Origin of the sequence: Pseudomonas sp. PS1(2021), assembly GCF_020405165.1 — a bacterium.
Taxonomy (GTDB): Bacteria; Pseudomonadota; Gammaproteobacteria; order Pseudomonadales; family Pseudomonadaceae; genus Pseudomonas; species Pseudomonas aeruginosa.
Genome location: NZ_CP084484.1, coordinates 5,432,698 through 5,488,582, shown reverse-complemented (window position 1 = coordinate 5,488,582; position 55,885 = coordinate 5,432,698). Strand labels below are relative to the sequence as shown.

Genomic DNA, 55,885 nt, shown 5'->3' with positions numbered 1-55,885 from the left:
GTCCGCGGAAGATCGCCAGGGCGCGGTGCGACGGGGCGCTTTTCAGCGGCTCATCGTGTTCGAAGTAGTCGCTGAACTTGGCGCCTTCCTGTTCCTTGCCGGGGACCACGCGGGCGGTCAGGGTCGCTTCGTTCTTCATGAACACGCGCAGCTTGTCGAGCAGCGTGGCGTCTTCGGCGAAGCGCTCCATGAGGATGTACTTGGCGCCTTCCAGCACCGCCTTGACGTCGGCGAAGCCTTTCTCGGCGTCGACGAAACGCGCGGCCTCGCTTTCCGGGACCAGGGTCGGGTCGTCGAACAGTGCGTCGGCCAGCGCGCCGAGGCCGGCTTCCAGGGCGATCTGGCCCTTGGTGCGGCGCTTCTGCTTATAAGGCAGGTAGAGGTCTTCGAGACGGGTCTTGGTGTCGGCGAGCTTGATGTCGCGGGCCAGTTCGGGGGTCAGCTTGCCCTGTTCCTCGATGCTGGCGAGGATCGCGCCGCGGCGTTCTTCCAGTTCGCGCAGGTAGCGCAGGCGCTCTTCCAGCATGCGCAACTGGGTATCGTCGAGGCTGCCGGTGACCTCTTTGCGGTAACGGGCGATGAAGGGAACGGTGGAGCCTTCGTCGAGCAGGGCGACGGCAGCGGCGACTTGCTGCGGTTGAACGCGGCCGGAGGGCAGTGCGGAGAGCTCTTCGGCGATACGGGTGTTGATGCTGTCCATTGATCCACCTGGTAAAACGAACGAAAACGGGCCGTGTAGACAACGCCCCGCCGCAAAAGCGCCGCATTATACCTGCCAAGTTTCGCCTTGGAGGGCGGCTGGTCGGGGAAAAATCTGCTAACAATGGACAGTCCGGCCCAGCCGCTACCTGGGCGATAATGCCCGCCTGACTCATTCTGGGAGTTTCTATGTCGAACCCTGCCGCCCTGGCCGAAGGTGAAAAGATCCTCGTCGTCGACGACGACGCCCGCCTGCGCCGCCTGCTCGAACGTTTCCTCGACGAGCAGGGCTACCGCGTCCGCGCGGTGGAGAACACCGAGCAGATGGATCGCCTTCTATCCCGCGAACTGTTCCAGCTGGTTGTGCTCGACCTGATGCTTCCCGGCGAGGACGGCCTCACTGCCTGCCGCCGCCTGCGCGAACAGAACAACCAGGTGCCGATCATCATGCTCACCGCCAAGGGCGACGAGGGCAGCCGCATCCAGGGCCTGGAACTGGGCGCCGACGACTACCTGGCCAAGCCGTTCAACCCGCGCGAACTGCTGGCGCGGATCAAGGCCGTGCTGCGCCGCCAGGCGCCGCTGGTGCCCGGCGCGCCTGCCGGTGCCGACGAGGTGGTGACCTTCGGCGACTACCAGCTGTTCCTCGCCACCCGCGAACTGAAGAAGGGCGACGAGGTACACATGCTGACCACCGGCGAGTTCGCCGTGCTCAAGGCCCTGGTGCAGCACGCCCGCGAACCGCTGACCCGGGACAAGCTGATGAACCTCGCCCGTGGCCGCGAGTGGGATGCCCTGGAGCGTTCCATCGACGTGCAGATCTCGCGCCTGCGCCGGCTGATCGAGCCGGATCCGTCCAAGCCGCGCTATATCCAGACGGTCTGGGGCGTCGGCTACGTGTTCGTGCCGGACGGCAACGCGCGCAAGGCCTGAGTCTCCGCGCGGCCGGTGCAGCGATGCACCGGCCGCGTCGTCTTACCCGCAACAGGCGTCGGCCCCGTCCGCCGGCGCGCAACCGGTCCGATCGATGAAAACGCCGCTCTGGTTCCCGCAAAGCTTCTTCGCCCGCACCCTCTGGCTGGTGCTGATCGTCGTGCTGTTCTCCAAGGCGCTGACCCTGGTCTACCTGCTGATGAACGAGGACGTGATCGTCGACCGCCAGTACAGCCACGGCGCGGCGCTGACCATCCGCGCGTTCTGGGCTGCCGACGAGGAGTCGCGCGCGGCCATCGCCAAGGCTTCCGGCCTGCGCTGGGTGCCGAGCAGCGCCGACCAGCCCGGCGAGCAGCACTGGCCGTACACGGAAATCTTCCAGCGGCAGATGCAGATGGAGCTGGGGCCGGACACCGAGACCCGCCTGCGTATCCACCAGCCGTCGCAGCTCTGGGTGCGCGCACCGAGCCTCGGCGAAGGCTGGCTGGCGGTGCCGCTGTATCCGCATCCCTTGCGTGGCCAACGGATCTGGAGCGTGCTCGGCTGGTTCCTCGGCATCGGCCTGCTCTCCACCGCCGCCGCCTGGATCTTCGTCCGCCAGCTCAGCCAGCCGCTCAAGCGCCTGGTGGTCGCCGCCCGCCAGTTCGGCCAGGGGCGCAGCGTGCGCCTGCCGCTGGGACCGGAGACGCCGAGTGAAATGGCCGAGGTGTATCGCGCCTTCAACCAGATGGCCGAGGACATCGAGCAGGGCGGGCGCGAACGCGAATTGATGTTGGCCGGTGTCTCCCACGACCTGCGCACCCCGCTGACGCGCCTGCGCCTGTCGCTGGAGTTGCTGCCGGAGAGCGAACGGGAGATGGTCGAGGACATGATCCGCGACATCGAGGACATGGACGCGATCCTCGACCAGTTCCTCGCCTTCATCCGCGACGGCCGCGACGAGCCGGTGGAGGAGGGCGACCTGACCGACCTGGTGCGCGAGGTCGTGGCGCCGTTCAACCAGACTCGCGAGCAGGTGCGCATGGCCTTGCAACCGGTACCGGCGATGCCGTTGCGGCGTGTGTCGATGAAGCGTCTGCTGGGCAACCTGATCGACAATGCCCTGAACCACGGCGGCGGTTCGGTGGAGGTGGCCAGCTACGTGGCCGGCGAAAGCGCGGCGCCCTACGTGGTGCTGAGCGTGCTCGATCGCGGCCAGGGCATCGATCCCGCGGAAGTGGACAGCATCTTCAATCCCTTCATCCGTGGCGACAAGGCGCGTGGCGGCAAGGGCACCGGCCTCGGCCTGGCGATCGTCAAGCGCATCGCCGCCCAGCACGGCGGCAGCGTCGAACTGCGCAACCGCGATGGCGGCGGCCTGGAAGCGCGGGTCTGCCTGCCGCTGGGGTTGCTGCTGCCGCGCGGCGCGGCCTGATACCCGACGGGTTTGTGCCGTTCCAGCGGCACTTCCCGCCCCCTCTCGCGCTTACGGAGAAGGGCGCGCCCCGTCCCTACCAGCGCAACCGGTTTCCCTCGAGCACCGCGGTCTTCCCGTAAGGCCAGGCTCGGTTCTGCGCACCATGCCCGCTGGGCAGGTGGTGGTAGAGCGGCACCTCGATGGCGGCGGCGTATTCGCCGAAGATCCGCTCCAGGCTGTGGGCGACTTCCTTGCGCGGGCAATCGGTGAACGAGCCCAGGCAGATCGCGCCGAGCTGGCGCGCGTCGATGCTTTCGAGCAATTGCCAGAGGCTGCGCTCCAGGCGGTAGTAGGGTTCGCCGACGTCCTCCAGGACCAGGATCGACCCCGCCGGGGCGTGCAGGCCGCCGAGTGTGCCGGCCATGCAGGCCAGGGCGGTGAGGTTGCCGCCGATCAGCGCGCCTTCGACGCGTTGCTTGTGTCCGCCGAGGTGCTGCACCGGGAGTTCATGGTCGATTCCGGCCAGCAAGCGGCTGACCGAGGCCAGAGAGGCTAGCCGCTCCTGCTGCTCGCGGGGGGCGCTCAGCGGCGACAGACCGAGACCGGTGGCCACCGGGCCGTGGATCGCAGGCAGGCCGTGGCGGTGGAAAGCGCTGAGCAACACCGAGATGTCGGAGAAACCGATCAGTGGCCGCGGAGAGGCCGCCTGCAGGCGCCCCCAGTCCAGGCCCGGCAGCAACTGGCCGCAGCCGTAGCCGCCGCGCAGGCACCAGACCGCGGTGATGTCCGGCATGTCGAAGGCGTTGTGCAGGTCTTCCAGGCGCTGCTCGACCGTCCCGGCGAGGTAGCGGTAGCGGGCTTCGACGTGGCGGCCGAGATGGTAGTCCACGCCGTGCACTTCCAGTTGCCGCAGGGTCGCCTCCAGCACGTCGGTGGCGATGGCCGAGGCTGGCGCGATCAGCGCCACCCGGCCGTCGATGGGCTGCCAGGTCTGGTCGGAGGAAGGACGAGAGGTCATGCGGCGATTCCGTGAAGCGTCAGGAAAGGATTCGAGTGCCGGAATAGCCCAGGGTTCGGCGGGGTTTCCGGCATCGGTTGCGGCGATGCTTCATTCAAGCGTGGCATGGACCTTCTGTCGAGGCCGGGATCGCCAGCGTAATGCGGTGCGTCCGATGGGCCGGGACAACGCATGCGTTGTCTGGTCCGGCTCACCCCTTTCCCTTCGTCCTGGCCAGGTGGGGGCCGCCGTTCTTTTCCAGGTACTGGATGATGATCCCGGCGATGTCCTTGCCGGTGGTGGATTCGATACCTTCCAGGCCCGGCGAGGAGTTCACCTCCATTACCAGCGGACCATGGTTGGAGCGCAGGATGTCCACCCCGGCGACGTTCAGGCCCATCACGCGGGCGGCGCGGATGGCGGTCATGCGTTCTTCCGGGGTGATCTTGATCAGGCTGGCGCTGCCGCCTCGGTGCAGGTTGGAGCGGAACTCGCCGGGCGCTGCCTGGCGCTTCATCGAGGCGATCACCTTGTCGCCGACCACGAAGCAGCGGATGTCGGCGCCGCCGGCTTCCTTTATGTACTCCTGGACCATGATGTTGTGCTTGAGCCCCATGAAAGCCTCGAGCACCGATTCGGCGGCCTTCTCGGTTTCGCAGAGGACCACGCCGATGCCCTGGGTGCCCTCCAGCAGCTTGATCACCAGCGGTGCGCCTCCGACCATCTCGATCAGGTCCGGGACGTCGTCCGGGGAATGAGCGAAGCCGGTCACCGGCAGGCCGATGCCCTTGCGCGACAGCAGTTGCAGCGAGCGCAGCTTGTCCCGCGAGCGAGCGATGGCGACCGACTCGTTGAGCGGGAACACGCCCATCATCTCGAACTGGCGCAATACCGCGCAGCCGTAGAAGGTCACCGAGGCGCCGATGCGCGGGATCACCGCGTCGAAGCCCTCCAGCGGTTGTCCCCGGTAGTGGATCTGCGGCTTGTGGCTGGCGATGTTCATGTAGGCGCGCAGCGTATCGATGACCACCATTTCATGGCCGCGCTCCCGCCCGGCCTCCACCAGGCGACGGGTCGAGTAGAGCCGGGGATTGCGCGACAGCACGGCGATTTTCATTCAGCACCTGTGGATGGGTTGGACCGGCTGGCGGGCAGCGGCGGCGAGGCTGTGGGTTGTCGTCGCGGCAGGCATCGGACCGGCCGTTTCGGGAATGGATGGAGGTTGGACAGGTGCTGCCGGCGAATGGCTCAAACCGGGCTCCCGTCGAGCAGGTCGATGCTCGTCGCCGCGGGCAGGGCGGCCGGCGACTCGGGACGATCCTGGACGTAGGCCAGGGCCGGGTTGACCACCAGTTGCCCGGCGATCAGCGCCTTGGAGCCGAGCAGCACGCGATAGCGCATGGACTTGCGGCAGGCCAGGGTGAACTCTACCGGCCACATGCGATCGCCCAGCGCCAGGGTGGTGCGGATCACGTAGCGGGTCTGGGCCTGGCCGTTGGAGCTGCGAATGCTCTTGCGCGCGACCATCGGCGCTTCGCAACGGTGCCGGCGCTGCACCAGCGTGCCGAGGTGGGCGGTGAAGCGCACCCACTTCTCGCCGTCGCGCTCGAAGGGAACGATGTCCGAGGCATGCAGGCTGGAGGTGCTGGCGCCGGTGTCGATCTTCGCGCGCAGCCCGACCATGCCCAGTTCGGGAAAGGCGATCCACTCGCGCAGACCGATGACGGAAAGCTGGTCGAATGTCTTCACGGGTAGGCATTCCAGGCGTTTTGCCGGCATTCTAGCAGGGCTATGGGCGGCCGCCAGACGGCTGCCCGAGGATGCCGAAGACGAACCTAGCGGCTGTCGATGACAGTCGCGAGACAGCGGCGGAACGAATACGGGAAATGCCAGTGAGCGAGAAAGACGACGACAAGGTGCGCCTGGACAAGTGGCTCTGGGCGGCGCGCTTCTTCAAGACCCGGGCGCTGGCCAAGGCCGCGATAGAGGGCGGCAAGGTGCATTGCCGGGGCGAGCGGTGCAAGCCGAGCAAGGAACCCAGGGTAGGGGAGGAGTTGACCATTCGTACGGGCTTCGACGAGCGAACCGTGACCATTCGCGCGCTTTCCGTAGTCCGGCGTGGCGCGCCGGAGGCCCAGGCTCTCTACGAGGAAACCGCGGACAGCGTGGCAAGCCGCGAGCGCGCGGCGGCCATGCGCAAGGCCGGGGCGCTGGGCGTACAGACAGAGGGGCGGCCGAGCAAGAAGCAGCGGCGGCAGATCCACCAGTTGCGCGGCGGCCAGGACTGAGAAGCGCCGGTCTCCCGCAGGGGAGACCGGGATGGCCTCAGGCCGAGTCGCGGACCACGCCGAGGCGGCCGATCAGCGGCAATTTCGCCAGCAGGCGGAACAGCGGTTCGGTCACCTGCACCAGCCAGCCGCTGGCCTTCGCCGCCAGCGGTGTGTAGCAGCCCCAGGCGAGGGCCAGCAGGGCCATCTGCAGGCCGCCGATGTAGTCGTCCTGGCCCCAGTGCGCGCCGGCTACCAGGCGCGGCATCATGAACAGCACGGCCAGGGTCCAGATCAGCAGGAACTGCCCGGCGCGGCGAGCGAACAGCGACATGAACAGCGCCCAGACCAGCAGCACCGAGGCGTGGTCGCCGGGGAAGCTGCGCTTGGAGCGGTCCTTGATTTCCCACACGCGTTCCCAGTCCGGGAAGTGGTCGCTGAGGTGGATGGCCTTGTCCATCAGCATGGACAGGCTGGCGTGCTGCCAGTGCAGGTGGTGGGCGATCTTCGCGTAGAGCACGCGGATCACCACCAGGATCAGCAGGGTCACGATGAAGCCGAAGGTCAGCCGCCGTACCTGGTTCGCCGGCAGCAGCCAGTCGCCGCGAATCAGCAGGCAGAGCAGGATCACCCCGACCACCGCGTCGAACGGTCGGGTACTGAGCAGGCCCCAGAGTTTCAGCCAGGTTTCGTTGAGGGCGAGGGAGCCGTTGAGCTTGTCGAAGAGCCAGAAGTCGAAGCCGTTCATCAGCTCGCGGGTGGGGCCCCAGAGCCACAGGATCAGCAGCAGGAGCGCCAGAAGATGACAGATGGCGAACTTGCGCCATTGCCAGGCCGCTTGGAACGGAGAGGCATTATCCATAAAATCGTTTCCCCCTATCGGCGCCGGGTCGGCGTACGACTGTCACGAAGCGCGCTTTTATAGGCCTTTGTCACTCACTTGTCATTCCCTCATTCGTAGCGTTGTGTCCCGCATGTCCCATTCAGATCAGAGCCAGCGTTTCCTTTTCGACGATACCGACGTGCGCGGCGAGATGGTCGATCTCGAGCGCAGCTACAGCGAAGTGCTGGCCAAACATCCCTATCCGGAACCGGTCGCGCAGCTGCTCGGGGAGATGCTCGCGGCGGCCTCGCTGCTCTGCGGCACGCTCAAGTTCGACGGCCTGCTGGTATTGCAGGCGCGCTCCAGCGGCGCGGTTCCGCTGTTGATGGTGGAGTGTTCCAGCGACCGCCAGGTGCGTGGCCTGGCCCGCTATTCGGCGGAGTCCATCGGCGCCGACGCCGGCATGCAGGAACTGATGCCCGAAGGCGTGCTGACCCTCACCGTGGACCCGGTCAAGGGCCAGCGCTACCAGGGGATCGTCGCCCTGGAGGGGGTGAACCTGGCGGAATGCCTGTCCAACTACTTCGCCAGCTCGGAACAGCTGCCGACCCGTTTCTGGCTCAACGCCAACGGCCGCCGTGCCCGCGGCCTGCTGCTGCAGCAGCTTCCCGCCGACCGCCTGAAGGACCCCGAGGCCCGCGAGGCCAGTTGGCAGCACCTGACCACCCTGGCCGACACGCTGACCGCCGAAGAGCTGCTGGCGCTGGACAACGAGACCGTCCTGCACCGCCTCTACCACGAGGAAACCGTGCGCCTGTTCGAGCCGCAACCGCTGGTCTTCCATTGCAGTTGCTCGCGGGAACGTTCGGCCAACGCCCTGGTCAGTCTCGGGCAGGCCGACTGCGAGCGGCTGCTCGAGGAGGAAGAAGGCTCGATCAGCATCGACTGCCAGTTCTGCAACCAGCGCTACCTGTTCGACGCCTCCGACGTCGCCCAGTTGTTCGCTGGCGCTGGCAGCCAGGGGCCTTCCGAGACCCGCCACTGACGATTTTTCATCCAGCGGGCTTTTCTGGCATAATCCCGCCACTTTTTTCCTGTAGTGAGTTTTTTGAAGCGCTACGAAGTTTGGAGGACTCGGCCTCTGGCCGACGGGGAACCACATGACGCAAGCCAACAACGCCGTGTACACCGATATCAGCGCCGCCCAACTGGTAGAAGAAGCCATTCGCCGCGGTGAGGGCGAACTGGCCGCCAACGGCTCGCTGGTCGTACGTACCGGCCATCGCACCGGCCGTTCGCCGGTCGACCGTTTCATCGTCGAAGAGCCGAGCACCAAGGACGCGATCGCCTGGGGCAACATCAACCGTCCGTTCCCGGCCGACAAGTTCGATGCGCTGTGGGCCCGCGTGGAAGCGTTCAACAACGCCCAGGACCATTTCGTTTCCCATGTTCATGTAGGTTCCGCCGAGGCTTACTACCTGCCGGTGAAGATGACCACCGCTACCGCCTGGCAGAATCTGTTCGGCCGTTGCCTGTTCATCGAGCCGGAGCAGTACAACCCGGCCGGCAAGGACGAGTGGCAGGTCCTCAATGTCGCCAACTTCGAATGCGTGCCCGAGCGCGACGGCACCAACTCCGACGGTTGCGTGATCCTCAATTTCGCCCAGAAGAAAGTGCTGATCGCAGGCATGCGCTATGCCGGCGAGATGAAGAAAGCCATGTTCTCCGTGCAGAACTTCCTGCTGCCCGAGCGCGACGTGCTGCCGATGCACTGCGCTGCCAACATCGGCGAAGCGGGCGATGTGACCCTGTTCTTCGGCCTGTCCGGCACCGGCAAGACCACCCTGTCCGCCGATGAAAGCCGTTACCTGATCGGTGACGACGAGCACGGCTGGGGCGAGGGCGTGGTGTTCAACGTCGAAGGCGGTTGCTATGCCAAGTGCATCGACCTGTCCGAGAAGAACGAGCCGGTCATCTGGAAAGCCATCAAGTTCGGCGCCGTGCTGGAGAACGTGGTTCTCGACGAAGAGCGCGTGCCCAACTACGCCGATGACAGCCTGACCCAGAACAGCCGCGCCGCCTACCCGCTGGAGCACGTCGAGAAGCGTTCGGAGAAGAACCTCGGCGGCGAGCCCAACGCGGTGATCTTCCTGACCTGCGACCTGACCGGCGTACTGCCGCCGGTATCGATCCTGAACAATGAGCAGGCGGCCTACCACTTCCTGTCCGGCTACACCGCGCTGGTCGGCTCCACCGAGATGGGTTCCGGCGGCGGTATCAAGTCGACCTTCTCCACCTGCTTCGGTGCTCCTTTCTTCCCGCGTCCGGCCGGCGTTTATGCCGAGCTGCTGATCAAGCGCATCAAGGCCTTCGGCTCCAAGGTCTACTTGGTCAACACTGGCTGGACCGGCGGTGGCTACGGCGTCGGCAAGCGCTTCAACATCCCGACCACCCGTGGCGTGATCGCGGCGATCCAGAGCGGCGCGCTGATCGGCGCGGAAACCGAGCACCTGGACATCATCAACCTGGACGTGCCGAAGGCCGTTCCGGGCGTCGAGACCAATCTGCTCAACCCGCGCAACACCTGGGCTGACAAGGCTGCCTACGACGAGGCGGCGAAGGGCCTGGCCAAGCAGTTCATCGAAAACTTCAAGAAATTCGAGGTTTCCGATGCGATCAAGGCCGCCGGCCCGCAGCTGTAAGCCACGTTTCGGCACCATGAAAAAACCGCCTTCGGGCGGTTTTTTCATGGGCGAACGTCAGGGGTAGGTGACGGTGATCAGGTAGTTGCCGGAGCGGCGACCGCTTCCGGCCAGCTCATAGCGCGCCGAGAAATCCCGTTCACCGATGACCGTATCGCTGGGTTGCAAGTGGCGCACCTCGCCGGTCTTCATCGAACGGATGCTGACATCTGCGGTGCGCGCCTGCATGGGACAGCCACTGAGGTGGAAACTGCCCTTGCTTTCGTCTTGGCGGGGAGCGCTCATCGAGCATGGTGGCTCGACAATGGCGCCGGTGAAGCGGATGACGCCGCTGATGCTGCCGGGGGCGGCGAACAGGTTGCTGGAAGTTCCTACAAGAAGACCGAACAAAGCCAGTTGGCCCATCCTGTTCATGAGCTTACTCCTACGTGAGTTCATCCTTATTTTTCTGCGTTCGTGCGTCCCGGGAGGGGCCCTCTCCCAGGCGCTGGCATTGGAGTGGAATATAGGACAATTCCTTAGGAAAATTCCTTCCTAGGAATAGTCCTAGTCTTAATTCTGTAAGTAGCTGCTGTGGGGCTGCGTCGGATTTATTGAAGTCTGGTTTATCTTCTCGCCAATGCCCTAGAGTGGGTGCCCCTTTGTTCCCTCGCAGTGGATTTCCCCCATGCATATCGAAGACGCCGTTCGTAGTCGCCGTGCCATCAAGGGCTACGACTCATCCTTCAGCCTGACTCGCGAAGAGAAGGACCATCTCCTGGACCTGGCGCTGCATGCGCCTTCCGCCTTCAACCTGCAACACGTGCGGCTGGTCGAGGTCAGCGATCCGCAATTGCGCGTGCAGTTGCGTGAAGTGGCCTGGGACCAGGCGCAGGTCACCGACGCGGCGATGCTGGTGGTGGTGTGCGCCCAGCTCGACAGTTGGGAGCGCAACGCGCAGCGGGTCTGGGACGGTGCTCCCGAGGCGGTACAGGCGTTCATGGCAGGCGCCATCGACACCTACTACCGCGGCAAGCCCCAGGTACAGCGCGACGAAGCCATGCGCAGCTGCGGCCTGCTGGCGCAGACCCTGATGCTGGTCGCCCGCGGCCAGGGCCTGGATTCGTGTCCGATGGATGGTTTCGACTTCGATGCCGTGGCCCGGCTGATCAACCTGCCGGACAACCATGTGATCGGCCTGATGGTCGCGGTCGGGAAAAAGGCCGTTGAACCCTGGCCGCGCAGCGGCAAGCTGCCGCGGGAAGAACTGGTCATTCGCGACCGCTTCTGACTGCCCGGATTCCCCTAGTCCGGTCCGGCGGCCCCGACCTGGCGGATCTGTTCGACCAGCCATTGCAGGGCGATGTCGCGTTCGCGCTGGGCCAGAAACACCAGTTCCAGGTGGAACGGGCCGAGGTCGAACGGCAGGTCGAACGATTGCAGGGGCAGCAATCGTTCGAAGTAGTGCGCCAGTTGTCGCGGCAGGACGCCGACCAGGTCGCTGTACGCGGCGATGTGCGCTGCCTGCAGGTAGTTCGGCGTGGTGTAGGCCACTTGCCGCTTGAGCCCCTGGCTGCCCAGCCACTGGTCGACCATCCCCTTGGTCTGCCCGCCGTGCACCCACAGGTGCTGCAGCTCCAGGAAGGTGGCCAGGTCGGGAGCCTGCGCCAGCAGCGGGTGCTGACGCCGGGCGACCAGTTGCAGGGTCTCGCTGGCCCAATGGCGGCGCTGGAAGCGCGCCGGGACGTTTTCGAAGCGGCCTAGCACCAGGTCCAGTTCGCCTTTGTCCAGCGCCTCGGCCGGCAAGGTCGGGGTCAGGTGCTGGATGGCGATGGAGATTCCCGGCGCCCGCTCACTCAGGCGGCGCATCAGGGCGGGCATGCAGATCAGTTCGACGTAGTCGGTCACCGCTACGGTGAAGCGCTGCCGGCTGCGCCCCGGATCGAAGCCCTCGCCGTCGCCCAGGCTCTGTTCGATCTGCCGCAGCGCCGCGCGGATCGGCGCTTCCAGCGCCAGCGCCCGGGGCGTCGGCTGCATCGCACGACCGGCGCGGACCAGCAGCGGGTCGTCGAGCAGCTCGCGCAGGCGGTTCAGCGCATTGCTTACTGCCGGCTGGCTCAGCGCCAGGCGCTCCGCCGCGCGCGAGACGTTGCGTTCGCGCAGCAGCGCGTCAAGGACGCGTAGCAGGTTGAGGTCGAAGGTTTGGATATTCACTGCCTGAATTCCAGCTATCACAAGACTAAATTTCAAAAATAGTACGACCTTCCCCTAAGGTAGTGGTCGCTTTTTGTGCGGTCGGACTGCCCCAGGTTTCGTCCACCGTTCCTCCTGCGCTCGCTACAACGAGGACAAGACCATGAGCCAGAACTTTTCCTTCCGCCAGGCCGCGGTGATCGGCGCCGGCACCATGGGTCGCGGTATCGTCATGTGCCTGGCCAACGCCGGTCTCGACGTGCAGTGGCTGGACAGCAACCCGCAGATGCTCAACCAGGCGCTCGGCGCCGTGGCCGACACCTACGCGCACCACGTGCGCCAGGGGCGCATCGGCGAAGAGGAAGCGGCCGCGCGCCGCGCCCGCATCACGCCGGTCCAGCACCTCGCCGCGATGCGCGAGGCGGACCTGGTGATCGAGGCGGTCTACGAGAACCTGGAACTCAAGCAATCGATCTTCCGCGAGCTGGACGCGGCGCTGAAGCCCTCCGCGGTGCTGGCCAGCAATACCTCCTACCTGGACATCGACGCCATCGCCGCGGTCACCGCGCGTCCGGGCCAGGTGCTCGGCCTGCACTTCTTCAGCCCGGCGCACATCATGCGGCTGCTGGAGATCGTGCGCGGCGCGCAGACCGCGCCGGCGGTGCTGGAGGCGGCCCTGGCGCTGGGCGAGCGGATGGGCAAGGTCAGCGTGGTGGCCGGCAACTGCCACGGCTTCATCGGCAACCGCATGCTCGAACCCTACGCCACCGAGGCCCGCCTGATGCTGCTGGAAGGCGCCCTGCCGTACCAGGTGGACCGGGCTCTCCAGGCGTTCGGTTTCGCCATGGGGCCGTTCCGCATGTACGACGTGGTCGGTATCGACCTGGAGTGGCGCGCCCGCGAGTTGGCCGGGGTCGGCCAGGACCAGCCGGCCGTGCAGGTGGACAACCGCCTTTGCGAGCTGGGCCGCTTCGGCCAGAAGAGCGGTGCCGGTTACTACCGCTACGCGCCGGGCAGCCGCCAGGCGGAGCACGATACCGAGGTGGATGCCCTGGTGCTCCGGGTTGCCGAGACGCTGGGCTACCCGCGGCGCGATTTCGCCGACGAGGAAATCCTCGAGCGTTGCCTGCTGGCGCTGGTCAACGAGGGCGCGAAGATCCTCGACGAGGGTATCGCCGCCCGTAGCGCCGACATCGACACTGTCTACCTGAACGGCTACGGCTTCCCCGCCGCGGAGGGCGGTCCCATGGCCTGGGCCGATCGTCTCGGCGCGGCCGAGCTGCTGCAACGCCTGCGTTTCCTCGAACAGCGCCACGGCGCGCGCTGGAAGCCGGCGTCCCTGGTCGAGCGCCTGGCCGCCGAGGGCGGAGCCTTCGCCGACCTGCAGGAGGCGCGCTGAGATGGATTACCAGGCCCCCTTGCGCGACATGCGCTTCGTTCTCCATGAACTGTTCGATGTCGGCGCGCATTGCGAACTGCTGGGCAACGGCATCGATCGCGAACTGATCGACGGCGTGCTCGAGGAAGGCGCGCGCTACACCGGCCAGGTGGTGGCGCCGCTCAATCGCAACAGCGACGAGGAAGGCGCGAAGCTGAAGGATGGCGTGGTGACCACCCCCACCGGCTTTCGCGAAGCCTACCGGCAGTACAGCGAGAACGGCTGGGCGAGCATGACCGGACCCACCGAGTACGGCGGCCAGGGCTTCCCGCAGATGGTCTCCGCGTGCTTCCACGAGATGCTGATGGCCGCCAGCCTGTCCTTCCGCGTCTATTCGGGGCTGACCGAGGGCGCCGTGCTGGCCCTGTACAAGCATGGCGACGAGGCGTTGCGGCGCGACTACCTGGCCAAGCTGGTGAGCGGCGAATGGGCCGGCACCATGTGCCTGACCGAACCCCAGGCCGGCACCGACCTCGCCCTCCTGCGCACCCGCGCCGAGGCGCAGGCCGACGGCAGCTACGCGATCAGCGGCAGCAAGATCTTCATCAGCGGTGGCGAGCAGGACCTCACCGAGAACATCGTCCACCTGGTGCTGGCGCGCCTGGCGGACGCGCCGGCCGGGGTGAAGGGCATCAGTCTGTTCCTGGTGCCGAAGTTCGTCGCCAATCCCGATGGCTCCCTGGGCGAGCGCAATAGCCTGGGGTGCGGCGCCATCGAGCACAAGATGGGGATCAAGGGCGCTTCCACCTGCGTGATGAACTTCGACGGCGCCAGGGGCTGGCTGCTGGGCCAAGCGAACCAGGGCCTGGCCTGCATGTTCACGATGATGAACGACGCGCGCTTCCAGGTCGGCCTGCAGGGCCTGGGTATCGCCGAACGGGCCTTCCAGGGCGCCCTCGGCTACGCCCGCGAACGCCTGCAGTCGCGCGCCCTGGTCGGCCCGCAGGCACCGGACAAGGTCGCCGACCCGATCATCGTGCACCCCGACGTGCGGCGCATGCTGCTGACCCAGAAGACCCTGGTCGAAGGCTGCCGCATGCTGGCGGCCTGCTGCGCACGCCAGCTCGACCTGGAACACGGCCATCCGGATGCCGACGGCCGGCGCGCGGCGACGCGCCGTGCAGCGCTGCTGATTCCCGTCGTCAAGGCCTTCCTTACCGATGTCGGCCAGGAAGTCGCCAGCCTCGGCGTACAGGTCTATGGCGGTCACGGCTTCATCCGCGAATGGGGCATGGAGCAATTGATGCGCGACAGTCGCATCACCCAGATCTACGAAGGCACCAATGGCATCCAGGCGCTCGATCTGGTCCGCCGCAAGCTGCTCGGCGACCAGGGCGGCGAACTGCTGGCGCTGCAAGGCGAACTGGCGGCGGCCAGCGAGGCGCTGCAAGGGCGTGCTGCACTGGCGCCGCTGGTCGAGCCGGTGCTGCAACGCCTGGAGGAGTGGCGGCAGCTCACCGGCCAGGTACTCGAGGCCTGCGCCCGCGATCCCCAGGAGATCGGCGCCACTTCGGTGGACTTCCTCCAGTACAGCGCCTACGTATTGCTCGCGGCCCTCTGGTTGCAAGCCGCTGCACGAGCCCAGGAAGCGCTGGACGGCGGCTCCGGCGAGGGCGATTTCTATCGGGCCAAGCTGCGCAGCGCCGATTTCTACCTGCGGCGCATCCTGCCGCGGGCGAGCATGCACCGCGAAGCCTTGCTCGGCGGCGCCGACTGCCTGATGGCCCTGCCCGAGGAGCATTTCTCGTTCTGACGGGCGTCTCGCCCAGGGAGACCGATATGCAAGCTTTCAGTTTCGCCACTACCGCGCAGATCCTCTGCGAGGTCGGCTCCGCCATCCGCCTGGCTGAACTCTGCCGCGAGCGAAGGGCGCGCCGCGTGTTGATCGTGACCGATCCGGGGATCACCCGGCTCGGCTTGCTGGATGCGATCCTGCCCGGCTTCCCGCGCCTGGGCCTGGCCGTCGAGGTGTACGACCAGGTGCTCGCCGATCCGCCCGAGTCGGTGGTCGAGGCCGCGCTCGGGCGGGCGCGGGGCATGGCTGCCGAGCTGGTGGTCGGTTTCGGCGGCGGCAGCTCCATGGACGTAGCCAAGCTGGTCGCGCTGCTCGCCCACCCAGAAGCAGGGCAGGGGCTCGGCGAGGTCTTCGGGGTCGGCAACGCACGCGGGCCGCGCCTGCCGCTGATCCAGGTGCCGACCACCGCCGGGACCGGCTCCGAGGTGACGCCGATCGCCATCGTCACCACCGGCGAGACCACCAAGATGGGCGTGGTCTCGCCCCACTTGCTGCCCGACCTGGCGCTGCTCGACGCCGACCTGACCCTCGGCTTGCCGCCGGCGGTCACCGCGGCGACCGGTATCGACGCGATGGTGCATGCGATCGAGAGCTATACCAGCAAACTGAAGAAGAACCCGCTGTCCGACCTGCTGGCGCGGGAGGCGTTGCGCCTGCTGGCGGCCAACCTGGAACGCGCGGTAGGCGACGGCGGCGACCGCGAGGCGCGCCAGGCCATGCTGCTGGGCGCCTGCCTGGCCGGGCAGGCCTTCGCCAATGCGCCGGTGGCGGCGGTGCATGCCCTGGCCTATCCGCTGGGAGGGCATTTCCACATTCCCCACGGCCTGAGCAATGCGCTGGTGCTACCGGAGGTGATCCGTTTCAACGCTCCCGCTGCCGCTGGACTCTATGCCGAGCTGGCGCCGCTGCTGCTGGGCGACCGCTTGCGTCCGGGCGATCGCGACGCGCTTACCGTGCAGCTGATCGACGAACTGGCCCAGCTCAGTCCGCGCAACGGCCTGCCGAGCCGCTTGCGCGACGCCGGGGTGGACGAGGCGATGCTGCCGCGCCTGGCCGCCGACGCGATGCTCCAGCAGCGTCTGCTGGTCAACAACCCGCGCGAGGTCGGCGAGGCGGATGCCCTGGCGATCTATCGCGCGGCATACTGAATCCCTTCTACGAGGACCGGGCATGGCGACCGCCCTGCGACCGCTGCGCGAGCAGTACCTTCATTTCCAGCCGATCACCACGCGCTGGCACGACAACGACATCTACGGACACGTGAACAACGTGACCTACTATGCGTTCTTCGACACGGCGGTGAATACCTACCTGATCGAGCGCGGCGGCCTGGATATCCAGGGCGGCGAAGTGATCGGCCTGGTGGTCAGTTCCAGCTGCGACTATTTCGCGCCGGTGGCCTTCCCCCAGCGGATCGAGATGGGCCTGCGGGTGGCGCGCCTGGGCAACAGCTCGGTGCAGTACGAACTGGCCTTGTTCCTCGAAGGGCAGCGGGAGGCCTGCGCGGCCGGGCGTTTCGTGCATGTCTTCGTGGAGCGCCGAAGCAGCCGCCCGGTGGCCATTCCGCAGGAACTACGCGATGCGCTGGCCGCGCTTCAGAGCTCGGCCCAGTGACAGAGATCGCCCGCCGCCCGTGACAGGGCGATGGCGTGCAGCTCGTCCAGGCGATCGACGCGTACCTGCCGTTGCAGCGCCTGGTTGAGCCTCGGCCGGCAGTCGTCGACGCGCAGTTCGGCGAGCGCCGGGGCGTAGCCGCGCAGCAGCTCCAGGTTGAGCTGATTGAGGCGGCTGCGGATGCGCTCCAGGTCGACCGCCTGGCCAGCGTCCGGTAGCGGCCGGCTGAGCAGGCGGTACTGGACCAGCTTGTTCGCCTCGATCTGCGCGGCGAACAGCAGGCGCACCTGCTCGGCGCCGACCCCGTGGCTCCCGGCTTGTCCGGCGAGCATCTGCAACTGTTGTTCTTCCCGCGGGCTGTCCTGTACCGCCTTGCCCGACTGGGCCTTGCTCTGGGCTACCTGATCGGCTAGTTGCAAACGCTGGCTGCTCAGGCTCAACAGTTGCTGGAGAGCCGGTGACAGCGGCTGGGCCTGGAGCAACGGGCCTTGCAGGAGCAGGAGGGCAAGCAGGCCCCAACTGGCGAACGACGGGCGCATCTGGAAATCTCGGATGGAATTGATGTCCGGCACGCTAGCAAAGCGAGCCCGGTGCGACAATCCATGACATGGCGTGAGGCGAACAGGAAGCGCTGGATGGGACATTTCTGATTGAACGTTTGCAGTCTCGACGCTGGAGCAATGTTCTGTGACCATCCCTCCACACCATTTCATTCACCAAAGGGGCCGGTTTGCCCCTGCTATGACTGGCAAGGACGCGGAACATGGGTTTCCTGATACTCTCCCGCCGAGAAGGCGAAGGCATCACCCTGTCCCTCAAGGCCGACTACCCGGCGGAGGAACTGATTCGGCAATTGCGCGAAGGCGGCATCCGGATCCTGGTCACCGATATCATCGGCAACCAGGCCCGGGTCGGGATCGAGGCGCCGCGTGGCGTCCTGATCGTTCGCGACGAGTTGAAAACGGCACCGAAAGGCTGACGAACGGTAGAAAGTAAAAGCCCCGCGTTCGCGGGGCTTTTACACATCAGCTTCGGCAAGCATGCCGATCAACGATGCTTGTGCTTGCGGTGTTTCTTGCCGCGGTGACCGCTGTCGTTGTCCTTGCCCAGGTTGTTACCGACCGCGCCACCCGCTGCGCCGCCGAGGCCTGCACCTATGGTCGCGCCGGTGCTGCCGCCCAGCTTGTTGCCGATCACCGAACCGCCGGCCGCGCCTAGCCCGCCACCCAGGGCGGCTTCGGTCTTGCGCCCGTCCTTGGCGGTCATCGCGCCGCCGGCCGCGCCACCCAGGCCGGCGCCTATGGCGGCACCGGTGCTACCGCCGATGGCGCCGCCCACGACGTTGCCCAGGGCACCGCCTACGCCGCCGCCCACCGCGGTCTTGGTGGAGTCGCCGGCGAGCGCGGCTTGTGCGCTCAGCAGGCCGAACGCGATTACCAGGAGAGATTTACGCATCGTGCGTGCCTCATCGTTTCAATCGGGAGGGAAATACGGTCGTTCGCACAAAGGCCGGACCATCCGGCCCGGCCTTTGCGTCGTAGGGAGCGGCGGGTTCAGTCGTCGTAGTAGCGACGATGATGCTTGTGGCGCTTCCACTTCTTGTACTGGCCATAGTGATGGCCGTTGTCATGCCGGTAATAGCCATCGCGATAGCCGGCGCGGCGGTAGTAGCGACGGTCGCGGTAGTCGTCATCGTCGTCGTAGCGGCGGTTGCCGTCGCCATAATGGTTGCCCAGCGCGCCGCCGCCGGCGCCGCCGAGGGCCGCGCCGATCAGGCCACCGGTGCTGCCACCGATCTGCCGGCCGATGACGTTGCCGCCTGCGGCACCGAGGCCGCCGCCGATCGCCGCTTCGGTCTTGTTGCCGCGTCCGGCGCCGACTGCACCGCCCGCAGCGCCACCGATGCCACTACCGATCGCGGCGCCAGTGCTGCCGCCGACCGCATCGCCGACGACCGAACCCAACACCCCGCCCAAGGCGCCGCCGATGGCCGCGCGGGTGTCGTCGCCTGCGAAGGCGGTACTACCGACCAGACTCAGGGACAACAGGAGTATCGAGGAATACTTCATAGAGAGTTTCTCTCTGTGGGGATGACGGCTGCGATGCTGGGGTTGGCCCAAACCGCTGACAAGCGCCAGCCGACGATTGGTAGAGCAAATTCGAAATATTCCAAGTACTTGTTTTGTATGGGGAACTTTCTTAAGTAGAGGCGGTCGTAGACCGAATGTGAAGCGCGATTTCAGGGTCGAAATCGGTATTTTTGCTGGCGGGATGCTGGCCATTCTAACGCCGACGAGCGGCTTGCCTTCAAGGCCTTTCATCGACTTTTTCCTTAAGACGCCGCCTCCTGTTGCAGGAGGCGGCGTTTTTCATGGGCTTCAGATAATGCGCCCGTCGCCCGTGGCCTTTTCCAGGCGTACCGCGATGAACTTCGAAGTCGGCGTATGGCTGCCGACGCCGACGCTCTCCAGCGGCACCAGGGGATTGGTTTCCGGGTAGTAGGCGGCTGCCTGGCCGGCCGGGATGTCGAAGGCGAGCAGGGTGAAGCGGCGTACCCGGCGTTCGATGCCATCGCTCCACAGCGAGACCAGGTCGACCTTGTCGCCCGGCTGGTAGCCCAGGCGGCGGATATCCGCCTCGTTGGCGAATACCACTTCGCGCTGGCCCTTCACTCCGCGATAGCGATCGTCCAGGCCGTAGATGGTGGTGTTGTACTGGTCATGGGAGCGCAGGGTCTGCAGGATCAGGTCGGGTTCGAGGCCGCTGTCGCGCACCTGTGCCGGCAACAGGTCGCGGGGCAGCGGGTTGGCGACGAAGTTGGCCTTGCCGCTGGCGGTGTTCCAGCGTCGTTCGCCGGCGGAGTTGCCGAGGTAGAAGCCTCCGGGATGGCGGACGCGGCGGTTGAAGTCGGCGAAACCGGGGATGGTGTCGGCGATCAGCTCGCGGATGCGCTCGTAGTTGGCGATCAGCGCGTCCCAGTCCACCGGATGGTTGCCCAGGGTTGCCTTGGCGATGCCGGCGATGATCGCCGGCTCCGAACGCATCTGCTGCGAGAGCGGCTCCAGTTGCCCGTAGGATGCGTGGATCATGCTGAACGAGTCTTCCACCGTGACCGCCTGCGGGCCTTCGGCCTGGCGGTCGATGTCGGTGCGCCCCAGGCAGGGCAGGATCAGTGCGTCGCGGCCGGTGGTCAGGTGGCTGCGGTTGAGCTTGGTGCTGATGTGCACGGTCAGGTCGCATGACGCCAGGGCGGCGTGGGTGCGCGGACTGTCCGGGGTGGCCTGGGCGAAATTGCCGCCCAGGCCGATGAAGACCTTCGACTTGCCGGCGAGCATCGCGGCGATCGCCTCGACGGCGTTGTGCCCGTTGTGGCGTGGCACTTCGAAGCCGAAGCGCCGTTCCAGTGCGTCGAGCAGCGCCGCCGGCGGCCGCTCGTTGATGCCCATGGTGCGGTCACCCTGAACGTTGCTGTGGCCGCGGACCGGGCAGAGACCGGCGCCCGGGCGGCCCAGGTTGCCGCGCAGGAGTTGCAGGTTGACGATTTCCTGGATGATCGCCACCGAATGGTGGTGCTGGGTGATGCCCATCGCCCAGCAGACGATGACCCTGTTCGCCCGCCGGTACATCCGCGCAGCCTGCTCGATTTCCGCCAGGCTCAGCCCGGACTGGCGCTCCAGGTGTTCCCAGGGGGTGGCATCCAATTCGGCCAGGTAGGCCTCGAGGCCGTCGGTGTGCTCGGCGATGAAGGCGTGGTCGAATACCGGCTCGCTACCCTCGGCCTGGGCTTCGCGCTCCCAGGCGAGGAGGAACTTGGCGATCCCGCGGATCGCCGCCATGTCGCCGCCCAGTGCCGGACGGAAGAACGCGGTGTTCAGCGGCGAGGACCCGTTGGTCAGCATTTCCAGCGCGTTCTGCGGATGCTGGAAGCGCTCCAGGCCGCGCTCCTTGAGAGGGTTGAAGCAGACCACCTGGGCACCGCGCTTCACTGCCTCGCGCAGCGGCTCGAGCATGCGCGGGTGGTTGGTGCCGGGGTTCTGCCCAAGGATGAAGATCGCGTCGGCGTGTTCGAAGTCGTCGAAGGTCACGCTGCCCTTGCCGACCCCGACGCTGCGGCCCAGTGCCACGCCGCTGGCTTCGTGGCACATGTTCGAGCAGTCGGGGAAGTTGTTTGTGCCGAACGCGCGGACGAACAACTGGTAGAGGTAGGCCGCCTCGTTGCTGGCCCGCCCGGAGGTATAGAACTCCGCCTGGTCGGGGCTATCCAGGCGTCGCAGGTGCTCGGCGACCAGGGCGAAGGCGGCGTCCCAGGTGATCGGCTGGTAGTGGTCGCTGAGCGGGTCGTAGCGCATCGGTCCGGTGAGGCGGCCCTGGTATTCCAGCCAGTAGTCGCTCTGTTCGCGCAGGGCGCTGACGCTGTAGCGGGCGAAGAACGCCGCGTCGACGCGGCGCTTGGTGGCTTCCCAGTTGACTGCCTTGGCACCGTTCTCGCAGAACTTCACCCGGCCGTCTTCCGGCGAGTCGCCCCAGGCGCAGCCGGGGCAGTCGAAACCGCCGTTCTGGTTGGTCTTGAGCAGGGCGCGGAGGTTCTTGAACGGCTGTTTGCTGTCCAGCCAGAAGTGCGCCACGCTGCGCAGCGCGCCCCAGCCGGCGGCGGCGCCGGCATAGGGCTTGTAGCGGGGTTGGAGAGGTTGCAGGCTCATGGCGGACTCACTCGGTTGCGGCCGGCGCCGGGCTGTAGACCCGCGGGGCGTTGTGATGGGGCTGGTGGATCAGGTTCAGTTGGTGGCGGCGCGCCCATTGCACGGTCAGGGCGGTGGGGGCGGAGAGGCTGACCAGGGTGCCGATCCCGGCACGTACGGCCTTGTGGATAAGCTCCAGGCTGCAGCGGCTGGTGACCACGGCGAAGCCCTGCGCAGCATCCAGTCCCTGTCCATGCAGGGCGCCGATCAGCTTGTCGAGGGCGTTGTGGCGGCCGATGTCCTCGCGACACAGGCGCAGCTCGCCATGCTCGTCGAAATACAGCGCGGCATGCAGAGCGCCGCTATGGCGCGCCAGTCGCTGGGCCTGCTCGATACGCTGGCGCAGGGCGCCGAGATGGACGGCGGGAGGCAGCGCCTGCGACGACCGCTCCGGCAGTTGCGGCAGCGCCTGCTCCAGGGCTTCGACGCCGCACAGGCCGCAGCCTGACGTGCCGGCCAGTTGCCGGCGCTGGCGCTTGAGGTTCCAGAATGCGCGGCTGCTGATCTCGACCTCGGCGTGGAGGGATTCGCCCTGGCCGCTGACGCGGATTTCATAGATTTCGTCGATGGCCTGTACGAAGCCACTGCTGAGGCTGAAGCCGCGGACGAAATCCTCGATGTCCTCGGGCGAGGCCATCATCACCGCCTGGTTCAGTCCGTTGTAACTGATCGCCAGGGCACACTCGGCGGCAAGGGAGGCCTGGCCGATCTGCTGCGGCAGGTGCAGGTCGGCGTAGCGGTAAACGTCGGGAACGGCGGAAGGCGCCCAGGTATCGGCGGATACCGGGCATGCAGGCTGGCAAGGCATGGGCTGGGCCCTATCGTTCTAGGTGTGGAGCCAGCCTAGGCCTGTCGCGGAGCGGCGTCTAATCGGTTGTGCCGATACCCTGATCGACAGGGTCTATCAAGCCGGCGGGCGCCAGCCAGGTCCGGGCCTCCTCGAAGCAGGCTTCGGCCAGCGCCGAGCGCGGCTGTCCGCTGCGAATGATCAGGCCGAGCGCTGCCAGGGTATGGGCGTCCTCGATGGGGACCAGGCGCAACTCGTCGTCGACTTCGCTGCCCAACGGCATGATCGCGCAGCACAAGCCACGCTGCACCGCCTGCAGCAGTTGCTGCACCGAGTCGGTTTCCAGGCGCGCGATGGGGCTCAGCCCGCGGCTGCGGAAGTTGTGGTCGATGGATTGGCGGAAGTGCATGCCCGCCGAGAGCAGGCCCAGCGGCAGGCCAGCCAGCGCATCCCAGTTCAGCAGCGCGGCGTCGAGCGGGAAATGGCTGGGGTGATGGAGCAGGCCCATGCGGGTCTCCGCCAGTTCGATGCCCTCGAAATGGCTGCGGTCCAGACGGTCCAGATAAGAGACGCCGAGATCGAACTGGTTGCGCGCCAGGCCTTCGAGTACCTGTTCCGAACTCAGGGAATAGAGCTGGAAACGCAACTCCGGGTGGCGCCCGGCCATGTGCTGGACCAGGCGCATCGGGTCGAAGCTGGCCAGCGGCACCACACCCAGGCGCAGGGTCCCGACCAGTTGCCCGCGGCAGGCGGCGGCTTCCGCGTACAGCCCTTCCTGGGCCGCCAGCAGGCTGCGTGCCCAGGCCAGTACGCGCTCGCCGGCCTCGGTGAAGCCTTCGAAGCGCTGGCTGCGTCGCACCAGTTCCAGGCCGAGTTCTTCCTCCAGGCTGCGCAGGCGCATGGACAGGGTCGGCTGGGTGACGTGGCAGCGTGCGGCGGCCTGGCCGAAGTGGCGGGTTTCGTCGAGGGCGCAGAGGAATTTCAGTTGCTTGATGTCCATCGGCGCTTCCGTGGCGGGGGTGTCGCCGAATCTTAACGCGAATGGGCGCAGTGTTATGGGGTGGCGAAGGAGGCTAGGGATATTTCGCCGGTTTTTGCAGTCTAGACTTGGCTAGTCGCGGATCGGGATTGCGCCGGCCGCTTGCAACCGTAACCGTAAAGGGAGAACCAAAGATGGGTATTTTCGCGTTCGTGAAGGAAGCCGGTGAAAAGCTGTGGGATACGCTGACGGGGCATGAGGCACAGGCGGCCGAGTCGCTGAAGGAGCACGTCGCCAAGGTCGGCCTGGGCAACCCGAACATCCAGGTTTCGGTGGAAGGCGACAAGGTCATCGCCTCGGGCGAGGTGGCCAGCCAGGAGGAGAAAGAGAAGATCCTGCTGGCGCTGGGCAACGTCGCCGGCGTCTCCTCGGTGGAAGACAAGATCACCGTGGCCCAGGCCGCTCCGGAGGCGCGCTTCGTCACCGTGAAGAAAGGCGACACCTTGAGCGCCATCGCCAAGGCCGAATACGGCAATGCCAACGCCTACATGAAGATCTTCGAGGCCAACAAGCCGATGCTCAGCCATCCGGACAAGATCTACCCCGGCCAGGTCCTGCGCATTCCCGAGTGATCCCGGCGTTTCGCCAACCCCGCCCGCGTGGCGGGGTTTTCGTTTCCGCGGCTACGGCAGTCCTTCGAGCAGCCGCCGGTAGTCCTCCTGGGCGGCGAACTCCTCGGTGTCCCGGACCTGGCCACGGCTGTCCGGGTGGCGTACCGCCAACAGGTGGGCGACACCATAGGCGCGGGCGCTGCGCAGGATCGGCAGGCTGTCGTCGATGAACAGGCTGCGCTGCGGGTCGAAGCCGAAATCGGCTTGCAGGGCGCTCCAGAAGCGCGCGTCCTCCTTCGGGTAGCCGTAGTCGTGGGAGCTGATCAGTCGGTCGAAATAGGGCGCCAGTTCGATCCGTTCCAGCTTCAGCGACAGCGAGTCGCGGTGCGCGTTGGTGATCAGCGCCACGCGCTTGCCGGCCCGGCGCAGGGCGGCGAGGAAGGTATCGGCGTGCGGACGCAGCGAGATCAGGTGCGCCACCTCGTGCTTGAGTTCGCGGATCGACAGGTCCAGTTCCCGGCTCCAGAAATCCAGGCAGTACCAGTTGAGCTGGCCGGCGTGTTCGCGGAACAGCGGCTCGAGCACGGCGTCGGCTTCGGTGCGACTCAGGCCGTTGCGTTCGGCATAGCGCTGGGGCAGGTGTTCCAGCCAGAAGTGGTTGTCGAAGTGCAGGTCGAGCAGGGTGCCGTCCATGTCGAGCAGCACGGTGTCGATGGCGGACCAGGGCAGGGTGGGCATGGCGGCTCTTGTCGCGGTTCGTCGCGATCGATGCGGAAATCTGTCGCTTCCCATCAATCTCCGACAGGGATAATCGGAAAAGCCGGGGTATGATAACCCGCCGGCTTCGCCAAGGAGTTATCCACATGCGTCAGAAACCCACCGTACTCGCCAGCGAGATCGTCGCGAAGAGCCGACTGTTCGCTGTCGAGGAGTTGCAACTGCGCTTCAGCAATGGCGTCGAGCGCACCTACGAGCGTCTGGTCGGCAAGGGCCAGGGCTACGGTGCGGTGATGGTGGTGGCCATGCTCGATGCCGAGCACGCGGTGCTGGTGGAGGAATATTGCGCCGGGGTGGACGAATACCAGTTGTCGCTGCCCAAGGGCCTGGTCGAGCCGGGCGAGGACATCCTCGCGGCGGCCAACCGCGAGCTCAAGGAGGAAGCGGGCTACGGTGCCCGGCAACTGGAGCACATCACCGAACTGTCGCTGTCGCCGGGCTACATGAGCCAGCGCATCCAGGTGGTGCTGGCGCGCGACCTCTACGAGGAGCGCCTGCCGGGCGACGAGCCGGAGCCGATGGGCGTCGATCGCATCAGCCTGCGCGAACTGTCGAGCCTGGCCCAGCACGCCCAGTTCAGCGAAGGCCGCGCCCTGGCTGCGCTGTACCTGGTACGCGACCTGCTCACTCAGCGCGGCGAGTACCAGGCATGAGACCGGTGCCCTGGGGCGAATTGGTGGCGCTGGTGCGGCGCGCCGGCGAGGCGATCCTGCCGCACTGGCGCGCCGACGTGGCGGTGCGCTCGAAGGCCGACGAATCGCCGGTGACCGCCGCCGACCTGGCCGCGCACCATATATTGGAGGCGGGGTTGCGGGCGCTGGCGCCGGACATTCCAGTGCTTTCCGAAGAGGATTGCGAGATACCGCTGAGCGAGCGCGGCCACTGGCGGCGCTGGTGGCTGGTGGACCCCCTGGACGGCACCAAGGAGTTCATCTCCGGTAGCGAGGAGTTCACCGTCAACGTGGCCCTGGTCGAGGATGGCCGGGTGCTGTTCGGTCTGGTCGGCGTGCCGGTGAGCGGCCGCTGCTACTACGGTGGCGCCGGTCTCGGTGCCTGGCGCGAGGAGGCCGATGGCCGCGCGCAACCGATCAGTGTGCGCCTGGAGCCCGAGGAGGCCTTCACCGTGGTGGCCAGCAAGCGCCATGGCAGCCCGGCCCAGGAGCGCCTGCTGGATGGCTTGAGCGAGCGCTTCGGCGACCTGCGGCGAGCCAGCATCGGCAGTTCGCTGAAGTTCTGCCTGCTGGCCGAGGGCGCTGCCGACTGCTATCCGCGCCTGACGCCAACCTCGCAATGGGACACGGCCGCCGCCCAGGGTGTGCTGGAAGGCGCCGGCGGCGAGGTGCTCGACCTGCATGGTGCGCCATTCACCTACGAGCCGCGCGAGGATTACCTCAACGGCTCCTTCCTGGCCCTGCCGCGCGCCGCCGAGTGGCGCAGCGAGCTGATCCAACTGGCGCGCGCGCTGCACTGAAACGGAAGAGCTGGTCGAACCCTAATGCTGTTTACTTAAGAAAAACGCCGCACCCCAATGGGGGCGCGGCGTTTTTCTGATCTGTTTTCTGGTCTCTATGGGAGATTACGATGTTTTGCCCGCTCGGGCTGACAGAAAACATGCAAATAGCCCGCAGCAGATGACTGACAGCGGGATTCGGTAGTGGCTCATCAAATATTCACTTTGGTGAACGGCATGACCGTATGAGCGGGGCTTTTCGTTGAGCTGTCGGCCGGTGCCGATAGGGGTGGCGCCTGAGTAAGTTCCTGTGTGATTTTTTCCGAAGCCTGGGGAGGATCATGGGCTCCATGAAAAATCCATCGAAATCACACATGGCTAAAGACTTGCAGGACGTAGAATGCATGAGCTTAAGGGAGGTCTTTATGCCAATATATCTATTGCTCTATCGTTTTCGTATTTTAGCTGCGGTTGTGATAGCGATAATATCGATTTGTCTATTCTCAGCTTCGCTGACCATGGATGTTTTGAAGAGTTCTGATGTGTTGGTAAGTATTTATCCTGAGGACATAAATGACTATGCTTCAAGGCTGGCTGCTGAGGAGTTATTTCAGGATGAGTTGCTTGGGCAGCTTACCGATAAAATTTATTTGGAGCGGTATTCGATTTGCTCGCTTATTTTGGCACTTGCTATATATTTCTTGCCATCGCCAGTGATCGTGAGGCGAAATCGTGTACTTTTGGTCTTCCTGTATTTTGCGATTCCAGTTTCCATAGTGATCTCAGAGGTTTTAGTAACATCTATAAATTTGGATAGAATGCTATACCCTACTTGGGCGGATAATATATTAATTTCCTGGCTTGTTTCTTGCGTTTTTGCCTTTACTGTCTGTTTGATACTCCTGCCATTGCTGATCTTAGGTTGTCGGAAAACTGGCGGCTTGATATTTCGTAGCAGGCCCATACAGGTTTTGAGTGGAACTCTTCTTGCGATTTGGATGGTAGGGTTTGCCTGCTCTTTTTTCAGTGGAGAGTATAAGGCGATGCTTCCCCTATGGCTGGGGTTCGTATTTTTTTACTACGTGCTTTCCTCCAGTGATGAGAAAGCACCTATCAAGAGATAGGTGCTTTCGAGGGGGTATTACAACTTATCTCCAGTGCCTGATAGCTCAATGGGAGCCTCGCCGTACATCTTGATGTCAAAATTAGTGGCTCCGTAATTTTTCAACTCTGCCAAGAATCTGGTTGCTGTTTGCTCATCCATGGGGCGCTGGAAATCCAGATTGGCATCGTACACGTCATCCCAGACCTTAACCGTACCCGTGAACTTCCAGCGGCTATCGGTGAAGCGTTGGAACCAATGTCATCAACTTAAGCCCCCAGCCCTGGCCGGGGCAAGAAATCCCGGGGCTTGGACGCGCGGTTGCAGCAGTGCCTTCACTGGTTTTGCTCCCCAGTTCAGCGCATGTGCGACCCAGACGCCAGCTTAATGGATGCCGGTTCGCCTCGGCGGGCGGGATTTCTCGTTTTCCGGGCGAGCGCGTGCCGGCCGCTGTCTGGCCAGCTTTTTTGCGGTGCAGTTCGGGTGCTGCTTGTTCTTAGCGCGTCGGTTTGTAGCCCTCGCAGCCGCGACTGGCCAGGCGCATACGCTGGCGCGGGAAGCTGCGGCCCGGGCGCACAGCGCTGAGGCTGTTGGCCATCAACTCCATCACGTTGGCCAGCCCCTGCACACCGGGGCGTACCAGCAGGTCGACCAGGGTGTTCTTGAGGCGTGACACCCCTTGGGTGAAGTTGACCTTCCAGCGCAGCTTGCGGCCTTTGTGGCGCTGCTCGATGACCGGTTGCAGCAGATGTTGCATCAGCAGCGCTAGGTTTTTCAGCAGTTGCCCGGCATGAAAGTCCTGCTTCACGGCCGTCACGCTACGGCCGCTAAAGTTGTCGAGGCAGAGGGTCTGCTTGAGGCGGCGGTAGTCCGTTTCGATGCCCCAGCGGCGGTGGTAAAGATCCGCGAACACCTCGGCCGGGAAGGCCTGTCGATCCAGCAGGGAGGTCAGCAGCACTTCGCTTTCACCGCTGGCTAGCTCGACCCGGATCAGGCGCAATTCGACCCGGCCCGCGGGATCGACGCCGGCCTCGGTACAGAACAGGCGCGCCTCGGGATGACTGGCAGAGAAGAACTGCGTGTCTTCTGTCTGCCCCGAGCGGAGAAACTGTTTGACCTGCGCGTTGTAGCCACACGGCAGGCGCATCAGGAAATGTCGCCGGTGCTGCTCGAACAGCGCAAACAGCCAGTGTCCGGGGTAGCCGCGATCAAACAACGTCAGGCTGTCAGCGGGCAGATGCTCGAGGTGCAGATGGGCGCAATCGCGCTCGCCGACTGCGGATGGCACGATCAGGCTGTGTAGCGTCTGGCCGTCGGCGACGTCGTAGAGCATGGACAGACGGGCAACGGGAAACTCGCTATGGCAGCCGAAAAAGCGCGTCATGACCGACTCCAGCGGTAAATGGACGGTCGAGCCGTCCACGGCGAGTACCCGTAACCCGCGCCACGTCTGGCGCAGCCCGAGGCTGTCGAGCTGTTGCTGAAGGGTTTGGTTGAGGCTCTCGAAGACCTCGGGCTTGAGCTTGCCGCGCGCCTTGCTGAAGGCCTGCGCGGTGACCACCTGGGTCTCGGCCGAGGCCTGGTTGAGCACGCGATAGAACTGATCGAGCTCGGTTTGCAGGGCGGTGCGTGGCTGATTGAGCAAAAACAGGACGAGGTTCTTGAAGGTCAGTTGGCGTCGGCGGGTAAAGTCGTGAGGGCGCTGGCGGTGGGTATCGATGAAGTCGGGACAATCGAGCTGACTGGTTATTTTTGTACAATTTTCAAGCCAGGGTTTGCTGGGCGGTGTCAAACGGTGTGGAATGAGGGGCCAAAAGGGTTTCTCCTATGCGCTGAATTTAGCGCTAATTATATGATATTTATAGGAAAAATTCCTTAAGTTGATGACATTGGCGTTGGAACTGGCCTGTTACTTTCAGGGTGATATTTCCCAGCGTGTACTTCACATCATTGCTGATTCTACCAGTCCAGTATGAGAGCCGCTCAACGTGGACAGGTCGGGTGGTAGGGGTATGACTCATTTTGATCATATCCCTAAGAGGTTGAATATCTTGGGGAGTAAGCTTAATCCCGATATCTGGCACGTTCATGTGCAAGGGGGCACCTTTCCCGTAAATATAATGAAATAACGCTTTCCCGTAAGAGTAAGGATTGGCTGCAAGTTTTTCATCTATTAGAATGTCGCGCCCGCCATTGTCGAATACTTCTTGTACTCGATATTGAGAGTCATTTACGTTGCTCTCTTCCTTCCAAAGCAGGAAATCATGGGCCATTGCGAGACCAATAGCCTTGCTCTGGAAGAATGCATTCTGTGTGACCTCTTTTAAGGTGTACCACTCTTTTTGTGGTTGATGAATCTTGCTCCAATCGATGATCAATTCTGATGTGTTATACAGGGCGAGTAATGGGTTTTGCTTATTCACCGCAAGGTCAAGGAAATAGGCATTATAAAGGCTCGGAGTATATCCTGTTCGACTCTTTATGTAGTTTTCCAGGCTTTTAAGAAGAGTCTGGTTGTACCAAAGATGATATGGACCTTCTGGAGCTACAAGATCCCAGTAAACATCACTTTCATCGACCGGGGCTGGACCATGCCCGGCCAATTCGCCATTATGCCCCCAGCCTGTAGAACTCAGGCCGGAAAAGCTCAAAGGGAACGGTGTGGCGAAAGGTGGGCGACCAATTACTGTAGTTGGAGGGAATTCCATTGGCATTTTATGTACTCCAATTTTGAATGGAGTTGCTATATAACATTCAAAAAATCTTTAATGTACATGTTTTGGCTAATGCACTAGAATAAGTGGGTTCCACACGCCAAAATACGGCAATACAATATCTATGTGTTAGAGGATCCCCGGGATAGCGATGCTGATGTGTGAGCCGATCATCGAGGAGACCCGGCAGGCTTTGTTCACCGGCGGCTTTGGTTGCGTGGGCTGGCAATTACTGGTGTGTCATGCCAGTCTTGCCAATACGTGAGCCAACACATCTAGGTAGTGGCGCCGAGTGGCGCAGCGAGCTGATCCAACTGGCGCGCGCTGCACTGAAACGAAAAGGCCCGGTCTAGCCGGGCCTTTTCCGTTGTGGTGGCGCTCAGTCGAGCATGTCACTGAAACGCGCGTCCTTCTTGTATACCAGCGGCTGGCTGAAGCCGGGCACCGTCACCTGTTCGGCGCTGACCTCGATGGCATGTTCGTCGATCAGGTCCTGGCCGAAGTTGTAGATGATCTCCAGGTCGCCCTGCAGCGCGCGCTGGTCGTAGGCGCGGGCGGCGGCGCGGGTCTGCTCGCGCTTCTCGACGTAGGCGGCGAAGGCCGCTTGGCCATGGCGCTTGCGCAGCATCTTCTCGGCGATTCGCGGCGACAGCACCACGCCGCTGGCGTTGTTGCCGCCGAAGCCCTTGGAGTTGATGAAGCATACCTCCAGCGGCTTGTCCTGGCGCATGTCGCGATTGGAGATGCTCAGGCGCTGCTGGTGGACGTCGTCGGCGACCTTGTCGATGGTCTTGATCCCAGGGAGGATGCCGTACTTGAAGGTGCCCAGGGCGGAAATCAGTTGATCGGCGCTGGCGGTGGCCAGGGAGTGGCCGACGTAGGCCTTCACCGCGGTGACCGGCCAGCCGTCGATGCCGAAGGCGCTGGCCACGCGGTCGAGGATTTCCGATTCGGTGACCCGGTTGGCCGGCGTGCTGGAGCCGTGGGCGTGGACGAAGCTGGCGTGGCGCACGGTGTCCAGGCCGACGATCTGCACCGCGCTGGCCACCGCCTTGGCTACCGTCAGGTAGTTGCCCGGGCCGGGGGCGGAGATGGACTTCTTGAAACCGTCGGCGTTGATGAACACGTCGGTCACCGCGCCGTGGATATCCGCGCCCAGGCGCAGGGCCAGTTCGTCGTCCATCAGCACTACGTATTGGCTGGACTCGGCCAGGGTGAAGCCGCAGTTCTCGCCGAACGGCCGGCTGGCGCGGCGGAAGTCCACGTCGTCGCGGCCTTCGATCAGGCGCAGGCCTTCTTCGGTGGCCAGTGCGCCCATGGCGCTGTAGCCCTCGATGCACTCCGGCAGGATCGGCGCCTCGCTGTTGCCGACGATGACCACCCGGGCCTGGCCGCTGGTGATGACGTCGATAGCCTTCTGCAGGTTGTAGAGGAAGGTGGCGCAGGCGCCTGTGATGCTGCCGGTCATGCCGACGCTGCCGAGCACGTAGGCATTGATGAAATCGGTGGGCATGCTGTTGAAGCCCAGCGGCAGTTGCTTGGCCGAGACCCGGTGGCCCTTCAGGCGGGATTGCATCAGGCCGCCGAAACCGTTGTCGTCGAGCTGGCTCATGATGCTGCCGGAGAACACCGCGATCTCGTCGGGCTGGACGTTGTCGACGATGGTCTTCCAGTCGATGCCGGTGGAGCGGATCGCGTCGGTCGCGGCGACCACCGACATCTGCAGGCCGCGCGGGTGGAAGCGCGAGTTGTACAGCTCGCCCGGTTCGAAACCGGTGGGCAACTGGCCAGCGGACTTCACCGTCAGCGCACGGTAGCTGTCGACCTTGAACTCGCAGCGCTCGTGGATGCTCACCAGTACCTCGCCATCCTCCGCGGGAGCGATCGACCAGTTGGCCGGCAGCGGCTCGGGCAGTTGCTTGGGCGAGGCCTTGAAGGTCAGCGCCTGGCCTTCGGCAGGGGACAGCTCGAGGACCTTGTGCCAGTGGACTGCATCCGGGTCGAGGTACTGCGGTTCGATGCGTCGCACCAGGGTAGAGGCGAAGATGCGTTCGGCGTAGCGCCGCTCGATGTCCTCCGGGGACAGCGGCGTGCCGTCTTCGGCCAGGTAGCGGCCGCCTTCGGCCTTGACCAGTTTCATCATGACCGCCAGGCCGGCTAGGGTTTCCTGGCGCGCCTGCGGGTCCATCGATTCGATGACCATGCGACGGAAGCCGTGGTGGAAGGAACTACGGCCTGCTGCGTTATAGCCACCGAAACCAACAATGACCGGTAGTCGAGACATCACTCAGAAACTCCTTCGAATAGTCGTTCGCGTGCCGGGCTGCTGCCTGGTCCGGAGCGGGAAGCGCGTGGCGGCGATGGCGGCCTTTCCCGTCGGCGAGGCGAGCTTCACGGACCCGGGCACGAGCCAGTGGCCGTTGAAATGATCAGGGTGACTATGCTGACGTGAATCATGACTATCGAGTCACGTATTTTCCTACTGAATACCGCGTTGCGTGGGCTTTCCACAAGTGCTGGCGGTCTGCCGTGGGGAGATTGACGCCCATGGCCGGGCTGTTGGCAGAGGTGGGGCGTGGGCGAGTGTTGCGGGACTTGCTTGAAAGTCCGCGCGCAGAGGCGTGGCGCTATCCACCTTTCGCCCGATGCCGGCAGAGGAGAATGAAGAAGGGCCGCGAAGCGGCCCTGTGGGTGGTGTATCAGCGGTACTCGATGCCCGCCTTGCGCGTGCTGACCCGTGTTCCCGCCTTGCCCTCGGTGATTGCGACGATGTCCGCGAGCGAACCGATCACCGCGTCCTTGCCGGTGGCGCGGGCGAACTCGATGGCGGCCTGGACCTTCGGACCCATGGAGCCGGCGGCGAAGCCGAGGCGCTCCAGTTCGTCCGGGTGGGCCTGGGCGATGGCCTTCTGGGTCGGCTTGCCCCAGTCGACGTAGGCCGCGTCGACGTCGGTGGCGATGATCAGGATGTCGGCCACCAGTTCCTGGGCCAGCAGCGAGGAGCAGAGGTCCTTGTCGATCACCGCCTCGACGCCGCTGAGCTTCTTCCCGGCCTCGTCGTACATGGTCGGGATACCGCCGCCGCCAGCGCAGATGACGATGGTGCCTTTCTCCAGCAGCCACTTCACCGGGCGGATCTCGAAGATCCGCTTCGGCCGCGGGCTGGGCACCACGCGGCGGAACTTGTCGCCGTCCGGGGCGATGCTCCAGCCCTTCTCGGCGGCCAGGCGCTCGGCTTCTTCCCTGGAGTAGACCGGGCCGATCGGCTTGGTCGGGTTCTGGAACGCCGGATCCTTACCGTCCACCTCGACCTGGGTGAGGATGGTGGCGAACGGCACTTCGAACGGCAGCAGGTTGCCCATTTCCTGTTCGATCATGTAGCCGATCATGCCCTCGGTTTCCGCGCCGAGGACGTCCAGCGGGTAGGGCGAGACCTTGTCGTAGGCGGCACCCTGGAGGGCCAGCAGGCCGACCTGGGGGCCGTTGCCGTGGGCGATCACCAGCTCGTTGCCGGGCGCCACCTTGGCGATCTGTTCGGCGGCGATCCGCACGTTTTCCCGCTGGTTGTCCGCGGTCATGGGTTCGCCACGGCGTAGCAGGGCGTTACCGCCCAATGCGACGACGATACGCATATCGGTTACCTCCGGAAGGCGGCTGCGCCCGGCCGCGTGGGCCGGGGCGCAGGGCCGCGGTCAGATGTCGGCGAGGGTCGAGACGAGGATCGCCTTGATGGTATGCATGCGGTTCTCGGCCTGCTCGAAGGCGATGTTGTAGGGCGACTCGAAGACGTCCTCGGTCACCTCGATGCCGTTGGCCAGGTTCGGATACTGCTCGGCGATCTGCTTGCCGACCTTGGTCTCGCTGTTGTGGAACGCCGGCAGGCAGTGCATGAACTTGGCCCGCGGGTTGCCGGTGGCCTTCATGATCTCCATGTTGACCTGGTAGGGCAGCAGTTCCTTGATCCGCTCGCCCCAGGCTTCCACCGGCTCGCCCATCGACACCCAGACGTCGGTGTGGACGAAGTCCACGCCCTTCACGGCTTCCTTCGGATCCTCGGTGAGGGTCAGCTTGGCGCCGCTTTCCTCGGCGAACTTCTTGCACTGGGCGACGAACTCGTCGTGCGGCCAGAGCGCCTTCGGCGCGGCGATGCGTACGTCCATGCCGAGCTTGGCGCCGATCAGCAGCAGGGAGTTACCCATGTTGTTGCGCGCGTCGCCCAGGTAGGCGTAGCTGATGTCGTGCAGCGGCTTGTCGCTGTGCTCGCGCATGGTCAGCACGTCGGCGAGCATCTGGGTCGGGTGGTATTCGTCGGTCAGGCCGTTGAACACCGGAACGCCGGCGAACTTCGCGAGTTCCTCGACGATTTCCTGCTTGAAGCCGCGGTACTCGATGGCGTCGTACATCCGGCCGAGGACCCGCGCGGTGTCCTTCATGCTCTCCTTGTGGCCGATCTGCGAGGAGTTCGGGTCGATGTAGGTGACGTTGGCGCCCTGGTCGTAGGCGGCCACCTCGAAGGCGCAGCGGGTGCGGGTGGAGGTCTTCTCGAAGATCAGGGCGATGTTCTTGCGTTGCAGGTGCTGCTGCTCGGTGCCGGTGTACTTGGCGCGCTTGAGGTCGCGGGACAGGTCGAGCAGGTAACGCAGCTCGCGGGTGCTGTGGTGCATCAGGCTGAGTAGGTTACGGTTGTGCATGTTGAAAGCCATGATTGATCTCCTTGTGGGAAGTCGGTGGGCGGCGCCCCTCCTGGGGACGCCGCCGTTCAGCTCGAGAGAGGGTTGTCTGTCAGTAGTCGATCGGGTCGCGGACGATCGGGCAGGTCATGCAGTGGCCGCCGCCGCGACCGCGACCCAGTTCGCTGGCGCTGATGGTGATGACCTCGACGCCGGCCTTGCGCAGCAGGGTGTTGGTGTAGGTGTTGCGGTCGTAGCCGACCACCACGCCCGGCTCCAGGCAGACCACGTTGTTACCGTCGTCCCATTGCTCGCGCTCGGCGGCGAAGCTGTTGCCGCCGGTCTCGACCACGCGCAGTTTCTTCAGGCCGAGGGATTCGGCGACCACTTCGAGGAAGGTTTTCTCCTCGCGGCGGATGTTCATGCCGTAGGGGCTGCTCGGATCGGGGCGCAGGCTGAAGGGCACGATTTCCTTGACCACTTCCGGGAAGACCGTGACCAGGTCGCGGTCGCAGAAGCTGAACACGGTGTCCAGGTGCATCGCGGCGCGGGACTTCGGCAGGCCGGCGACGATCACCCGCTCGGCGGCGCCCTTGGCGAACAGCGACTGGGCGACCTGACCGATGGCCTGGCGCGAGGAGCGCTCGCCCATGCCGATCAGGACCACGCCGTTGCCGATCGGCATCACGTCGCCGCCTTCCAGGGTCGAGGAGCCGTGGTCCTTGTCCGGGTCGCCGTACCAGATCTCGAACTCGGCGTTGGCGAACTCGGGGTGGAACTTGTAGATGGCGGTGGTCAGCAGGGTTTCCTGTCGTCGCGCCGGCCAGTACATCGGGTTCAGGGTCACGCCGCCGTAGATCCAGCAAGTGGTGTCGCGGGTGAACTGGGTGTTCGGCAACGGCGGCAGCAGGAAGCTGGAATGGCCCAGGTACTCGCGGTACATCTTGAGGATGTCGGCGCCTTCGCTGGCGGGCAGGTCGTCAGCGGCGACGCCGCCGATCAGGTACTCGGCCAGCTTGCGCGGCTCCAGGCTCTCCAGCCAGGAGCGCAGCTCGCTGGTCAGGCCCAGGCCGACGCTGTCGGCGGTGATCTTGCGATCGAGGATCCACTTCAGCGCTTCCGGGTTCTGGATGGTCTCGGTCAGCAGATTGTGCATCTCGAGGACGTCGATGCCGCGCTCGCGCATCTTGGTGACGAAGTCGAAGTGGTCGCGCTTGGCCTGGTTCACCCAGATCACGTCGTCGAACAGCAACTCGTCGCAGTTGCTCGGGGTCAGGCGCTGGTGGGCGAGTCCGGGCGAGCAGACCATCACTTTGCGCAGTTTGCCGGCTTCGGAGTGGACGCCAAGTTTGGTTTTTTCCGTGCTCATTTCACGTCTCCAGTGGAGTAATCAGAGGGTGAGGAAACCGTCGTAGAGGCCGTAGGCAGCCACCAGGGCGCCAATGACGACTGCGGCGAAGATCAGTTTTTCGATTCCGGTGAAGATCGGCTGGCCGACCTCGTGCTTGGCCTTGGCGAAAAGGATCGCGCCGGGCGCATACAGCAGGGCGGACAGCAGCAGGTACTTCAGGCCCCCGGCGTAGAGCAGCCAGACCGCGTAGGCCACGGCGATGCCGGCGATGACCAGGTCCTTGCTGCGTTCGCGGGCATCGTTCTCGTAGGTCTCGCCCTTCAGGGTCAGCAGCAGGCCATAGGCGGCGGACCAGAAGTACGGGATCAGGATCATCGAGGTGGCCAGGAGCAGCATCTTGGTGTACGGGTCCATGCCGTCCGGGTCGCCCGAGGTGAAGAACACCACCACCAGGAACACCTGTACGCAGATGTTGGTCAGCCACAGGGCGTTGGCCGGCACCTGGTTGGCGTTCTCGCGGCGCAGGAACTCCGGCATGGTGTGGTCCTTGGCGGCGGCGAACATGATCTCGGCGCACAGCAGCACCCAGGAGAGCAGCGCGCCCAGCAGCGAGATCAGCAGGCCGACGCTGATCAGCACGGCGCCCCAGTGGCCGACCACATGCTCGAGTACCAGCGCCATCGACGGGTTCTGCAGCTTGGCCAGTTCCGGCTGGGTCATCACGCCCATGGACAGCACGTTGACCAGCACCAGCAGGAGCAGGACGGTGATGAAGCCGATCACGGTGGCCTTGCCGACGTCGGAACGTTTTTCCGCGCGGGAGGAGAAGATGCTCGCGCCCTCGATGCCGATGAACACCCAGACGGTGACCAGCATCATGTTGCGCACCTGGTTCATCACGCTGCCCAGGTCCGGGTTGCTCTTGCCCCAGATGTCGGCGGTGAAGATGTCCAGCTTGAAGGCGAACAGGCAGATCAGGATGAACAGGAACAGCGGCACGACCTTGGCCACGGTGGTGACGGTGTTGATGAACGCCGCCTCCTTGATCCCGCGCAGCACCAGGAAGTGCAGGGCCCAGAGCAGGACCGAGGCGCAGACGATCGCCGCGACGGTGTCGCCCTTGCCGAAGATCGGGAAGAAGTAGCCGAGGGTGCTGAACAACAGGACGAAGTAGCCGACGTTGCCCAGCCAGGCGCTGATCCAGTAGCCCCAGGCCGAGGAGAAACCCATGTAGTCGCCGAAGCCGGCCTTGGCGTAGGCGTACACGCCGCCGTCGAGTTCGGGCTTGCGGTTGGCGAGGGTCTGGAAGACGAAAGCGAGGGTGAGCATGCCGACGGCGGTGATCGCCCATCCGATCAGGACGGCGCCGACGTCGGCGCTGGCTGCCATGTTTTGCGGAAGGGAGAAGATGCCCCCTCCGATCATCGAGCCGACAACCAGAGCCGTTAGCGCTCCTAGTCGGAGTTTTTGGCTGGATTCTTGGGACATTTTCGGAATCTCCCTATAGGAATTGAGAGTGAAGCCATTAGGCGGCAGCGGCTATTGTTGAATGCTGATCCACGTCAATAGCTTCCTACTCAAAGTAATTAGATGACGCATTCCTGTAAGTTGCGAGTGCCAAAGATAGAAGAGGAATCTAAGACCTGCCCGGAATAGGGCGGTTTTTTCATGTGATAGGGGAAGTCTTGCCATCCGCTACGGGGAAAGCTTGAAATTGCTCGAAATCGGGCTATAAGCCGCGGATCAAGCCGGATCGTTGATGCCGATCAATGAATTTCGCGAGACGGTATTCTGACTTTCAGGTGGGTGGTCGCCGGCTTGTTGACGGTCCGTCGAAAAACCGCCGCGACTTTCCAGGGAAGTGTTGCAGTATTTCGAGAGGAGTATTTTTTATTTATAAGTAAAAATAATTTTCCGCTCTTATCAAAGAACGAAAAAGCACAAGGAAAGAAATGAAGAAGCCCGGCGTTCGCCGGGCTCTTCATTTGGGCTTCAGGGTGTGAAGACCGCTGGGGGGACGGGATCGCCGCCCACCCGCCGCGCGTGCTGGCGCACGTCGGCACAGGGGAAGGGGCCGCCATCCGGTTCGTGGCCGAAGGGCGCGGTTCGCTGGGCGAACCGAAAGCCGGTGCCAGGGGCACTGCGAGCGATTGAGCAAGCGGCGTGCCAGCCATCGACAGGTGGCCCGGCCCGTCAACTGCGGGGCACGGGCCTGCGGCATGAGCGGATTTTTGCCGAAGGCCCGAGCGCAGGGCGGGGTTTTCCGCCGTCGTTACCGTTCCGTCAGCTCATCCCCAGCCAGTTCGGCAATGCCAGGGATACCGCCGGGATGTAGGTCACGATGATCAGGAACACCAGCAGGATCATCAGCCACGGCAGCGCTGCGCGGATGGTCGCGCCCAGCGGCATGCCGGTGACCGCCGAGGTGACGAACAGGTTGAGCCCGACCGGCGGCGTGATCAGGCCGATCTCCATGTTCACCACCATGATGATGCCGAGGTGGATCGGATCGATGCCCAGCTCCATGGCGATGGGGAAGAAGATCGGCGCCAGGATCAGGATGATCGCCGAAGGCTCCATGAAGTTGCCGGCGATCAGCAGCACGATGTTCACCACCAGCAGGAACATCCATGGCGAAAGTCCCAGTTCCGTGACCCAGCTGGCGATGCTCTGCGGTATCTGCTCGGTGGTCAGCACGTGGGCGAAGAGCATGGCGTTGGCGATGATGAACATCAGCATGATGGTCAGCTTGCCGGACTCCAGCAGCACCTTCGGGCATTCGCTCAGGCGCATGTCGCGGTAGACGAACAGTGCGACGAAGGCCGAGTACACCGCGGCGACGGCGGCGGCCTCGGTGGGGGTGAAGGCGCCGGAATAGATGCCGCCGAGGATGATCACCATCAGCAGCAGCCCCCACAGCGCCTTGCGCGCGCTGGCCAGCCATTCGCGCAGACTGACCCTTGGCATGGCGGGCAGCTTCTTGACCCGGGCGACGATGTAGATCACCACCATCAGGATCAGTCCCAGCAGCAGCCCCGGAACCACGCCGGCGATGAACAGCTTGCCCACCGAGGTCTCGGTGGCGGCGGCGTAGACCACCATCACGATCGATGGCGGGATGAGGATGCCGAGGGTGCCGGCGTTGCAGACGATCCCGGCGCCGAACGCCTGTGGATAACCCGAGCGGACCATGCCGGCGATGGCGATCGAACCCACTGCCGCCACCGTTGCCGGAGACGAGCCGGATAGCGCGGCGAAGAGCATGCAGGCGAGCACCGCGGCGATCGCCAGGCCGCCACGGATGTGTCCGACGCAGGCGTTGGCGAAGTCGATCAGGCGCCGCGCCACGCCACCGGTGGTCATGAACGCGCCGGAGAGCAGGAAGAACGGGATCGCCAGCAGGGTGTAGTGCTCGGAGGTCTCGAACAGCTTGATCGCCAGCGAGCGTACCGAGTCCGGGCTGAACAGGAGGATCGTCAGTGCGCCGGAGAGACCCAGGGAGACGGCGATCGGCACGCCGATGAACATCAGCAGGAAGAGCAGCAGGAAGAGGAACAGAATGGTCATGCCTTGGGCTCCTCGTGCTCGGTCAGCTTCAGCGCGTCGGCAGCCTCGTCGGCCAGTCCCAGTCCGGTCTGGCGGTTGCGCAGGATGCGCACGAGGATCTCGGCGAAACGGATGAACACCAGGGCGAAGCCGACCGGCACGATCAGGCCGATGTGCCATTGGCGGATGCCGAAGTGGTCGAGGTCCTCGGCGCCGATGCCGGCGATGAACAGGGTCTTCACCCAGTCGTAGCTGGCCACGCAGAGCAGGCCGGCGTAGCCGAGGCAGGCCAGGCAGGTGATCACGCCGAGCACTCGCTGTACCGGTCGCGAGGCCAGCTTCACCAGCACGTCCACGCCGAGGTGCCCGGCGGTGCGTACGCCGTAGGCGATGCCGAGGAAGATCAGCCAGGCGAACAGGGCCTTGGTCAGGGCGTTGCTCCAGGTCATCTCCTGGGCCAGGGTGAGGACCCCATCGCCGATGGCGAGCAGCGTCTCGTTGCCGCCCTCCCAGAGATCGGCGAGATCGTAGAGCAGCGTATAGAGGTTATTGAGGACTACATAAACGAAGGTAACCAGCGTCATGGCGGCGAGGAGGAAGGCGATCAGGCCTTCCTCCAGGCGCGCCCAGACGCGCGCGAGCGCGTGCATGGGCTTTCCCTCTTCTTCTTATTGGGCCTGGTTGGCGGCTTCGGCGGCCTTGATCAGGTCGGCGCCGATCTCGCCTTCGAACTTCTTCCACACCGGCTGCATGGCCTTGCGCCATTCGGCCCGCTGTTCGGGAGTGAGTTCGATGATCTCGCTGGTCTTGGCCTCGACGATGCGCTGCTTGTCGCCCTGGTTGAGCGCCTCGGCCTGCTTGTTCACCTCCACGGTGACCTCGTCCATGGTCTTGGCCAGCACGCCGCGCACGTCTTCCGGCAGGCCGTTCCAGAACTTGGTGTTGGTGATCACCATGTAGTCCAGCACGCCGTGGTCGGACTCGGTGATGTACTTCTGCACTTCGTGCATCTTCTGCGAGTAGATGTTCGACCAGGGGTTCTCGGTACCGTTGACCACGCCGGTCTGCAGGCCCTGATAGACCTCGGCGAAGCTCATCTTGCGCGGGTTGGCGCGCACCGCCTTGAACTGTTCCTCGAGCACCTTGGAGGCCTGCACGCGGAACTTCAGGCCGCGGGCGTCCTTCGGCTCGCGCAGGGGCTTGTTGGCGGACAACTGCTTCATCCCGTTGTGCCAGTAGCCGAGGCCAGTGATGCCCTTGTCCTGCATCGAGGTCAGCAGCTCCTTGCCCTGCGGGCTCTGCTGGAAGCGGTCGACCGCCTGGATGTTGTCGAACAGGAACGGCAGGTCGAAGATCTGCAATTTCTTGGTGTACTGCTCGAACTTGGCCAGCGACGGCGCGATGATCTGCACGTCGCCCAGCAGCAGGGCTTCCATCTCCTTGCCGTCGCCGAACAGCGACGAGTTCGGGTAGACCTCCACCTTGACCTTGCCCGGCAGGCGTTCCTCCACCAGTTTCTTGAACAGCAGCGCGCCCTGGCCCTTGGGCGTGTGCTCGGCGACGACGTGGGAGAACTTGATGACGATCGGGTCGGCTGCCTGGACGATTCCGGCGACGGTCAGGGAAAGTGCGCAGACGAGCGCCTTCGCGGTGTGCTTGAGCATGAGACTTCCTCTTTGTTCTTGTCTGTCTTTTATGAAGAGGACGGGTGTCCTCTCGGCGTGGCCGAACAAGGGAAGTCTAGGCAGCGCAGCGGCAGATGCTGCGTGAATCGGAAAAGCGCCTGGTCTTCTGCTTGTTGGAACGCTCGGGAAGCCGTGAGCAAGCCCTGTGCCAGTCGGGCAAGGGTACGCAGGGGAGATGCTGCGGGCGCGGATGGCGAACGGTTGGCGGTAATCCGCCATTCATTCGCCATCATCTGGCGGATTTTCGCCAGGCGTGTTGAACGGCAGGCCGTGCTTGCGCAGCTTGTCGTGCAGGGTCTTGCGCGGGATACCGAGGGCCTCGGCGACGCTGCGCAGCGAATTGTGCGGGCGTTCCAGTTCGGCAGCGATCAGCGAGCGCTCGAAGGCCTCGACCTTGGCGCTGAGGTTGTGCGGCTCGTCGGCGGCGTCGGGCAGGACTCCGTCGTCCAGGCTCAGGCCGAGACCCAGGGCGAAGCGCTCGGCGGCGTTCTGCAATTCGCGCACGTTGCCCGGCCAGTCGTAGGCCAGCAGCCGCGCCGACTGGCCGGCGTCCAGTTCGCGTGGCGTCAGGCCATGACGCATGGCGCCGGCTTCGGCGAAATGGCGGAACAGCAGCGGGATGTCTTCGCCGCGCTCGCGCAGCGGTGGAATGCGCAGGCTGGCGACGTTGAGGCGGTAATAGAGGTCGGCGCGGAAGCGGCCCTGGTCGGCGGCCTGGCGCAGGTCTTCCTTGGTTGCCGCGATGATGCGGATATCCAGCGGGATCAACTGGTTGGAGCCGAGCCGCTCGACTACCCGTTCCTGCAGCAGGCGCAACAGCTTGACCTGCACGTCCAGGCTCATGCTCTCGATCTCGTCGAGGAACAGGGTGCCGCCATTGGCGTACTCGAACTTGCCGATGCGGCGCTTCTGCGCGCCGGTGAAGGCGCCGGCCTCGTGACCGAACAGTTCGCTTTCCACCACCGATTCGGCGAGGGCGCCGGCGTTGATCGCGACGAACGGTCCGTCGCGTCGGCTCGACAGGTCATGCAGGGCCCGCGCGACCACCTCCTTGCCGGCGCCGGTTTCGCCAAGGACCAGCACGTCGGCCTGGATCGCCGCCAGCGAGCCGACCTGCTCGCGCAGGCGCTGCATGCCGGCCGAGCGTCCGATCAGGCGCCCATGCAGCTCGTGGCGTTCGGCCAGGGCCAGGCGCAGGGTGCGGTTCTCCAGGACCAGCCGGCGCACCTCCAGGGCGCGGCGCACGCTGTCGAGCAGGGCGTCGCTGGGGAAGGGCTTTTCCAGGAAGTCATAGGCGCCGCCGCGCATGGCCTGGACCGCCAGCGGCACGTCGCCGTGGCCGGTGATCAGGATCACCGGCAGGTCGGCGTCCTGTTCGTGCAATTGGCGGAGCAGTTCCATGCCATCGATGCCGGGCATGCGGATGTCGCTGACCACCACCCCGGGCCAGTCCTTGCACTGCGCGGTATCCAGCTGGCGCGCGTCGTCCAGGGTCGCGACCTTGAGCCCGGCGAGGTCGAGCGTCTGGCGCAGGGCCTGGCGCAGGTGCGGATCGTCGTCGATCAGCAGGACCTGGGTCTGGGCATCGAATGGCGCGAAGGGACTCATGCGCGGGTTTCCTCCTGGGGCATGGCGGCGACGCCGGGAACTCCCGGCAGCAAGTGCAGGCGCACCACGGCGCCGCCTTCGAGATGGTTGCCCATTTCCAGGCGGCCGCCGAGGGCGCGCAATAGGTTATCGCAGATGGCCAGGCCGAGGCCGAGCCCTTTGGCGGTGGTCTTGGTGGTGAAGAAGGGTTCGTGGGCGTGGGCCAGGGCGTCCTCGGAAAACCCCGGGCCGTTGTCGCGCAGGGTCAGGATCACGCCGTGCTGGTCCTGGCTGGCGATCACCCATAGGCGCCGTGGCGGAGCTTTCTCGGCGAGCGCGTCGAGGGCATTAGTGAGCAGGTTGCCGAGGATCTGCCGCAAGCGGGTCTCGCCGGCCTGGACCCACAGCGGGGCGTCCGGCACGTCGCGCAGCAGTTCGACGTTCATCGCCCGCCGCCGACTGGCGAGCATCGACAGGGCGTCCTCGATCGCCGGCTGCAGCTGCACGTTCTCCGGCGCCCGGCGCGCACCGCGGGCATAGGCCTTGAGGTGGGCGATGATCGAGGCCATGCGGGTGGTGAGGTCGCTGATCTGCTCGAGATTGCCGCGGGCGTCCTCGGTGCGCTGGTGGTCGAGCAGCACCCGGGCGTTGTCGGCGTAGCTGCGGATCGCCGCCAGCGGCTGGTTGAGTTCGTGGCTGATGCTCGCCGACATGGTGCCGAGGGCCGTGAGCTTGCCGGCCTGGACCACTTCGTCCTGGGCGCGCATCAGCTCGCGCTGGGCCTGCTCGCGTTCGTGGACTTCCTGCTGCAACTGCGCGTTGGCGTTCTCCAGCTCGCGGGTGCGTTCCAGTACGCGCTCTTCCAACTGGCGCTTGGCCTCGGCCTCGAGAGCGATGCGGTCCAGGTAGTGACGGCGGCTGAGGGTCAGCAGGGTAAGCAGCAGGAGCAGGGCGAGCAGGGTCGCGCCGCCGATCAGCAGGACGCTGCGCACCGGCCGTTCGATGAGGGTGCGGGGGGCGTAGATGCTCACCGTCCAGCCGGTTTCCGGTAGCGTCCGGCTCTGGCTGAGCCAGGCGCTCTGTTGCAGGCGCAGGGGCTTCGGGTCCTGCACCGGGTAGGGGATGTTGGCGTGGATCTCGTCGCGCTCCGCCGCGCTCAGCGGCCGACTGGCATGGAAGCGCCAATCCTCGCGCGAGGAGAGGATCACCACGCCGTAGTTGTCTATCACCAGCAGTTGCTCCGGGGAATTGCCCCAGAGCCGTTCGATGTGTTCGAGATCGACCTTCACCACCAGCACGCCGATGATCCGCGAGCCTTCCTTCACCGCACTGGCGAAGTAGTAGCCGCGCTTGATCGAGGTGGTGCCCAGGCCGAAGAAGCGCGCCAGGCGGCCCTGCATGGCCTCGCGATAATAGGGGCGGAAGGCGAAGTTGCGGTGGACGAAACTGTCCGCCTGGGCCCAGTTGGAGGCGACCTGGGTGGTGCCGTCCGGTTGCAGCAGGTAGATCACGTCGGCGCCGGTGCGTCGGCGGATGTCGGCCAGCGCCTCGTTGGCGATCTTCTGCAGCAACGGGTCGCCAGGTTGTTGCAGGGCCTGGCGCAGCACCGGCAGGCCGCCGAGGATCTGCGGCAGTTCTTCGTAGCGGCGCAGCGTGCCGAGCAGGTTGGCGACGTAGAGGTCGAGCGTCTGGCGGTTCTGCTCGGCCAACTGCTCGCTGTAGTAGCGCTCGGCGAAATATTGCAGGGGCCAGAGCAAGGGCGCGAGAAGCAGGGCGAGGATGACCAGCGAGCGCCAGCGATGGAAATAGGCTTTCAAGACGAACGAACCTGCCGTGGCTGCGAGTATCCGGGGCATCCCGGACGGGATGCCCTAAATTATCACGCCTTGCGCCGAGTCCGGTCGCTCCCTGCCGTTCAGGGGAAGCAGTCGGCGTCGGCGAATGCCTTGCCCTGGCGGTCCTTCTCCGAAAGCAGGGGGGCATCCTGCAGCGGCCAGTCGATCTTCAGCTCGGGATCGTTCCAGACGATGCAGCGTTCGTGTTCCGGCGCCCAGAAGTCGGTGGTCTTGTAGAGGAACTCGGCGTATTCGCTGAGCACCACGAAGCCGTGCGCGAAGCCGGCCGGAATCCACATCTGGCGCTTGTTCTCCGCGCTCAGGCGTTCGCCTACCCACTGGCCGAAGGTCGGCGAGCCGCGACGCAGGTCGACGGCCACGTCGAATACCTCGCCGAGAGTGGCGCGCACCAGTTTTCCCTGGGCTTGCCGGATCTGGTAGTGCAGGCCGCGGAGGACGCCACGGGCGGAACGCGAATGGTTGTCCTGGACGAAGCTGACCGGATGACCGCAGGCCTCCTCGAAGGCGCGCTGGTTGTAGCTTTCGAAGAAGAATCCGCGATCGTCGCCGAACACCCGGGGTTCGAAGAGGATGACGTCGGGGATTGCCAGGCGGGTCGCTTTCATCAGTACACGGTCTCGGTCAGCAGGCGCTTGAGGTATTGGCCGTAGCCGTTCTTGGCCAGCGGCGCGGCGAGTTTTTCCAGTTGCGCGGCGTCGATCCACTTCTGCCGGTAGGCGATCTCTTCCGGGCAGGCCACCTTGAGACCCTGGCGGTTCTCCAGGGTGGCGATGAACTGGCCGGCCTCGAGCAGCGAATCGTGGGTGCCGGTATCCAGCCAGGCGTAGCCGCGGCCCATGATCTCCACGCTGAGCTGGCTGCGCTCCAGATAGGCGCGGTTGACGTCGGTGATCTCCAGCTCGCCGCGCGGCGAAGGCTTCAGGTCCCTGGCGATGTCCACCACCTGCTGGTCGTAGAAATACAGGCCGGTGACCGCGTAGTTCGACTTCGGCTCCAGTGGCTTCTCTTCCAGGCTGATGGCCTTGCCGCCCTGGTCGAACTCGACCACGCCGTAGCGCTCCGGGTCCAGCACGTGGTAGGCGAAGACGCTGGCGCCGGTCTGGCGCTGCGAAGCGCTGCCGAGCAACTCGTGGAAGTCGTGGCCGTAATAGAGGTTGTCGCCCAGGACCAGCGCGCTGAGGTCGTTGCCGATGAACGACTCGCCGATCAGGAAGGCCTGGGCCAGGCCGTCCGGCGACGGTTGCACGGCATATTGCAGGTCCAGGCCCCAGTTCGAACCGTCGCCCAGCAACTGCTGGAAGCGTGGGGTGTCCTGTGGGGTCGAGATGATCAGTATCTCGCGGATGCCCGCCAGCATCAGGGTACTGAGCGGGTAGTAGATCATCGGCTTGTCGTACACCGGCAGCAACTGCTTGGAGATGGCCAGCGTTGCCGGGTGCAGGCGGGTGCCCGAGCCTCCGGCGAGGATGATGCCCTTGCGTTTCATAGTGGTCCCTGCTCGCTCAGTTCCTGGATCATGCGTCCGGCATGGTAGCGCCAGTCTGGCAGTACCAGGCCGAAGACCTGTTGCAGCTTGCGGTTGTCGAGGCGCGAATTGGCCGGACGCTTCGCCGGCACCGGGTAGTCCTCGGTGGCGATCGGCAGGACCCGCTGCGGCGTCGCCTGCAACTCCCAGCCCCGCTCCAGCGCCTGTTCGATGACGAAGCGCGCATAGAGGTGCCAGGACGTCTCGCCGCTGGCGACCAGGTGGTAGGTGCCGCTGGCCCGTGCTGCCAGCTCGACATCCCAGCGCAGGCGCTGCAGGGCCTGGGCGGTGACGTCGGCGATCAGCTCGGCGCTGGTGGGCGCGCCGAACTGGTCGGCCACGACCTTGAGTTCGTCGCGTTGCCCGGCCAGGCGCAGCATGGTCTTGGCGAAGTTTCCGCCGCGCGCGGCGTAGACCCAGCTGGTGCGGAAGATCAGGTGGCGGCAGCCGCTGGCGCGGATGGCCTGCTCGCCTTCCAGCTTGGTCTGCCCGTAGACGCTCAGCGGGCCGGTCGGCGCGTCCTCGGCGAAAGGCGCGCTGCCCGCGCCGTCGAACACGTAGTCCGTGGAGTAATGCACCAGCCAGGCGCCGCAGCCCGCGGCCTCCTCGGCCAGTACCGCGACGGCGCGGGCATTGATCAGGCGGGCGTTGTCGGCATCGCTCTCGGCCTTGTCCACCGCGGTGTAGGCACCGGCGTTGACGATGAACTGCGGCCGCTCGGCGCGAACCAGCCGCGCCAGGCCTTCGGGGTCGGCGAGATCGGCGCGCCGGCGGTCGCAGACCAGCAGTTCGCCCAGCGGCGCCAGGGCGCGCTGCAGCTCCCAGCCGACCTGGCCGTTGGCGCCGAGGAGAAGGATCCGGTTCATGCGTACTGCTTACCCACCCACTCGCGGTAGGCACCGCTGGTTACGTTGGCCACCCAGTCCTGGTTGTCCAGGTACCAGCGCACGGTCTTGCGGATGCCGGTCTCGAAGGTTTCCGCCGGCTTCCAGCCCAGCTCGCGCTCCAGGCGCGTGGCATCGATGGCGTAGCGGCGATCATGGCCCGGACGATCCTTGACGAAGGTGATCTGCTCGCGATAGCTGCGGCCGTCGGCGCGCGGCTGCTCCTGGTCGAGGATGGCGCAGAGGGTCTCGACCACGTCGAGGTTGGCCTTTTCGTTCCAGCCGCCGACATTGTAGGTCTCGCCCAGTTGCCCGGCTTCGAGGACCCGGCGGATGGCGCTGCAATGGTCCTTGACGTAGAGCCAGTCGCGGATCTGCTGGCCGTCGCCGTAGATCGGCAGCGGCTTGCCGGCCAGGGCGTTGTGGATCACCAGTGGGATGAGCTTTTCCGGGAAGTGGTACGGGCCGTAGTTGTTCGAGCAGTTGGTGGTCAGCACCGGCAGCCCGTAGGTGTGGTGATAGGCCCGCACCAGGTGGTCGGAGGCCGCCTTGGACGCCGAGTAGGGACTGTTCGGCTCGTAGCGGTTGTTCTCGGTGAAGGCCGGATCGCTCGGTGCCAGCGAGCCATAGACTTCGTCGGTGGAGACATGGAGGAAGCGGAATGCCGCCTTCGCTTCCGGCTCCAGCGCGCCCCAGTAGGCGCGCACTTCTTCCAGCAGGCGGAAGGTGCCGACGATGTTGGTCTGGATGAAGTCCTCGGGGCCGTGGATCGAGCGGTCCACATGGGATTCCGCGGCGAAGTTGAGGATCGCCCGCGGCTGGTGATCGGCGAGCAGGCGGGCTACCAGCTGGCTATCGCCGATATCGCCGGCGACGAAGGTGTGCCGGGCGTCGCCGTCGAGGCTGGCGAGGTTCTGCCGGTTGCCGGCGTAGGTGAGCTTGTCGAGGCTGACCACCGGCTCGTCATGCAGGGCCAGCCAGTCGAGCACGAAATTGGCGCCGATGAAGCCGGCGCTGCCGGTCACGAGAATCGTCATGAGTCATACCTTGTTCAAGCAGTGGTTGTCCGTAGGGCTGCTTCGACACGTCCCGCCAAGGTGTACCAATCGATCGTGAAGACGACGATTAGTACGGGAAAAATGGCGATCCTGCCAACCCCAGATCTGGTAGGTGCATCTGACCCGGCATTCTATTCGAAGTGCCATCACTGGGTAGAAAGGAAGCAGGATAAAACAAAAAGCCCCGCGCGAGGCGGGGCTTTTCGGGATTCATGGTGCCGGCACCAGGAGTCGAACCCGGGACCTACTGATTACAAGTCAGTGTCAAATGTAGGTTTTACACAGCTCGTATCAGCAAAATTGACACGCTCAATATCATCATAAGTAACTGATTTAGCAGTGTTTAAACGATTTCATTGGGCTGCGGTGAAAAATATAACCACTGTTCAATCTTTGGTCAAATCCCTACCCCAAACCTACCCCAAGCGCTATAGTCCTACCCCAAACCTACCCCGGAATCGGTCAGGAGCGGGCAGATGAAACAGTACGGCGCGATGAAGGAACACATCCTCCAGCGACTTAAGTATGACCCCCAAAAAGGCCGTCAGGATTACCTGGATCCGCCCATGCCCGGGCAGGGTACCTTCGGTGTACGGGTCAACAAGACATGCAAAAGTTTCATCTTGCTGTATAGCTTTCATGGCCATCCCCGGCGCCTGACCATAGGCAAATACCCGGATCTGTCGCTTGCTGAGGCACGTGCCAAGGCCGCGCAGGCTGGTGAACTGCTTAAGCAAGGAATCGACCCTGGGCAAAAGAAGATTGTCGAGTTGGTCGAGTACCGCACAAGCCCGACTTTTGAAGAAGCCGTTGAAAGCTATCTGGAGTGGGCCGAAAAGAACAAGAAGTCTTGGCGTGAGGATGAGCGCATGCTGCGCGCTGAGTTTGTTCCCCATCTGGGGCGCACCAAAATTGGTGATGTCACGCGTAAACAGGTGATGGCGTTGCTCGATGACAAGGCCAAGACCGCCCCGGTGCAGGCCAATCGTCTGTTGGCCGTAATCCGCAAGATGTTCAACTTCTGCGTCGAGCGCGAGATTCTTGCTGCGACACCCCTGGTGCAGATCAAAAGGGTGGCCAAGGAAACGCCTCGGGAGCGTAGCCTCAATCGGCACGAGTTGGTGTGGTTTCTGCACCAGCTGGCGGGGGCCTCGCTCAGCCAGAACACGCGTTTTTCTCTCTTGCTGAGTCTGATGCTGGCGCAGCGCTCGGGGCGCATCGTTGCCATGCGCTGGGTCGACTTTGACCTCGACGAGCAGATCTGGGACCGCAGTGGCAAGTTCGAGAAGAACAACAACCCGATTGCCATCCCGCTCTCGGAGGATGTGCTGAGCATTCTGAATTACTTGCGCGAGCGCCAAGTTCAGAAAGTGGTGTCGAATGACCCTGAGCGCTGGGTTAATAGTAAAAAGCTGCCCAGTCCCGGGCCGTATGTGTTTCCAGGGCGGTGGCCTACTAAGCCGCAGACGCAGCCCTCTCTCAACCGCGCGATGCGCCGATTCTACGATGACTATCTGAAGGATCCGGAGCGAGTCGAAGAGGAGAGCCTGTTGCGCGTCGCGGACGGCTATCCGCGGCCTACGGTGCACGATTTGCGCCGCACCGCTACCACACACATGTCAAAGCATGGCTTGGGCAAGGAAGTGCGTAGTCGCATCCTCAACCACAAGGATCTGTCGGTGGATGCGATCTATGACCGCTATGCCTACTTCGATGAAAAAGCAGTGGCGCTGAGTGAGTGGCATGCCTTTTTGAAAGGGCTGCTGCGAAAGGAATTTGGCGACGTGGACTGGGTCGAGTTCTACGGGCGGCGTATGGAGGGTGTCTCGTCAGGTGTCGAAGAGGAGGTATGAGGCCAAGTTCGGAGCGCAGGCTCGGTGGCCCGCTTGGCTGATCGCTCGGCTGATCGCCTGGGCGGCAGGCCTGCGTGCGCGCGGGTAGCGCGGCGCAGGAGATGCCTGGGGGAGGGAGATGGCCTCGTCTTGTGGGCGAGGCCATGCCGGGTAACACGCTTACCTGACCAGTGACTTGGCAGCGGGTGCCCACGGCGGCGCCACGTTAGAAGTGTGGCTTGAAGAGGTCAATTGCGATTATCGAACTAGGGTTCGATAATCGCGCAAGTTCCGTCGGATCACGTACCGCAGCATCACGCACAGGACAATAACAATGAGCGAAGAACCCCGCCTGCCGCTGGCGACCCTGGCGCCGCCTATCGTGGCCTCGCCGGCCAAGCGCATTGAGGCGCTGACCGGCGACCCCAACTTCATGACCTCGCTGGCCCGTGGCCTGGCGGTGATCCACGCCTTCCAGGAGCGCAAGCGCCACCTGACCATTGCCCAGATCAGCCATCGCACCGAGATTCCCCGCGCCGCCGTGCGTCGCTGCCTGCACACCCTGATGAAACTGGGCTACGCCACCACCGACGGGCGCACCTATTCGTTGCTGCCCAAGGTGCTCACCCTTGGTCATGCCTACCTGTCGTCGACGCCGCTGGCGGTCACCGCCCAGCCGATTCTCGACCGCATCAGCGAGCAGCTGCACGAGGCCTGTTCCATGGCCACCCTGGAGGGCGACGAGATTCTCTACATCGCCCGTTCGGCGACGCCGCAGCGCCTGATCTCGGTCGACCTCAGCGTCGGCAGCCGGCTGCCGGCCTACTGCACCTCCATGGGCCGCATTCTGTTGGCCGGCCTGGATGACCTGGCCCTGGACGACTACCTGGAACACGCCGACCTGCAGGTGAAGACCAGCCGCACCATCCATACGGTCGAAGGTCTGCGCGCCAATATCGAGGAGATCCGCCAGCAGGGTTGGGTGATCATCGACCAGGAGCTGGAGATCGGCCTGCGCTCGGTCGCCGTGCCGCTGAAGGATTCGGCCGGCCAGGTGCTGGCCGCGCTCAACGTCGGCACCCACGTCAGCCGCGTGTCGCGCCAGGAGCTGGAATCGCGCTACCTGCCGGTGCTGCTGGAGGCCAGCCGCGAGCTGAGTACGCGGCTGTTCCATTGAGGTCAGCGGTTTGTGTGGGTAGGTAATGGTCTGCAAAGCGTTCGATCAGCGAACGCTTAGGCGGTTATCGGATTGAACCGCCGACGGGCTCTCCGTACTGTCTCTCCAGGCCGTTCACCGGGCGGCCACTAATAAGAACAATGAGAGACCGTCACGGCCACAAGCTGGCGCAGCGCATCAAGCGTCTGCCGGTGCTGGGCTGCGCGCCGCTTCAGCCTTGGCTGCCGCTCATTCCTGTTCCGTTCGCATGTTCGTCGCCGCCAGTGCGCGGTGCTGCGACGCAAAGTCCACAGGAATTGCCGTTATGACCAGCTCTGCCCAGATCCCCGCCGTCGCCAACCGGGATGTCCAGGCCTTCATCAATGCCCAACCCCTGTCGCGCTACCAGTGGCGCATCGTCCTGCTGTGCTTCCTGATCGTCTTCCTCGATGGCCTGGATACCGCGGCCATGGGCTTTATCGCCTCGGCGCTGACCCAGGATTGGGGCAGCGACCGCGCCAGCCTCGGCCCGGTGATGAGCGCCGCGCTGATCGGCATGGTGTTCGGCGCCCTCGGCTCGGGGCCGCTGGCCGACCGCTTCGGGCGCAAGCTGGTGCTGGTGGTGGCGGTGTTCCTGTTCGGCCTGTTCAGTCTGCTCTCGGCCAGGACTGGGAGCGCGACCTAGATATCGGCTACACGGTGCAAAGCGGCGCGCTCAAGGGCCTCGGCGTGCGCGTGCATAACGTGGTCGCGCGCTCCAACTACCGCAGCGATATCGACGAGAACCGGCTGATCTTCAACTACAGCTGGAACCTGCTGTAGCGGCTGATCGGTTCTTGCGTAGGGTGCGCTGTGCGCACCTGGGCTTGTGCAGGGCCAGTGGTGCGCGCGGCGCACCCTACAGGGCCTATGCACCGTTAAAGCGGCCGGGCCTGGTGGCCGGGCCTGTCAGTTCAAGGAGTGTTTATGTTGCGTTATTCCCATGGAGCCTGGTGGCAGGGTCTGGCCGCGCTGTGCGTGCTGGGCAGCCTGTGGCCGGGCGCATTCGCCGTCTGGGCGCTAGGCGCCGCGCTGCTGTGCGGCCTGCTGGCGGCCATCGCCTATGCCCGGCGCCCGCCGTTGCCCGAACCGCAGACCATCTATGTCGAAGTGCCGGTGCCTGTGCCTGCACCACCCAGCGCGGTGCCGCCGCCGGCTGCGCCGCCGCTGCCCAATCTGGGCCAGCCGCTGCACGAGTTGCTCGACAGCATCCAGCGCAGCGAGGCGGACATGCAGTACGCCACCGAACTGGCCCGCGCCGGCGGCGAGAAGGTGCAGGCCAGCGCGGCCAGCATCCAGGCCGCAGCGGCCGCCATCGAGCAGCTCAGCGGCTATATGGGCGAGGTGGAGCAGCTGTTCAACGAGCTGGGCGCGCAGTCCACGCGCATCGCCGCGCTGGTCGGCGGCATCCAGGACATCGCCCGGCAGACCAACCTGCTGGCGCTCAATGCCGCCATCGAAGCCGCCAGGGCAGGGGAGCAGGGTCGCGGTTTTGCCGTGGTCGCCGACGAGGTGCGCCACCTGGCCAGCCGCGCTAACGACTCCAGCGAGCAGATCCGCCAGATCGCCGGCAGCCTGCAGCGTTCGGCCGATGAGGCGCGGCTCGGCATGCAGCAGGCCGCCGATTCAACCCGCAACGGCCTGCACACCACCGGCGCGGCCCTGCAGGCCATGGCCGAGATGCGCGCCGGGGCCCAGGCGCGCCAGGAGATCGTGCTGCGCATCGTCGCCCAGCTGGCCGGCCAGCGCGAACGCACCCTGCACCTGCAAGCCCTGTGTGCCACCGACGCTCCTGGCTGAAAAATGTATAGAGATGTTCGATTATCGAACCAATAGTCGATTATCGGATTGTTTGGCCGCAGGCCTGGCGCTAACGTTTGCTCACCGGCGTGCCTGCGCCACGCAAACCACAAGAGAACCCCCATGGCTGAAATCCTCTCCCTGCGCGAAGCCATCCAGCGCTTCGTCCACGACGGCGACAGCATCGCCCTCGAAGGCTTCACCCACCTGATCCCGACTGCCGCGGCCCACGAAATCATCCGTCAGGGGCGCAAGGATCTGACCCTCAATCGCATGACCCCGGACCTGGTCTATGACCTGCTGATCGGCGCCGGCTGCGCCAAGAAGCTGGTGTTCTCCTGGGGCGGCAACCCCGGTGTCGGTTCGCTGCATCGCCTGCGCGACGCGGTGGAGAAGGGCTGGCCGCAGCCGCTGGAGATCGAGGAACACAGCCACGCCGACATGGCCAACGCCTATGTGGCCGGCGCCTCCGGCCTGCCGTTCGCGGTGCTGCGCGCCTACGCCGGTTCCGACCTGCCCAAGGTCAATCCGCTGATCAAAACCGTCACCTGTCCGTTCACCGGCGAAGTGCTGGCCGCCGTGCCCAGCGTGCGCCCGGACGTCACCGTGATCCACGCGCAGAAGGCCGACCGCAAGGGCAATGTGCTGATCCAGGGCATCCTTGGCGTGCAGAAGGAAGCTGCCTTGGCCGCCAAGCGCTGCATCGTCACGGTCGAGGAGATCGTCGACGACCTGAATGCGCCGATGAACGCCTGCGTGCTGCCGGGCTGGGCGCTGAGCGCCGTATGCCTGGTGCCGGGCGGCGCCCATCCGTCCTACGCCCACGGTTACTACGAGCGCGACAACCGCTTCTACCAGGCCTGGGACCCGATTGCCCGTGATCGCGACAGCTTCACCGCCTGGATCGACACCTATATCCGTGGCACTGCCGATTTCGCCGCCTACCAAGCCAAGCTCGCGGAGGCCAACTGATGAGCGCCTACAGCACCAATGAAATGATGACCGTGGCTGCGTCCCGTCGCCTCGGCAACAGCGATGTGACCTTCGTCGGCATCGGCCTGCCGTCCAAGGCCGCCAACCTGGCGCGCCTGACCCATGCCCCGGACGTGACCCTGATCTACGAATCCGGCCCGATTGGCGCCAAGCCCAGCGTGCTGCCGCTGTCCATCGGCGACGGCGAACTGGCCGAGACCGCCGACACCGTGGTGCCCACCGGCGAGATCTTCCGCTACTGGCTGCAGGGCGGGCGCATCGACGTCGGCTTCCTCGGCGCGGCCCAGGTCGACAAGTTCGGCAACATCAACACCACGGTGATCGGCGACTACCACAACCCGAAAGTGCGCCTGCCGGGTGCCGGCGGCGCGCCGGAGATCGCCGGTTCGGCGAAGAAGGTATTCATCATCCTCAAGCAGGGCCACCGCACCTTCGTCGACAAGCTGGCCTTCATCACCTCGGTCGGCCATGGCGAAGGCGGCGAGCACCGCCAGCAGCTGGGCCTGCCCGGTGCCGGCCCGGTGGCGATCATCACCGACCTGTGCATCATGGAGCCGGAAGCCGGCAGCAAGGAATTCGTGGTTACCTCGATCCATCCGGGCGTGAGCCGTGAGCAGATCATCGCCGCCACCGGCTGGCCGATCCGTTTCGCCGCGCAGGTGGCCGAGACCGCGGCGCCCGAGGCCTTTGAGCTGGAAGCGCTGCGCGCCCTGGAAGCACGTACCGCCGCCGCCCATGGCCAGGCCGGGGGTGAGGAATGAGCCGCGAGGTTTTTATCTGCGATGCCATCCGCACGCCAATCGGCCGCTTCGGCGGCGGTCTGGCGCCGGTGCGCGCCGACGACCTGGCTGCCATCCCGCTCAAGGCCCTGCTCGAACGCAACCCGCGGCTCGACCCTGCGGCCATCGACGAGGTCTTTATGGGCTGCGCCAACCAGGCCGGCGAGGACAACCGCAACGTCGCGCGCATGGCCCTGCTGCTGGCCGGCCTGCCGGAAACTATTCCGGGCGTGACCCTCAACCGCCTCTGTGCCTCGGGCATGGATGCAGTGGGCACGGCGTTTCGTGCCATCGCCAGTGGCGAGATGGAGCTGGCCCTGGCCGGCGGCGTCGAGTCGATGTCGCGTGCGCCCTATGTAATGGGCAAGGCCGACAGCGCCTGGAACCGCAACCAGAAGATCGAAGACACCACCATCGGCTGGCGTTTCATCAACCCGCTGATGAAGGCGCAGTACGGTGTGGACGCCATGCCGCAGACCGCCGACAACGTCGCTGACGATTACCAGGTCAGCCGCGCCGATCAGGACGCCTTTGCCCTGCGCAGCCAGCAGCGTGCCGGGCGCGCCCAGGCCGAGGGTTTCTTCGCCGAGGAAATCGTCCCGGTGCTGATCAAGGGCAAGAAGGGCGATACGCTGATCGAGGCGGACGAGCATCTGCGCCCGGACACCACGGCCGAGGCGTTGGCCAAGCTCAAGCCGGTCAATGGCGAGGGCAAGACCGTCACCGCCGGCAACGCCTCGGGGGTCAATGACGGTGCCGTGGCGCTGATCCTGGCCTCGGCCGAGGCCCTGCAGAAATACGGCCTGACCGCCCGTGCCAAGGTACTGGGCATGGCCAGCGCCGGCGTGGCGCCGCGTGTGATGGGCATCGGCCCGGTGCCGGCGGTGCGCAAGCTGCTCGACCGGCTGAAGATCAGCATCCATGACTTCGACGTCATCGAACTCAACGAAGCCTTCGCCGCCCAGGGCCTGGCCGTGACCCGCGAGCTGGGTCTGGCCGACGACAGCGCCAAGGTCAACCCGAATGGCGGCGCCATCGCCCTAGGCCACCCGCTGGGGGCCAGCGGTGCGCGCCTGGTGCAGACCGCGCTGCACCAGCTGGAGAAATCCGGTGGACGCCTGGGGCTGGC

51 protein-coding genes and 2 pseudogenes (2 of these 53 running past the window's edge) are annotated in these 55,885 nt (G+C 64.9%); 23 read left to right on the top strand and 30 right to left on the bottom strand.

The window, feature by feature from the left end; genetic code table 11:
• Window positions 1-700 carry the 5' end (the start) of a Tex family protein gene (locus tag LE197_RS26170; RefSeq protein ID WP_003457766.1) on the bottom strand. The gene continues 1,640 nt to the left of window position 1, outside the view, so only the first 700 of its 2,340 coding nucleotides appear in the window; the start codon lies at window positions 698-700; its stop codon lies beyond the left edge, outside the window.
• 188 nt (window positions 701-888) lie between these two features.
• Between LE197_RS26170 and amgR the strand changes: the two genes are divergently transcribed.
• Together amgR and amgS are read left to right on the top strand one after the other, a co-directional pair.
• Window positions 889-1,632, top strand: coding sequence for a two-component system response regulator AmgR (gene amgR / locus LE197_RS26165; RefSeq protein WP_003096259.1), 744 nt, complete (start codon window positions 889-891; stop codon window positions 1,630-1,632).
• Window positions 1,633-1,726: 94 nt separating this feature from the next.
• Window positions 1,727-3,046, top strand: coding sequence for a two-component system sensor histidine kinase AmgS (gene amgS, locus LE197_RS26160; protein WP_003096258.1), 1,320 nt, complete (start codon window positions 1,727-1,729; stop codon window positions 3,044-3,046).
• Between the two features lie 76 nt (window positions 3,047-3,122).
• Here the strand turns inward: amgS and LE197_RS26155 are convergent, their stop codons facing one another.
• From LE197_RS26155 to LE197_RS26145, 3 genes are all read right to left on the bottom strand, one after another.
• Window positions 3,123-4,046 (bottom strand): LD-carboxypeptidase, encoded by a 924-nt coding sequence (locus LE197_RS26155; RefSeq protein ID WP_003100070.1) that lies wholly within the window; start codon window positions 4,044-4,046, stop codon window positions 3,123-3,125.
• Window positions 4,047-4,236: 190 nt separating this feature from the next.
• The gene (gene rimK, locus LE197_RS26150) at window positions 4,237-5,142 is read right to left on the bottom strand and encodes a 30S ribosomal protein S6--L-glutamate ligase (protein ID WP_003096254.1); all 906 of its coding nucleotides are present in this window, start codon (window positions 5,140-5,142) and stop codon (window positions 4,237-4,239) included.
• A gap of 131 nt (window positions 5,143-5,273) precedes the next feature.
• Window positions 5,274-5,708, bottom strand: a complete 435-nt coding sequence (locus tag LE197_RS26145) for an ATP-dependent zinc protease (protein WP_003146534.1) — start codon at window positions 5,706-5,708, stop codon at window positions 5,274-5,276.
• 209 nt (window positions 5,709-5,917) lie between these two features.
• On the opposite strand from LE197_RS26145, the gene LE197_RS26140 reads away from it, so the two are divergent.
• A complete protein-coding gene (locus LE197_RS26140) occupies window positions 5,918-6,313 on the top strand; it encodes an RNA-binding S4 domain-containing protein (protein ID WP_003120401.1) in 396 nt (131 codons plus the stop codon).
• Window positions 6,314-6,350: 37 nt separating this feature from the next.
• Here the strand turns inward: LE197_RS26140 and LE197_RS26135 are convergent, their stop codons facing one another.
• Window positions 6,351-7,154, bottom strand: a complete 804-nt coding sequence (locus LE197_RS26135; protein WP_003100069.1) for a phosphatase PAP2 family protein — start codon at window positions 7,152-7,154, stop codon at window positions 6,351-6,353.
• A gap of 112 nt (window positions 7,155-7,266) precedes the next feature.
• Between LE197_RS26135 and hslO the strand changes: the two genes are divergently transcribed.
• Together hslO and LE197_RS26125 are read left to right on the top strand one after the other, a co-directional pair.
• Window positions 7,267-8,160 (top strand): Hsp33 family molecular chaperone HslO, encoded by an 894-nt coding sequence (hslO, locus tag LE197_RS26130; RefSeq protein WP_003096245.1) that lies wholly within the window; start codon window positions 7,267-7,269, stop codon window positions 8,158-8,160.
• A gap of 115 nt (window positions 8,161-8,275) precedes the next feature.
• Window positions 8,276-9,817 carry a phosphoenolpyruvate carboxykinase gene (locus LE197_RS26125; RefSeq protein WP_003109982.1) on the top strand — a complete coding sequence of 514 codons (1,542 nt, stop codon included), beginning with the start codon at window positions 8,276-8,278 and terminating at the stop codon, window positions 9,815-9,817.
• A 57-nt stretch (window positions 9,818-9,874) separates the two neighbouring features.
• Here the strand turns inward: LE197_RS26125 and LE197_RS26120 are convergent, their stop codons facing one another.
• Window positions 9,875-10,231, bottom strand: coding sequence for a hypothetical protein (locus tag LE197_RS26120; RefSeq protein ID WP_003109981.1), 357 nt, complete (start codon window positions 10,229-10,231; stop codon window positions 9,875-9,877).
• Between the two features lie 253 nt (window positions 10,232-10,484).
• On the opposite strand from LE197_RS26120, the gene LE197_RS26115 reads away from it, so the two are divergent.
• A complete protein-coding gene (locus LE197_RS26115) occupies window positions 10,485-11,087 on the top strand; it encodes a nitroreductase family protein (RefSeq protein ID WP_003100063.1) in 603 nt (200 codons plus the stop codon).
• A gap of 14 nt (window positions 11,088-11,101) precedes the next feature.
• Here LE197_RS26115 and LE197_RS26110 read toward each other — a convergent pair whose 3' ends face one another.
• On the bottom strand, window positions 11,102-12,010 hold the full coding sequence (locus tag LE197_RS26110) for a LysR family transcriptional regulator (protein WP_003096239.1): 909 nt from the start codon (window positions 12,008-12,010) through the stop codon (window positions 11,102-11,104).
• Window positions 12,011-12,152: 142 nt separating this feature from the next.
• Between LE197_RS26110 and LE197_RS26105 the strand changes: the two genes are divergently transcribed.
• From LE197_RS26105 to LE197_RS26090, 4 genes are read left to right on the top strand one after another with little or no spacing between them, the layout of a single operon-like run.
• A complete protein-coding gene (locus LE197_RS26105; RefSeq protein ID WP_023108869.1) occupies window positions 12,153-13,388 on the top strand; it encodes a 3-hydroxyacyl-CoA dehydrogenase in 1,236 nt (411 codons plus the stop codon).
• A 1-nt stretch (window position 13,389) separates the two neighbouring features.
• Entirely contained in the window at window positions 13,390-15,180 is a 1,791-nt protein-coding gene (locus LE197_RS26100) for an acyl-CoA dehydrogenase C-terminal domain-containing protein (protein ID WP_003135996.1), read from the top strand.
• Between the two features lie 26 nt (window positions 15,181-15,206).
• Window positions 15,207-16,370: an iron-containing alcohol dehydrogenase gene (locus LE197_RS26095; protein ID WP_023108868.1), complete on the top strand. Its 1,164-nt coding sequence runs from the start codon at window positions 15,207-15,209 to the stop codon at window positions 16,368-16,370.
• Window positions 16,371-16,392: 22 nt separating this feature from the next.
• Window positions 16,393-16,836 carry an acyl-CoA thioesterase gene (locus LE197_RS26090; protein WP_003120407.1) on the top strand — a complete coding sequence of 148 codons (444 nt, stop codon included), beginning with the start codon at window positions 16,393-16,395 and terminating at the stop codon, window positions 16,834-16,836.
• Here LE197_RS26090 and LE197_RS26085 read toward each other — a convergent pair.
• Window positions 16,818-17,375 (bottom strand): chorismate mutase, encoded by a 558-nt coding sequence (locus tag LE197_RS26085; RefSeq protein WP_003114063.1) that lies wholly within the window; start codon window positions 17,373-17,375, stop codon window positions 16,818-16,820. The two genes, LE197_RS26090 and LE197_RS26085, sit on opposite strands and share 19 nt — an antisense overlap.
• Window positions 17,376-17,599: 224 nt before the next feature.
• Between LE197_RS26085 and LE197_RS26080 the strand changes: the two genes are divergently transcribed.
• On the top strand, window positions 17,600-17,815 hold the full coding sequence (locus LE197_RS26080) for a carbon storage regulator (RefSeq protein WP_003096222.1): 216 nt from the start codon (window positions 17,600-17,602) through the stop codon (window positions 17,813-17,815).
• Between the two features lie 68 nt (window positions 17,816-17,883).
• Here the strand turns inward: LE197_RS26080 and LE197_RS26075 are convergent, their stop codons facing one another.
• The 5 genes from LE197_RS26075 to LE197_RS26055 form a co-directional block, all read right to left on the bottom strand.
• Complete coding sequence (locus LE197_RS26075) at window positions 17,884-18,291, bottom strand: glycine zipper domain-containing protein (RefSeq protein ID WP_003100051.1); 408 nt, start codon at window positions 18,289-18,291, stop codon at window positions 17,884-17,886.
• A 98-nt stretch (window positions 18,292-18,389) separates the two neighbouring features.
• Window positions 18,390-18,905, bottom strand: a complete 516-nt coding sequence (locus tag LE197_RS26070) for a hypothetical protein (protein WP_003100049.1) — start codon at window positions 18,903-18,905, stop codon at window positions 18,390-18,392.
• Between the two features lie 309 nt (window positions 18,906-19,214).
• A complete protein-coding gene (locus tag LE197_RS26065) occupies window positions 19,215-21,536 on the bottom strand; it encodes an FdhF/YdeP family oxidoreductase (RefSeq protein ID WP_003114064.1) in 2,322 nt (773 codons plus the stop codon).
• 7 nt (window positions 21,537-21,543) lie between these two features.
• Entirely contained in the window at window positions 21,544-22,383 is an 840-nt protein-coding gene (gene fdhD, locus LE197_RS26060) for a formate dehydrogenase accessory sulfurtransferase FdhD (protein WP_023108867.1), read from the bottom strand.
• A 58-nt stretch (window positions 22,384-22,441) separates the two neighbouring features.
• Complete coding sequence (locus tag LE197_RS26055; protein WP_003096212.1) at window positions 22,442-23,362, bottom strand: LysR family transcriptional regulator; 921 nt, start codon at window positions 23,360-23,362, stop codon at window positions 22,442-22,444.
• Window positions 23,363-23,535: 173 nt separating this feature from the next.
• Between LE197_RS26055 and lysM the strand changes: the two genes are divergently transcribed.
• Entirely contained in the window at window positions 23,536-23,973 is a 438-nt protein-coding gene (lysM, locus tag LE197_RS26050; RefSeq protein WP_003096210.1) for a peptidoglycan-binding protein LysM, read from the top strand.
• 51 nt (window positions 23,974-24,024) lie between these two features.
• On the opposite strand, the gene yrfG is transcribed toward lysM, so the two are convergent.
• Complete coding sequence (yrfG, locus tag LE197_RS26045) at window positions 24,025-24,690, bottom strand: GMP/IMP nucleotidase (protein WP_003114065.1); 666 nt, start codon at window positions 24,688-24,690, stop codon at window positions 24,025-24,027.
• Window positions 24,691-24,815: 125 nt separating this feature from the next.
• On the opposite strand from yrfG, the gene nudE reads away from it, so the two are divergent.
• The 3 genes from nudE to LE197_RS26030 all read left to right on the top strand — a co-directional run bounded on the left by nudE (window position 24,816) and on the right by LE197_RS26030 (window position 27,303).
• On the top strand, window positions 24,816-25,382 hold the full coding sequence (gene nudE / locus LE197_RS26040; RefSeq protein WP_003096206.1) for an ADP compounds hydrolase NudE: 567 nt from the start codon (window positions 24,816-24,818) through the stop codon (window positions 25,380-25,382).
• Window positions 25,379-26,200 carry a 3'(2'),5'-bisphosphate nucleotidase CysQ gene (gene cysQ, locus LE197_RS26035; protein WP_003100038.1) on the top strand — a complete coding sequence of 274 codons (822 nt, stop codon included), beginning with the start codon at window positions 25,379-25,381 and terminating at the stop codon, window positions 26,198-26,200. The genes nudE and cysQ overlap by 4 nt, the downstream gene beginning before the upstream one ends.
• 329 nt (window positions 26,201-26,529) lie before the next feature.
• Window positions 26,530-27,303, top strand: coding sequence for a hypothetical protein (locus tag LE197_RS26030; protein ID WP_170872208.1), 774 nt, complete (start codon window positions 26,530-26,532; stop codon window positions 27,301-27,303).
• Window positions 27,304-27,777: 474 nt separating this feature from the next.
• Here the strand turns inward: LE197_RS26030 and LE197_RS26025 are convergent, their stop codons facing one another.
• The 16 genes from LE197_RS26025 to rfbB form a co-directional block, all read right to left on the bottom strand.
• The gene (locus LE197_RS26025; protein WP_226033749.1) at window positions 27,778-29,073 is read right to left on the bottom strand and encodes an IS4-like element ISPa45 family transposase; all 1,296 of its coding nucleotides are present in this window, start codon (window positions 29,071-29,073) and stop codon (window positions 27,778-27,780) included.
• Window positions 29,074-29,140: 67 nt separating this feature from the next.
• Window positions 29,141-29,995, bottom strand: coding sequence for a lipid II-degrading bacteriocin (locus LE197_RS26020; RefSeq protein ID WP_226033748.1), 855 nt, complete (start codon window positions 29,993-29,995; stop codon window positions 29,141-29,143).
• A 379-nt stretch (window positions 29,996-30,374) separates the two neighbouring features.
• Window positions 30,375-32,279 (bottom strand): beta-ketoacyl-ACP synthase FabY, encoded by a 1,905-nt coding sequence (gene fabY, locus LE197_RS26015; RefSeq protein WP_019681080.1) that lies wholly within the window; start codon window positions 32,277-32,279, stop codon window positions 30,375-30,377.
• A 415-nt stretch (window positions 32,280-32,694) separates the two neighbouring features.
• Window positions 32,695-33,627, bottom strand: a complete 933-nt coding sequence (gene arcC, locus LE197_RS26010; protein ID WP_003100033.1) for a carbamate kinase — start codon at window positions 33,625-33,627, stop codon at window positions 32,695-32,697.
• Between the two features lie 60 nt (window positions 33,628-33,687).
• A complete protein-coding gene (locus LE197_RS26005) occupies window positions 33,688-34,698 on the bottom strand; it encodes an ornithine carbamoyltransferase (RefSeq protein ID WP_003096197.1) in 1,011 nt (336 codons plus the stop codon).
• Window positions 34,699-34,777: 79 nt separating this feature from the next.
• Window positions 34,778-36,034 (bottom strand): arginine deiminase, encoded by a 1,257-nt coding sequence (gene arcA, locus LE197_RS26000; RefSeq protein ID WP_023108863.1) that lies wholly within the window; start codon window positions 36,032-36,034, stop codon window positions 34,778-34,780.
• A gap of 21 nt (window positions 36,035-36,055) precedes the next feature.
• Window positions 36,056-37,504: an arginine-ornithine antiporter gene (gene arcD, locus LE197_RS25995; protein WP_003123669.1), complete on the bottom strand. Its 1,449-nt coding sequence runs from the start codon at window positions 37,502-37,504 to the stop codon at window positions 36,056-36,058.
• Between the two features lie 795 nt (window positions 37,505-38,299).
• The gene (dctM, locus tag LE197_RS25990; protein WP_003105529.1) at window positions 38,300-39,583 is read right to left on the bottom strand and encodes a C4-dicarboxylate TRAP transporter large permease protein DctM; all 1,284 of its coding nucleotides are present in this window, start codon (window positions 39,581-39,583) and stop codon (window positions 38,300-38,302) included.
• Window positions 39,580-40,212 carry a C4-dicarboxylate TRAP transporter small permease protein DctQ gene (gene dctQ / locus LE197_RS25985; RefSeq protein ID WP_226033747.1) on the bottom strand — a complete coding sequence of 211 codons (633 nt, stop codon included), beginning with the start codon at window positions 40,210-40,212 and terminating at the stop codon, window positions 39,580-39,582. Before dctQ ends, dctM begins: the two co-directional genes overlap by 4 nt.
• Window positions 40,213-40,230: 18 nt before the next feature.
• Complete coding sequence (gene dctP / locus LE197_RS25980; RefSeq protein WP_003105525.1) at window positions 40,231-41,226, bottom strand: C4-dicarboxylate TRAP substrate-binding protein DctP; 996 nt, start codon at window positions 41,224-41,226, stop codon at window positions 40,231-40,233.
• Between the two features lie 240 nt (window positions 41,227-41,466).
• Window positions 41,467-42,855 carry a two-component system response regulator DctD gene (dctD, locus tag LE197_RS25975; RefSeq protein WP_003096187.1) on the bottom strand — a complete coding sequence of 463 codons (1,389 nt, stop codon included), beginning with the start codon at window positions 42,853-42,855 and terminating at the stop codon, window positions 41,467-41,469.
• Entirely contained in the window at window positions 42,852-44,690 is a 1,839-nt protein-coding gene (gene dctB, locus LE197_RS25970; protein ID WP_003141891.1) for a two-component system sensor histidine kinase DctB, read from the bottom strand. Before dctB ends, dctD begins: the two co-directional genes overlap by 4 nt.
• A gap of 59 nt (window positions 44,691-44,749) precedes the next feature.
• Window positions 44,750-45,295, bottom strand: coding sequence for a dTDP-4-dehydrorhamnose 3,5-epimerase (rfbC, locus tag LE197_RS25965; RefSeq protein WP_003096184.1), 546 nt, complete (start codon window positions 45,293-45,295; stop codon window positions 44,750-44,752).
• Window positions 45,295-46,176: a glucose-1-phosphate thymidylyltransferase RfbA gene (rfbA, locus tag LE197_RS25960; protein ID WP_023108862.1), complete on the bottom strand. Its 882-nt coding sequence runs from the start codon at window positions 46,174-46,176 to the stop codon at window positions 45,295-45,297. The genes rfbC and rfbA overlap by 1 nt, the downstream gene beginning before the upstream one ends.
• On the bottom strand, window positions 46,173-47,081 hold the full coding sequence (gene rfbD / locus LE197_RS25955) for a dTDP-4-dehydrorhamnose reductase (protein WP_015649800.1): 909 nt from the start codon (window positions 47,079-47,081) through the stop codon (window positions 46,173-46,175). The genes rfbA and rfbD overlap by 4 nt, the downstream gene beginning before the upstream one ends.
• Entirely contained in the window at window positions 47,078-48,136 is a 1,059-nt protein-coding gene (gene rfbB / locus LE197_RS25950) for a dTDP-glucose 4,6-dehydratase (RefSeq protein WP_003105513.1), read from the bottom strand. Before rfbB ends, rfbD begins: the two co-directional genes overlap by 4 nt.
• Window positions 48,137-48,633: 497 nt before the next feature.
• Here rfbB and LE197_RS25945 point away from each other — a divergent pair, with 497 nt between their 5' ends.
• The 8 genes and pseudogenes from LE197_RS25945 to pcaF form a co-directional block, all read left to right on the top strand.
• Window positions 48,634-50,010 (top strand): tyrosine-type recombinase/integrase, encoded by a 1,377-nt coding sequence (locus LE197_RS25945; protein WP_226033746.1) that lies wholly within the window; start codon window positions 48,634-48,636, stop codon window positions 50,008-50,010.
• 313 nt (window positions 50,011-50,323) lie between these two features.
• Window positions 50,324-51,166 (top strand): IclR family transcriptional regulator C-terminal domain-containing protein, encoded by an 843-nt coding sequence (locus tag LE197_RS25940; RefSeq protein WP_226033745.1) that lies wholly within the window; start codon window positions 50,324-50,326, stop codon window positions 51,164-51,166.
• Between the two features lie 304 nt (window positions 51,167-51,470).
• Window positions 51,471-51,809 (top strand): annotated as a pseudogene (locus tag LE197_RS25935) (MFS transporter); the annotation flags it as partial.
• Window positions 51,806-51,967 (top strand): annotated as a pseudogene (locus LE197_RS25930) (OprD family outer membrane porin); the annotation flags it as partial. The pseudogenes LE197_RS25935 and LE197_RS25930, both read left to right, overlap by 4 nt.
• A gap of 144 nt (window positions 51,968-52,111) precedes the next feature.
• Window positions 52,112-52,984 (top strand): methyl-accepting chemotaxis protein, encoded by an 873-nt coding sequence (locus LE197_RS37180; RefSeq protein ID WP_318840921.1) that lies wholly within the window; start codon window positions 52,112-52,114, stop codon window positions 52,982-52,984.
• A 123-nt stretch (window positions 52,985-53,107) separates the two neighbouring features.
• Window positions 53,108-53,956 (top strand): CoA transferase subunit A, encoded by an 849-nt coding sequence (locus tag LE197_RS25920; protein WP_226033744.1) that lies wholly within the window; start codon window positions 53,108-53,110, stop codon window positions 53,954-53,956.
• Entirely contained in the window at window positions 53,956-54,738 is a 783-nt protein-coding gene (locus LE197_RS25915; RefSeq protein WP_160491387.1) for a CoA-transferase subunit beta, read from the top strand. The genes LE197_RS25920 and LE197_RS25915 overlap by 1 nt, the downstream gene beginning before the upstream one ends.
• Window positions 54,735-55,885, top strand: partial view of a 3-oxoadipyl-CoA thiolase gene (pcaF, locus tag LE197_RS25910; protein WP_226033743.1) — the 5' portion only. 55 nt of this gene lie beyond the right edge of the window; only the first 1,151 of its 1,206 coding nucleotides appear in the window; it begins with the start codon at window positions 54,735-54,737; its stop codon lies off the right edge, out of view. Before LE197_RS25915 ends, pcaF begins: the two co-directional genes overlap by 4 nt.

Excerpts from the sequence above, each read along its gene's own strand:
- amgR (WP_003096259.1), top strand. The coding sequence starts at position 889 with ATGTCGAACCCTGCCGCCCTGGCCGAAGGTGAAAAGATCCTCGTCGTC.
- amgS (WP_003096258.1), top strand. The coding sequence starts at position 1,727 with ATGAAAACGCCGCTCTGGTTCCCGCAAAGCTTCTTCGCCCGCACCCTC.
- LE197_RS26155 (WP_003100070.1), bottom strand. The coding sequence starts at position 4,046 with ATGACCTCTCGTCCTTCCTCCGACCAGACCTGGCAGCCCATCGACGGC.
- rimK (WP_003096254.1), bottom strand. The coding sequence starts at position 5,142 with ATGAAAATCGCCGTGCTGTCGCGCAATCCCCGGCTCTACTCGACCCGT.
- LE197_RS26145 (WP_003146534.1), bottom strand. The coding sequence starts at position 5,708 with ATGGTCGGGCTGCGCGCGAAGATCGACACCGGCGCCAGCACCTCCAGC.
- LE197_RS26135 (WP_003100069.1), bottom strand. The coding sequence starts at position 7,154 with ATGGATAATGCCTCTCCGTTCCAAGCGGCCTGGCAATGGCGCAAGTTC.
- hslO (WP_003096245.1), top strand. The coding sequence starts at position 7,267 with ATGTCCCATTCAGATCAGAGCCAGCGTTTCCTTTTCGACGATACCGAC.
- LE197_RS26125 (WP_003109982.1), top strand. The coding sequence starts at position 8,276 with ATGACGCAAGCCAACAACGCCGTGTACACCGATATCAGCGCCGCCCAA.
- LE197_RS26120 (WP_003109981.1), bottom strand. The coding sequence starts at position 10,231 with ATGAACAGGATGGGCCAACTGGCTTTGTTCGGTCTTCTTGTAGGAACT.
- LE197_RS26115 (WP_003100063.1), top strand. The coding sequence starts at position 10,485 with ATGCATATCGAAGACGCCGTTCGTAGTCGCCGTGCCATCAAGGGCTAC.
- LE197_RS26105 (WP_023108869.1), top strand. The coding sequence starts at position 12,153 with ATGAGCCAGAACTTTTCCTTCCGCCAGGCCGCGGTGATCGGCGCCGGC.
- LE197_RS26100 (WP_003135996.1), top strand. The coding sequence starts at position 13,390 with ATGGATTACCAGGCCCCCTTGCGCGACATGCGCTTCGTTCTCCATGAA.
- LE197_RS26095 (WP_023108868.1), top strand. The coding sequence starts at position 15,207 with ATGCAAGCTTTCAGTTTCGCCACTACCGCGCAGATCCTCTGCGAGGTC.
- LE197_RS26090 (WP_003120407.1), top strand. The coding sequence starts at position 16,393 with ATGGCGACCGCCCTGCGACCGCTGCGCGAGCAGTACCTTCATTTCCAG.
- LE197_RS26085 (WP_003114063.1), bottom strand. The coding sequence starts at position 17,375 with ATGCGCCCGTCGTTCGCCAGTTGGGGCCTGCTTGCCCTCCTGCTCCTG.
- LE197_RS26080 (WP_003096222.1), top strand. The coding sequence starts at position 17,600 with ATGGGTTTCCTGATACTCTCCCGCCGAGAAGGCGAAGGCATCACCCTG.
- LE197_RS26075 (WP_003100051.1), bottom strand. The coding sequence starts at position 18,291 with ATGCGTAAATCTCTCCTGGTAATCGCGTTCGGCCTGCTGAGCGCACAA.
- LE197_RS26070 (WP_003100049.1), bottom strand. The coding sequence starts at position 18,905 with ATGAAGTATTCCTCGATACTCCTGTTGTCCCTGAGTCTGGTCGGTAGT.
- LE197_RS26065 (WP_003114064.1), bottom strand. The coding sequence starts at position 21,536 with ATGAGCCTGCAACCTCTCCAACCCCGCTACAAGCCCTATGCCGGCGCC.
- fdhD (WP_023108867.1), bottom strand. The coding sequence starts at position 22,383 with ATGCCTTGCCAGCCTGCATGCCCGGTATCCGCCGATACCTGGGCGCCT.
- LE197_RS26055 (WP_003096212.1), bottom strand. The coding sequence starts at position 23,362 with ATGGACATCAAGCAACTGAAATTCCTCTGCGCCCTCGACGAAACCCGC.
- lysM (WP_003096210.1), top strand. The coding sequence starts at position 23,536 with ATGGGTATTTTCGCGTTCGTGAAGGAAGCCGGTGAAAAGCTGTGGGAT.
- yrfG (WP_003114065.1), bottom strand. The coding sequence starts at position 24,690 with ATGCCCACCCTGCCCTGGTCCGCCATCGACACCGTGCTGCTCGACATG.
- nudE (WP_003096206.1), top strand. The coding sequence starts at position 24,816 with ATGCGTCAGAAACCCACCGTACTCGCCAGCGAGATCGTCGCGAAGAGC.
- cysQ (WP_003100038.1), top strand. The coding sequence starts at position 25,379 with ATGAGACCGGTGCCCTGGGGCGAATTGGTGGCGCTGGTGCGGCGCGCC.
- LE197_RS26030 (WP_170872208.1), top strand. The coding sequence starts at position 26,530 with ATGAAAAATCCATCGAAATCACACATGGCTAAAGACTTGCAGGACGTA.
- LE197_RS26020 (WP_226033748.1), bottom strand. The coding sequence starts at position 29,995 with ATGCCAATGGAATTCCCTCCAACTACAGTAATTGGTCGCCCACCTTTC.
- fabY (WP_019681080.1), bottom strand. The coding sequence starts at position 32,279 with ATGTCTCGACTACCGGTCATTGTTGGTTTCGGTGGCTATAACGCAGCA.
- arcC (WP_003100033.1), bottom strand. The coding sequence starts at position 33,627 with ATGCGTATCGTCGTCGCATTGGGCGGTAACGCCCTGCTACGCCGTGGC.
- LE197_RS26005 (WP_003096197.1), bottom strand. The coding sequence starts at position 34,698 with ATGGCTTTCAACATGCACAACCGTAACCTACTCAGCCTGATGCACCAC.
- arcA (WP_023108863.1), bottom strand. The coding sequence starts at position 36,034 with ATGAGCACGGAAAAAACCAAACTTGGCGTCCACTCCGAAGCCGGCAAA.
- arcD (WP_003123669.1), bottom strand. The coding sequence starts at position 37,504 with ATGTCCCAAGAATCCAGCCAAAAACTCCGACTAGGAGCGCTAACGGCT.
- dctM (WP_003105529.1), bottom strand. The coding sequence starts at position 39,583 with ATGACCATTCTGTTCCTCTTCCTGCTGCTCTTCCTGCTGATGTTCATC.
- dctQ (WP_226033747.1), bottom strand. The coding sequence starts at position 40,212 with ATGCACGCGCTCGCGCGCGTCTGGGCGCGCCTGGAGGAAGGCCTGATC.
- dctP (WP_003105525.1), bottom strand. The coding sequence starts at position 41,226 with ATGCTCAAGCACACCGCGAAGGCGCTCGTCTGCGCACTTTCCCTGACC.
- dctD (WP_003096187.1), bottom strand. The coding sequence starts at position 42,855 with ATGAGTCCCTTCGCGCCATTCGATGCCCAGACCCAGGTCCTGCTGATC.
- dctB (WP_003141891.1), bottom strand. The coding sequence starts at position 44,690 with ATGCCCCGGATACTCGCAGCCACGGCAGGTTCGTTCGTCTTGAAAGCC.
- rfbC (WP_003096184.1), bottom strand. The coding sequence starts at position 45,295 with ATGAAAGCGACCCGCCTGGCAATCCCCGACGTCATCCTCTTCGAACCC.
- rfbA (WP_023108862.1), bottom strand. The coding sequence starts at position 46,176 with ATGAAACGCAAGGGCATCATCCTCGCCGGAGGCTCGGGCACCCGCCTG.
- rfbD (WP_015649800.1), bottom strand. The coding sequence starts at position 47,081 with ATGAACCGGATCCTTCTCCTCGGCGCCAACGGCCAGGTCGGCTGGGAG.
- rfbB (WP_003105513.1), bottom strand. The coding sequence starts at position 48,136 with ATGACGATTCTCGTGACCGGCAGCGCCGGCTTCATCGGCGCCAATTTC.
- LE197_RS25945 (WP_226033746.1), top strand. The coding sequence starts at position 48,634 with ATGAAACAGTACGGCGCGATGAAGGAACACATCCTCCAGCGACTTAAG.
- LE197_RS25940 (WP_226033745.1), top strand. The coding sequence starts at position 50,324 with ATGAGCGAAGAACCCCGCCTGCCGCTGGCGACCCTGGCGCCGCCTATC.
- LE197_RS37180 (WP_318840921.1), top strand. The coding sequence starts at position 52,112 with ATGTTGCGTTATTCCCATGGAGCCTGGTGGCAGGGTCTGGCCGCGCTG.
- LE197_RS25920 (WP_226033744.1), top strand. The coding sequence starts at position 53,108 with ATGGCTGAAATCCTCTCCCTGCGCGAAGCCATCCAGCGCTTCGTCCAC.
- LE197_RS25915 (WP_160491387.1), top strand. The coding sequence starts at position 53,956 with ATGAGCGCCTACAGCACCAATGAAATGATGACCGTGGCTGCGTCCCGT.